Annotated in this window: 45 protein-coding genes and 1 pseudogene; 30 read left to right on the forward strand and 16 right to left on the reverse strand. The window is 42.8% G+C overall.

Annotated elements, in window-relative coordinates; translation table 11 throughout:
- Both MED222_RS19590 and MED222_RS19585 read left to right on the forward strand, forming a co-directional pair.
- The coding region (locus MED222_RS19590) for a YeeE/YedE family protein (protein WP_009845335.1) at window positions 1–319 on the forward strand (319 nt) is incomplete at its 5' end.
- Window positions 319–750 (forward strand): YeeE/YedE family protein, encoded by a 432-nt coding sequence (locus tag MED222_RS19585; RefSeq protein WP_009845336.1) that lies wholly within the window; start codon window positions 319–321, stop codon window positions 748–750. The genes MED222_RS19590 and MED222_RS19585, both read left to right, overlap by 1 nt.
- Before the next feature lie 147 nt (window positions 751–897).
- On the opposite strand, the pseudogene MED222_RS21350 reads toward MED222_RS19585, so the two are convergent.
- Window positions 898–1,772 (reverse strand): annotated as a pseudogene (locus MED222_RS21350) (endonuclease/exonuclease/phosphatase family protein).
- 301 nt (window positions 1,773–2,073) lie between these two features.
- Between MED222_RS21350 and nrdD the strand changes: the two are divergent.
- Window positions 2,074–4,194 carry an anaerobic ribonucleoside-triphosphate reductase gene (gene nrdD, locus MED222_RS19580; RefSeq protein WP_009845338.1) on the forward strand — a complete coding sequence of 707 codons (2,121 nt, stop codon included), beginning with the start codon at window positions 2,074–2,076 and terminating at the stop codon, window positions 4,192–4,194.
- 155 nt (window positions 4,195–4,349) lie between these two features.
- Window positions 4,350–4,820, forward strand: coding sequence for an anaerobic ribonucleoside-triphosphate reductase-activating protein (gene nrdG / locus MED222_RS19575; RefSeq protein ID WP_009845339.1), 471 nt, complete (start codon window positions 4,350–4,352; stop codon window positions 4,818–4,820).
- Between the two features lie 114 nt (window positions 4,821–4,934).
- On the opposite strand, the gene MED222_RS19570 is transcribed toward nrdG, so the two are convergent.
- Window positions 4,935–6,362: an MATE family efflux transporter gene (locus tag MED222_RS19570; protein WP_032555048.1), complete on the reverse strand. Its 1,428-nt coding sequence runs from the start codon at window positions 6,360–6,362 to the stop codon at window positions 4,935–4,937.
- Window positions 6,363–6,452: 90 nt separating this feature from the next.
- On the opposite strand from MED222_RS19570, the gene MED222_RS19565 reads away from it, so the two are divergent.
- The 4 genes from MED222_RS19565 to MED222_RS19550 all read left to right on the forward strand — a co-directional run bounded on the left by MED222_RS19565 (window position 6,453) and on the right by MED222_RS19550 (window position 11,327).
- Window positions 6,453–7,292: an AraC family transcriptional regulator gene (locus MED222_RS19565; protein ID WP_009845342.1), complete on the forward strand. Its 840-nt coding sequence runs from the start codon at window positions 6,453–6,455 to the stop codon at window positions 7,290–7,292.
- 252 nt (window positions 7,293–7,544) lie between these two features.
- Window positions 7,545–8,729: an amino acid aminotransferase gene (locus tag MED222_RS19560; RefSeq protein WP_009845343.1), complete on the forward strand. Its 1,185-nt coding sequence runs from the start codon at window positions 7,545–7,547 to the stop codon at window positions 8,727–8,729.
- Between the two features lie 11 nt (window positions 8,730–8,740).
- Entirely contained in the window at window positions 8,741–9,427 is a 687-nt protein-coding gene (locus MED222_RS19555) for a putative ATP-dependent zinc protease (RefSeq protein ID WP_009845344.1), read from the forward strand.
- Window positions 9,428–9,719: 292 nt separating this feature from the next.
- The gene (locus tag MED222_RS19550; RefSeq protein WP_081326743.1) at window positions 9,720–11,327 is read left to right on the forward strand and encodes an ABC-F family ATPase; all 1,608 of its coding nucleotides are present in this window, start codon (window positions 9,720–9,722) and stop codon (window positions 11,325–11,327) included.
- Between the two features lie 232 nt (window positions 11,328–11,559).
- Here the strand turns inward: MED222_RS19550 and MED222_RS19545 are convergent, their stop codons facing one another.
- The 3 genes from MED222_RS19545 to MED222_RS21355 all read right to left on the reverse strand — a co-directional run bounded on the left by MED222_RS19545 (window position 11,560) and on the right by MED222_RS21355 (window position 14,787).
- Window positions 11,560–13,446: a methyl-accepting chemotaxis protein gene (locus MED222_RS19545; protein ID WP_009845347.1), complete on the reverse strand. Its 1,887-nt coding sequence runs from the start codon at window positions 13,444–13,446 to the stop codon at window positions 11,560–11,562.
- A 290-nt stretch (window positions 13,447–13,736) separates the two neighbouring features.
- The gene (locus MED222_RS19540; protein WP_009845348.1) at window positions 13,737–14,261 is read right to left on the reverse strand and encodes a hypothetical protein; all 525 of its coding nucleotides are present in this window, start codon (window positions 14,259–14,261) and stop codon (window positions 13,737–13,739) included.
- 112 nt (window positions 14,262–14,373) lie between these two features.
- The gene (locus MED222_RS21355) at window positions 14,374–14,787 is read right to left on the reverse strand and encodes a YgiW/YdeI family stress tolerance OB fold protein (protein ID WP_012600619.1); all 414 of its coding nucleotides are present in this window, start codon (window positions 14,785–14,787) and stop codon (window positions 14,374–14,376) included.
- Window positions 14,788–15,030: 243 nt separating this feature from the next.
- Here MED222_RS21355 and MED222_RS19535 point away from each other — a divergent pair, with 243 nt between their 5' ends.
- The 4 genes from MED222_RS19535 to modC are packed head-to-tail and all read left to right on the forward strand — an operon-like array spanning window position 15,031 to window position 19,124.
- Window positions 15,031–16,497 (forward strand): cobyric acid synthase, encoded by a 1,467-nt coding sequence (locus tag MED222_RS19535; protein ID WP_009845350.1) that lies wholly within the window; start codon window positions 15,031–15,033, stop codon window positions 16,495–16,497.
- Between the two features lie 57 nt (window positions 16,498–16,554).
- Window positions 16,555–17,313, forward strand: a complete 759-nt coding sequence (modA, locus tag MED222_RS19530; RefSeq protein WP_009845351.1) for a molybdate ABC transporter substrate-binding protein — start codon at window positions 16,555–16,557, stop codon at window positions 17,311–17,313.
- Window positions 17,314–18,012, forward strand: coding sequence for a molybdate ABC transporter permease subunit (modB, locus tag MED222_RS19525; protein ID WP_009845352.1), 699 nt, complete (start codon window positions 17,314–17,316; stop codon window positions 18,010–18,012).
- Between the two features lie 5 nt (window positions 18,013–18,017).
- Entirely contained in the window at window positions 18,018–19,124 is a 1,107-nt protein-coding gene (modC, locus tag MED222_RS19520) for a molybdenum ABC transporter ATP-binding protein ModC (protein ID WP_032555134.1), read from the forward strand.
- Between the two features lie 447 nt (window positions 19,125–19,571).
- On the opposite strand, the gene MED222_RS19515 is transcribed toward modC, so the two are convergent.
- On the reverse strand, window positions 19,572–20,009 hold the full coding sequence (locus MED222_RS19515) for a DUF3069 domain-containing protein (protein WP_004731036.1): 438 nt from the start codon (window positions 20,007–20,009) through the stop codon (window positions 19,572–19,574).
- Window positions 20,010–20,140: 131 nt separating this feature from the next.
- On the opposite strand from MED222_RS19515, the gene MED222_RS19510 reads away from it, so the two are divergent.
- Together MED222_RS19510 and MED222_RS19505 are read left to right on the forward strand one after the other, a co-directional pair.
- Window positions 20,141–21,112 carry a diguanylate cyclase gene (locus MED222_RS19510; protein WP_198135326.1) on the forward strand — a complete coding sequence of 324 codons (972 nt, stop codon included), beginning with the start codon at window positions 20,141–20,143 and terminating at the stop codon, window positions 21,110–21,112.
- Between the two features lie 77 nt (window positions 21,113–21,189).
- Window positions 21,190–22,200 (forward strand): Solitary outer membrane autotransporter beta-barrel domain, encoded by a 1,011-nt coding sequence (locus MED222_RS19505; protein WP_032555049.1) that lies wholly within the window; start codon window positions 21,190–21,192, stop codon window positions 22,198–22,200.
- A gap of 79 nt (window positions 22,201–22,279) precedes the next feature.
- Here the strand turns inward: MED222_RS19505 and MED222_RS19500 are convergent, their stop codons facing one another.
- Window positions 22,280–23,521: a GGDEF domain-containing protein gene (locus MED222_RS19500; RefSeq protein ID WP_012600626.1), complete on the reverse strand. Its 1,242-nt coding sequence runs from the start codon at window positions 23,519–23,521 to the stop codon at window positions 22,280–22,282.
- Window positions 23,522–23,913: 392 nt separating this feature from the next.
- Between MED222_RS19500 and MED222_RS19495 the strand changes: the two genes are divergently transcribed.
- The 9 genes from MED222_RS19495 to MED222_RS21740 all read left to right on the forward strand — a co-directional run bounded on the left by MED222_RS19495 (window position 23,914) and on the right by MED222_RS21740 (window position 32,595).
- Window positions 23,914–24,282 (forward strand): late competence development ComFB family protein, encoded by a 369-nt coding sequence (locus MED222_RS19495; RefSeq protein ID WP_009845358.1) that lies wholly within the window; start codon window positions 23,914–23,916, stop codon window positions 24,280–24,282.
- Between the two features lie 38 nt (window positions 24,283–24,320).
- Complete coding sequence (locus MED222_RS19490; RefSeq protein ID WP_009845359.1) at window positions 24,321–24,602, forward strand: HlyU family transcriptional regulator; 282 nt, start codon at window positions 24,321–24,323, stop codon at window positions 24,600–24,602.
- A 299-nt stretch (window positions 24,603–24,901) separates the two neighbouring features.
- Window positions 24,902–26,449, forward strand: a complete 1,548-nt coding sequence (pntA, locus tag MED222_RS19485; protein WP_009845360.1) for a Re/Si-specific NAD(P)(+) transhydrogenase subunit alpha — start codon at window positions 24,902–24,904, stop codon at window positions 26,447–26,449.
- A gap of 10 nt (window positions 26,450–26,459) precedes the next feature.
- Entirely contained in the window at window positions 26,460–27,857 is a 1,398-nt protein-coding gene (gene pntB, locus MED222_RS19480; protein WP_009845361.1) for a Re/Si-specific NAD(P)(+) transhydrogenase subunit beta, read from the forward strand.
- A 345-nt stretch (window positions 27,858–28,202) separates the two neighbouring features.
- Complete coding sequence (vxrA, locus tag MED222_RS19475) at window positions 28,203–29,675, forward strand: sensor histidine kinase VxrA (protein WP_009845362.1); 1,473 nt, start codon at window positions 28,203–28,205, stop codon at window positions 29,673–29,675.
- Entirely contained in the window at window positions 29,650–30,309 is a 660-nt protein-coding gene (vxrB, locus tag MED222_RS19470; RefSeq protein ID WP_009845363.1) for a response regulator transcription factor VxrB, read from the forward strand. The genes vxrA and vxrB overlap by 26 nt, the downstream gene beginning before the upstream one ends.
- Window positions 30,309–31,187 (forward strand): DUF2861 family protein, encoded by an 879-nt coding sequence (locus tag MED222_RS19465; protein ID WP_009845364.1) that lies wholly within the window; start codon window positions 30,309–30,311, stop codon window positions 31,185–31,187. Before vxrB ends, MED222_RS19465 begins: the two co-directional genes overlap by 1 nt.
- Window positions 31,188–31,246: 59 nt before the next feature.
- Entirely contained in the window at window positions 31,247–32,401 is a 1,155-nt protein-coding gene (locus MED222_RS19460; protein ID WP_009845365.1) for a conjugal transfer protein TraF, read from the forward strand.
- Window positions 32,402–32,442: 41 nt separating this feature from the next.
- Complete coding sequence (locus MED222_RS21740; RefSeq protein ID WP_004731009.1) at window positions 32,443–32,595, forward strand: YoaH family protein; 153 nt, start codon at window positions 32,443–32,445, stop codon at window positions 32,593–32,595.
- 749 nt (window positions 32,596–33,344) lie between these two features.
- On the opposite strand, the gene MED222_RS19455 is transcribed toward MED222_RS21740, so the two are convergent.
- Window positions 33,345–34,625 (reverse strand): GGDEF domain-containing protein, encoded by a 1,281-nt coding sequence (locus tag MED222_RS19455; protein WP_009845366.1) that lies wholly within the window; start codon window positions 34,623–34,625, stop codon window positions 33,345–33,347.
- Between the two features lie 652 nt (window positions 34,626–35,277).
- Between MED222_RS19455 and MED222_RS21745 the strand changes: the two genes are divergently transcribed.
- On the forward strand, window positions 35,278–37,233 hold the full coding sequence (locus MED222_RS21745) for an ATP-dependent nuclease (RefSeq protein WP_009845367.1): 1,956 nt from the start codon (window positions 35,278–35,280) through the stop codon (window positions 37,231–37,233).
- A 760-nt stretch (window positions 37,234–37,993) separates the two neighbouring features.
- On the opposite strand, the gene yciH is transcribed toward MED222_RS21745, so the two are convergent.
- Together yciH and MED222_RS19445 are read right to left on the reverse strand one after the other, a co-directional pair.
- Window positions 37,994–38,305, reverse strand: a complete 312-nt coding sequence (yciH, locus tag MED222_RS19450; protein WP_009845368.1) for a stress response translation initiation inhibitor YciH — start codon at window positions 38,303–38,305, stop codon at window positions 37,994–37,996.
- Between the two features lie 4 nt (window positions 38,306–38,309).
- Window positions 38,310–38,681: a DUF3319 domain-containing protein gene (locus MED222_RS19445; RefSeq protein ID WP_029222765.1), complete on the reverse strand. Its 372-nt coding sequence runs from the start codon at window positions 38,679–38,681 to the stop codon at window positions 38,310–38,312.
- Between the two features lie 100 nt (window positions 38,682–38,781).
- On the opposite strand from MED222_RS19445, the gene MED222_RS19440 reads away from it, so the two are divergent.
- Window positions 38,782–39,750, forward strand: coding sequence for a tyrosine-type recombinase/integrase (locus MED222_RS19440; RefSeq protein ID WP_009845370.1), 969 nt, complete (start codon window positions 38,782–38,784; stop codon window positions 39,748–39,750).
- 189 nt (window positions 39,751–39,939) lie between these two features.
- Here the strand turns inward: MED222_RS19440 and MED222_RS19435 are convergent, their stop codons facing one another.
- Both MED222_RS19435 and MED222_RS19430 read right to left on the reverse strand, forming a co-directional pair.
- Window positions 39,940–40,935: a D-alanine--D-alanine ligase gene (locus tag MED222_RS19435; RefSeq protein ID WP_009845371.1), complete on the reverse strand. Its 996-nt coding sequence runs from the start codon at window positions 40,933–40,935 to the stop codon at window positions 39,940–39,942.
- A gap of 179 nt (window positions 40,936–41,114) precedes the next feature.
- Complete coding sequence (locus tag MED222_RS19430) at window positions 41,115–41,678, reverse strand: SPOR domain-containing protein (protein ID WP_009845372.1); 564 nt, start codon at window positions 41,676–41,678, stop codon at window positions 41,115–41,117.
- Between the two features lie 216 nt (window positions 41,679–41,894).
- Here MED222_RS19430 and MED222_RS19425 point away from each other — a divergent pair, with 216 nt between their 5' ends.
- A complete protein-coding gene (locus MED222_RS19425; protein WP_009845373.1) occupies window positions 41,895–44,576 on the forward strand; it encodes a bifunctional acetate--CoA ligase family protein/GNAT family N-acetyltransferase in 2,682 nt (893 codons plus the stop codon).
- Here the strand turns inward: MED222_RS19425 and MED222_RS19420 are convergent.
- Window positions 44,568–45,455 (reverse strand): LysR family transcriptional regulator, encoded by an 888-nt coding sequence (locus tag MED222_RS19420; RefSeq protein ID WP_009845374.1) that lies wholly within the window; start codon window positions 45,453–45,455, stop codon window positions 44,568–44,570. The two genes, MED222_RS19425 and MED222_RS19420, sit on opposite strands and share 9 nt — an antisense overlap.
- Window positions 45,456–45,679: 224 nt before the next feature.
- On the opposite strand from MED222_RS19420, the gene MED222_RS19415 reads away from it, so the two are divergent.
- Window positions 45,680–47,818, forward strand: coding sequence for a TonB-dependent hemoglobin/transferrin/lactoferrin family receptor (locus tag MED222_RS19415; RefSeq protein ID WP_009845376.1), 2,139 nt, complete (start codon window positions 45,680–45,682; stop codon window positions 47,816–47,818).
- 423 nt (window positions 47,819–48,241) lie between these two features.
- Here the strand turns inward: MED222_RS19415 and galE are convergent, their stop codons facing one another.
- Window positions 48,242–49,255, reverse strand: coding sequence for a UDP-glucose 4-epimerase GalE (gene galE, locus MED222_RS19410; protein WP_009845377.1), 1,014 nt, complete (start codon window positions 49,253–49,255; stop codon window positions 48,242–48,244).
- Window positions 49,256–49,708: 453 nt separating this feature from the next.
- Here galE and MED222_RS19405 point away from each other — a divergent pair, with 453 nt between their 5' ends.
- From MED222_RS19405 to MED222_RS19395, 3 genes are all read left to right on the forward strand, one after another.
- Entirely contained in the window at window positions 49,709–50,452 is a 744-nt protein-coding gene (locus tag MED222_RS19405) for a 5-oxoprolinase subunit PxpA (RefSeq protein ID WP_032555051.1), read from the forward strand.
- Window positions 50,453–50,633: 181 nt separating this feature from the next.
- Window positions 50,634–51,401, forward strand: a complete 768-nt coding sequence (locus MED222_RS19400; RefSeq protein ID WP_009845379.1) for a 5-oxoprolinase subunit B family protein — start codon at window positions 50,634–50,636, stop codon at window positions 51,399–51,401.
- Window positions 51,394–52,344 carry a biotin-dependent carboxyltransferase family protein gene (locus MED222_RS19395; RefSeq protein WP_009845380.1) on the forward strand — a complete coding sequence of 317 codons (951 nt, stop codon included), beginning with the start codon at window positions 51,394–51,396 and terminating at the stop codon, window positions 52,342–52,344. Before MED222_RS19400 ends, MED222_RS19395 begins: the two co-directional genes overlap by 8 nt.
- Window positions 52,345–52,512: 168 nt before the next feature.
- Here MED222_RS19395 and MED222_RS19390 read toward each other — a convergent pair whose 3' ends face one another.
- Complete coding sequence (locus tag MED222_RS19390; RefSeq protein WP_009845381.1) at window positions 52,513–53,967, reverse strand: FAD-dependent oxidoreductase; 1,455 nt, start codon at window positions 53,965–53,967, stop codon at window positions 52,513–52,515.
- A gap of 531 nt (window positions 53,968–54,498) precedes the next feature.
- A partial coding sequence (locus MED222_RS19385) for an ABC transporter permease (RefSeq protein ID WP_009845382.1) occupies window positions 54,499–56,545 on the reverse strand: 2,047 nt, incomplete at its 5' end.

The raw sequence follows: 56,545 nt of genomic DNA on the forward strand, positions 1-56,545 counted from the left end.
AGAAAGCAAAGACACGGATACAGAAAAAACCGAAAAACATTGGCGACTTGCTTTTGTTGTCGGAATGGTCGTGAGCGGCTGGTTATTGATTCCAACAGGCTACCAACTTCCGCAATTAGAAGAGATCAACTTCGCAGTGGTTATCATAGCCGGATTATTGGTGGGCTTCGGTACCAAGATGGCGAATGGCTGTACTAGCGGCCATGGCATTGTGGGGATGGCTCGTTTGTCCAAGCGCTCAATCATCGCTACTTGTGTATTCATGGGTGTGGCAATCGTAACTGTGTTGGCTAAGAACTTGATCGGTTTGGGGGCGTAATGAAAAACTCTTCACTTACTATCGTTATCGGTTTGGTCGCAGGTATTCTTTTTGGCTCAGGTATGATCATTTCAGGCATGGTTGACCCGAACAAAGTACTTGGGTTTTTAGATATTGCTGGCGACTGGGACATTAGCTTGGCATTCGTCATGGGTGGCGCGTTATTGGTCTTCGCTCCGTTTTATCACTTGGTCATTAAAAAGCGCGCTCAAGCCGTCAATGGCGAACCTTTAGATAGCAGTAATAATCCACTAATAGATAGAAAGTTGATCTTAGGTTCAACTGCTTTTGGTTTAGGCTGGGGGATTGCAGGCTTTTGCCCGGGCCCTGCAGTAACCAGCCTTAGTGGGGGTAACCCAACGGTATGGCTGTTCGTCTTAAGCATGCTGGTGGGAATGTGGTTGGCGGGTCGTACGAACAAAACCTGTTAGTAGCAAGCTTATCGCTGATTACATTGGCTTTGACGTTATTCGTTCTGAGCTGACCAAGCATAGAGGTTGACTCGCTTTTAGCAAAAAAGCCAGTCAGCCTCTTTCTATATCTACCGTTAGCTATGATCTGCCGTTATCTAAAATCTACTATTTAATAGTCATTGAAACTGGGCAATGGTCGCTAAGTTTGTAATCAAGCACATCTTGTGTTTAAAAGACCTTCTGTTTAGCAGGAGAGGCATCTAAGGATTTGCTCACTACAATATGATCAATCACAGAACGGAACTGGTGTGTGCGATGGTTATTGCGGTTAGAGCGTACCTTACAATCTGCTCGAGTTTTTCTTGTCGCCAACTGAGCATCGGCATTTTGAGTTAAGTCTTTCCACATCCAATCTCTGAGTAAGAAAGGTTATGGTTGAAATCGCCTAATATTGCGTAATCCTGACCTTGGCGTTCTCTTTGCTGTATCCATTTATTAAGTTGTTGCGCTTGGTCTTTGAGCCTTGAACAGTCACGGTTAGATTTATACGCGCCGCTGCAACCCGCCTTTAAATGCACAGACAACATGTGAATTGGTTTTGTATCCGTTTTCACAACCATATAACTGGCAAATCTAAGCTTGCTGTTAGCGCCCGATTCGAGAGGAAAGTCAGCGTAGTCGGTGAGTATGATTCCTTTACGAACCGCGAAGCCTGTGTATTGGTTTACTTCTTTGAACTGATGGTTGCTGTTTTCTGGTAATGCTCGGTCAGACATCAATATCTTGTATTGATCACCTGCGATGCGCTGAATGGCATTGATGTCATCGACTTCTTGGAAAGCCACCACATCCGAATTTAAGGATTGGAAATACTGTTCGAGCTTATCGAAATCCGCTTGATCACGTTGGTCAGAAAACTTATTCACAGCCTCATTGGTTGATAACCATTCGATATTCCAACTGGATATGGTTAAAGGTTCGCCAAATGCTTGGCTACTGAGCAAGCAGCCTAACATTATCCAGTTTTGAAGTCGTTTCATCCCAAATATCCCTAATTTTGGTGTGCAATATAGTTGAGCCGTTATCCTACAACACTTACCGAAAATTCAACTCTTTTTAGCAGTTTTTTTATTGTTACATTGTTTCTTTTCGACTTGAGATCTCACGTAATAATATTGGATTTATCTTGTTCGGCGTGCCTATTTTATTGATCCAAATCAATACTCAATGTTGGTGGTTCTCGTTAAATACGCCACAATATCTAGTGTTAGTTAAACGATAAATCGCTCTATAGTGTGTTTGTGGATAAGTCTGTGAATACCTCAAGAGTAAGGAGAAGTGGTGAAATCAATCGTAATCAAGCGTGATGGCTCAAGAGCTCCATTCAGTAGAGATCGCATCCAAGCTGCAGTGGAAGCAGCATCAGACAAAACCGATAAGGAAATTGCTATTTATGCTCTGAATGTGGCATTAGCAGTTGAGTTGAAGCTCGAAGACTACGATGAAGTTCATATCTCTGAAATTCAAACCATGGTCGAGAACGAGCTAATGCAGGGACCATACAAGTCTCTTGCTCGTGCCTACATTGAATATCGTCATGACCGTGACATCGCACGTGAAAAGCAAAGCGCTTTAACTCGCGAGATCGAAGGTCTGATCGAAGAAAGCAATGTTGATCTGATCAATGAGAATGCCAACAAAGATGGCAAAGTTATCCCAACTCAGCGTGATTTGCTAGCGGGTATCGTGGCTAAGCATTATGCAAAAACTCACATTTTGCCGCGTGATATCGTACAAGCTCACGAGTGTGGTGACATTCACTATCACGATTTAGACTACGCACCGTTCTTCCCAATGTTTAACTGTATGCTTATCGATCTTAAAGGCATGTTAACGCATGGCTTCAAGATGGGTAACGCGGAAATCGACACACCTAAATCGATCTCTACGGCGACAGCGGTAACTGCACAGATCATCGCGCAAGTGGCAAGCCACATATACGGCGGTACAACGATTAACCGTATCGACGAGGTTCTAGAACCGTACGTAATGGCGAGTTACGAGAAACACCTATCACTAGCGAAAGAATGGGACATTCACAGCCCAGAAGCTTTTGCTATATCTCGTACAGAGAAAGAGTGTTACGACGCTTTCCAGTCTTTGGAATACGAAGTAAACACGCTACACACGGCTAACGGACAAACACCATTCGTCACGTTTGGTTTCGGTCTTGGTGAAAGCTGGGGTTCAAAACTTATCCAGCAATCTATCTTGAAAAACCGCATCGCAGGTTTGGGTAAGAACCGCAAAACAGCCGTGTTCCCTAAACTGGTCTTTGCAATCAAAGATGGTTTGAACCACCAGAAGCAAGATCCAAACTACGATATCAAGCAATTAGCGCTTGAGTGTGCATCTAAGCGTATGTACCCAGACATTCTTAACTACGACAAAGTGGTAGAAGTGACAGGGTCATTTAAAACGCCTATGGGCTGCCGTAGCTTCTTGAATACTTACGAAGAAAACGGTGAGTTGATTCATGAAGGCCGTAACAACTTAGGTGTTGTTAGCTTGAACTTGCCACGTATTGCTATTAACGCAAAACAAGATATGGCTAAGTTCTACGAACTGCTTGATGAAAAATTGAAGCTAGCTCGTCGCGCTCTAGAAACTCGTATTTCTCGTCTAGAAAACGTGAAAGCGCGTGTTGCGCCAATCCTATACATGGAAGGCGCTTGTGGCGTTCGTTTGAAAGCAGACGATTCTATTGCCGATATCTTCAAGAATGGCCGTGCATCTGTTTCTCTTGGTTACATTGGCATCCATGAAGCGATGACAGCACTTTACGGCACAGACGTTCACCTGTATGACGATGGCGAAATGCGTGCTAAAGCGCTTGAGCTGGTGGAGTACATGAAGCGTGAAGTGGAATCTTGGACAAAAGAGACAGGTTACGCGTTCAGCTTATACGGCACACCAAGTGAAAACCTATGCAGCCGTTTCTGCAGCATCGATACCAAAGAGTTTGGTGTAATTGATGGTGTAACTGACCGTGGCTACTACACAAACAGCTTCCACTTAGACGTACAGAAGAAAGTGAACCCATACGACAAGATCGATTTCGAGATGCCTTATCCAGAAATCTCTAGCGGTGGTTTCATCTGTTACGGCGAATTCCCGAACATGCAGAAGAACATCGAAGCGCTAGAAAACGTATGGGACTACAGCTACACACGTGTTCCTTACTACGGCACCAACACGCCAATTGATGAGTGCTACGAATGTGGCTACAATGGTGAGTTCGACTGTACAAGTAAAGGCTTTACGTGTCCTAAGTGTGGTAACCATGACTCAACCAAAGTGTCGGTAACGCGCCGCGTTTGTGGTTACCTTGGTAGCCCAGATGCACGACCATTTAACTTCGGTAAGCAAGAAGAAGTTAAACGCCGCGTGAAGCACCTTTAGTAAGCTCTAAGATCATTAGCTATCTTACTAAGAAGAGCTACGTTTCAAGAAACAAGATTGGTATCGGCGCTATGTCGATACCAATTCTTTTATTTAAGATCTTACAGCATTTCGCTTCAAACTATTAAGCAATAACGAGTTTTCAATACTGCCTTATGAACTACCATCAATATCACCCAATCGACGTTGTAAACGGCCCAGGAACACGCTGCACTTTGTTTGTGTCGGGCTGTGTGCACCAGTGTCGCGGGTGTTATAACCAATCGACGCAAAGTTTGGACTCAGGGCACTTGTTCACTCAAGAACTGCAAGACCACATTATCGCTGATCTGAACGATCCGCGAATCAAGCGTCGTGGCTTGTCGCTTTCTGGTGGTGATCCTCTGCATCCTGCAAACGTATCTGAAGTGCTTCAGCTTGTTCAGCGTGTAAAAGCAGAGTGTGAAGGTAAAGACATCTGGGTGTGGACGGGTTACGAGCTCGACGAACTCGATGAAAATCAGAAGCAAGTGCTTGAATACGTCGATACTTTGATTGATGGTCGCTTTGAACAAGATAAAGCGGATCCAATGTTGGATTGGCGTGGTAGTTCAAACCAAATCATTCATCGATTTACTGACATATAACAGTTGTCGTGGCTTAGCACACTCGTAAAACGAAAAAGGGCGTCATGGTTAGCGCAATGCAACCAATCGGCCCTTGGGTGTGAGTTCTTTTCGTTTATTCGCTTAAACTACCATTCAAGCAACGACCTGATCTGGCTCTTCTATTAAGTTGTTGATCCATTTCTTAGAGTGAATCCGCTGGCTAGTTAAAGCTATCTTCGCTAGCTCTTCCAGCAGCACAATCATCAAAACCCATTCTAGCGGCCACCCCAACACCAGAGCAGTAAAGTAGGCGAGGGGAATACCAATGGCCCACTGGCCGAATATGTCGATGAAGATGCTGTAGTTGATGTCTCCACCACTTTTTAGCACTCCGCCTATACCAACCATATTGAAGACTCTTAGTACCATACCGAGTGCCATTACTAAGGTAACGTTAACGGCCGTATCTTTGAGCTCTAAGTGAGTAAGACCGATCATGTATACGATCGCGGGTTTGGCGATAAAGCACATTAACGCTAGTAAAGCAGCAAGCCCACAACTCACTAACACATAGCCCCAAGCTGTATTCTCGACACGTTGATAGTTCTTCGCACCGATCTCGTTACCTAGAATGATGGAAGCCGCAACCGCAAAACCCAAAAAAGCAGAGATCAAAATGCTTTCGACAGGCGATAGCAAGGAAATGATCGCAAGTTCTCCAACCCCCATTTGGCCAACAATAACGTTGTAAATAAGAATCCCGCCCGCCCACGCAGTGTCGTGAACCAACATAGGTATAGCCACCGTAAAGTACTTCTTTCTATGCTTCGGTAATAACGCATCTCGCCAATTGCTTAACGTCGGGAATAGGTGCGGGTAATGTTTTCTTGCCATAACAAGCAATGCAATGGTTTGAAAGAATCGAGATACTGTGGTGCCAATAGCCGCACCAACCACACCCAGTTCTGGAAACCCAAACAAGCCGAAGATCAATAGGGCATTGAGAATTGCATTGACGATGATTGCCCAGATACTGATTTTGGTGGGGAGCTTGGCTTCGCCCACAGAGCGAAGTGCACTCTCTAGCGGCACAACTACAGCGGTACCAATAAGGCTGGCTCCTGTTATCCAAAGGTAATCCGTTGCCAAGCGGACGTAATCAGGGTCTGAGGCCACCACAGACACGACTGATTCAGGAGCCAATGTATAGATGAACACAAAGGGAATGATGGCAAAGATCGAAAGTGCCCATGATTGCGCTAGTGTACGTCGAATTCCGTTGAAATCACCGGCACCAAAATATTGCGAAGCTAGCACGCTCACAGCTCCGCTAATCCCCGATACCATGATCAAGTTGAAGAAGAAGATACGGTTGCCAACACCAACAGCGGCGGTTGCAGAATCACCAAGCTGGTTGACCATAAAAATATCGACCACGCCTAGTAATGAAAACAACATGGTTTGCAGTGAGACAGGTAAACCAATGTGTAATAGTTTTTGCCAAAACTCTTTGTCCAAATGACGATATGTCGAGAGCATCGCATTTCCCCGGTAGTGATTATGCGAGAAGTTTATCGGCATTTGTTTTCGCTGTATTCTTCAGACTCATCACAAACTTTTGCCAAACTATCCACTTTGATAAGTTGGCCAATAGAATGAGTTAGCAGTGATATGAGTGATAAACAAGAAAGGTATGAGATCTCTGAAAAGACGCACCAAGAGTTTGTCGATCAAAGCCATGTTTTGGCATTTGAAGAGCTCGGTATCGTTCAATGTGGCACGGCGTCGTGTCGAGACTTCTTTTCGGTGTATCGTAAGAACCAACAAAAACACATGTTGCTGTATACCGTGAGAGGTAAGGGATGGCTCGAAAGCGAAGGGTGTCGCTACATTCTAGAACCAGGCTCTTGCATTACTGTTCCTGCAGGCGTTGAGAACGGTTTTGGTATTGAAGAAGAAACATGGCAGATCGCATGGATCTTTCTATCGCCTAATAAACAATGGGAAAATGTCGTCAGTGATGAAGTGAGTTATACGCTGTCTCCGGCGGCAGAAGTCGTCTCGTCGTGCATTCATACTCTGTTGAGAAGTATTGCCTTACCCATCGATTTGGGTGGAGCGATTGCGATTCACAGTGTAGCCCAAATAGAGTTCATGATTAATGCGCCAGTGCCTCAGCAACAGTCGCGCAATTTGATCCGCTTAAGACGCGTTTTCGATAATGTACAAAAGCAGCTCCATAAAGAATGGAACGTTCATGAACTCGCGAGCTTATTCCCGTGCTCTGAGCCACACTTCCATCGTTTGTGTCAGCGCTATTACTCGCACAGCCCTATGACTCATATCATGCGTATGAGAATGGAATACGCTGCACGGCTACTTAGATCGAGTGATTGGTCGATTCAACACATTGGTGAGATAGTCGGATATCCAAATGCCGCTAACTTTAGCACTCGGTTTAAAGCGTGGTCAGGAATGACACCAAGACAATTCAAACAAAGTGCACAATAGCGATCTTAATAGGGCGCATGGAAACATAAGTCACATAGAAGCATAAGATACCTAGAAATACAGCGCTTTGAATTGTGCAATTGGTTATTAGGTGTTTGAAATTCGCACTATTTATCCGTTTGAAATGACCAATCTCTGATTACTTCCAATTACTAATGGTAACTAAGCGCTTCTATTAAAAAATGTTTCTGATTTGTCTACGATAATGTTAACGTGAAACTCATACTTGAATTTCAAAGGGTTGTGACTTTCATGTTTTCACATCTACCAAAACCAACTTTAGATCCAATTCTATCTCTGTCTGTCGCTTACCGCGGCGATACTCGTACTGATAAAGTCGACTTAGGCATTGGCGTTTACAAAAACGACCAAGGTGAAACACCGATCATGAAAGCCGTCTCTAAGGCTCAAGATATCGTTGTTGAAACACAGAAAACCAAAGCTTATGTTGGCCTAGCAGGCTGTGAAGAGTTTAACCAAAGCATGGTTGATCTGTTGCTTAAAGGGACTTCTGCAATAGGTCGCGTTGCTGCGATTCAAACACCAGGTGCAAGTGGTGCACTTCGCATGTTGGGTGACTTGATGAAAGTCTCTCAACCAGACACAACGGTTTGGATTTCAAACCCAAGCTACGTTAACCACAAACCGGTGATGGAAGCAGCAGGCTTAAAAGTTAGATACTACAATTACTTCAGTCCTGAAACGAAGCAAGTTGATACGGCTAAAATGTTGGCCGACCTTTCAAAAGCGGGTCCATCAGACGTGGTACTTCTTCACGGTTGCTGTCATAACCCAACGGGTGCTGACATTGATTTTGAAGCGTGGCAGGAAATTACTAAGTTATCGCAAAAGAATGGTTTCTTACCGTTTGTTGATATTGCCTACCAAGGCTTTGGTGATGGCTTAGAAGAAGACGCAAAAGGTCTTCAACATATGGCGAACAACGTAGAAGAGATGTTGATTACGACGTCATGTTCGAAAAACTTCGGTTTGTACCGTGAAAGAACGGGTGCCGCGATTGTTATCGGTAAGAACAGCGAACACGTAGGCAATGCTAAAGGTAAGCTTCTGACACTGGCTCGTTCAACTTACACAATGCCGCCAGATCATGGTGCCGCGTTGGTTAAAACAATTCTTCAGAATCAAGAACTAACGACGATTTGGAAACAAGAGTTGAGTGAAATGCAGCAACGTTTGTTAAATCTACGCCAAAGTTTATGTAATGAATTGCGAAATACTTACAACACGTCACAATTTGACTTCATCGAAAGCCATAAAGGCATGTTTAGTGTACTAGGCTTTAAAGAAACTCAAATGAATCAACTACGTGAAGAATATGGAGTCTATGGTGTTGGTGATGGACGCATCAATATCGCAGGCCTTTCTGAATCCCATATTCCTTATGTGGCTAAAGCGATAGCCAACGTTTCAAAATAGAAGGTGACTGAATGTATAATTGGAAAGCGATTGTAGTTTTAATGCTAAGTGGTGGCCTGTTTGCTTGTTCGACAACTACTCAAGTTCCTGTCGAGCCAGAGCAAAAGCCTCAAGTAGAACAACCTGTTGTCGATGACTCTTCTAAGACTGACGCAACGGAAGGCGAAAAAGTAACGGAACCTACAGAGAAGCCTCAAGAAGTAAAACCAACGGAACCAGAAGCGAAACCAAAGCCTGAACAAAAACCGACTGCAAAACCAACCAAGACAAGTGACGGCAAACTGATTCTTGGTGAAGAGGAGTGGGTGTTTGTTCCTGGTCTTAAAGAAGCGTTTAAAGCACGAGTTGATACAGGTGCAACAACATCATCAATCAGTGCCGTTGATATTGTTGATTTCGAACGTGACGGTAAAGATTGGGTTAAGTTCAAAATTGAACATGACGGCATCACAACTGAAGAGATCAGCTTGCCGGTAGAGCGTTGGGTTAAGATCAAGCAGTCGAGCGCGGAAGGTACACAACGACGTGCTGTTGTTGTCGCTTCAATTCAAATCGGCGATCTAAAAGACAAGACTGAGTTTACGCTAGCAGATCGAACGCATCTTTCTTTCCCAATTCTGTTGGGGAGAAGCTTCTTTAGAGATGTTGCCGTTGTCGATGTTGGTCAAAAATACGTTCAGAAAAAAGTAACTAAATAGCGTCAATCGGTATTCATTCGAATTAGAGTCTGATGCTTTTATTGATGAGAAATGGAATCCCTACTAATGGAATTGGTGGGGATTTTTTCTTTTTATGATGTAATAAACGACGAAATACACTTTATTGTGCGTTGTTCTTCATTCGTTCACTGTTTAACCTCGACAATGTGATCCTGATCTCTATATAATCCGCGCTTCGTTTTATGTTTAATCCATACTTTCGTACTTCTTATTTTGGCTGATTGAAATAGCCAAATAATTATCTGTCAGTACACGCTTAGGAATTAGTTCTTTGATATCTACCGCGAACATCACAATGCAATTTGGCGCAGAGCCGCTCTTTGAAAACATCTCTGCTAAATTTGGTAACGGAAACCGTTATGGTTTGATCGGCGCCAATGGTTGCGGAAAATCAACGTTCATGAAAATCCTAAGTGGCGCATTGACGCCAAGTTCGGGCAACGTTTCGATCACTCCTGGAGAAAAACTGGGTGTGCTAAGCCAAGATCAGTTCGCTTTTGAACAGTACAGCGTTATCGATGTAGTAATCATGGGTGACAAAAAACTGTGGGAAGTAAAACAAGAACGTGACCGTATTTACTCTTTGCCAGAAATGAGCGAAGACGATGGTATGAAAGTCGCTGAGCTTGAAAGTGAATTCGCGGAAATGGATGGTTACACGGCAGAAAGCCGTGCTGGTGATATCCTAATTCAAGCGGGTATCGAAGAAGAGTTTCATTTCGGCCTAATGCAACAAGTTGCTCCGGGTTGGAAACTGCGTGTGCTATTGGCACAGGCACTGTTTGCAAACCCAGATATCCTGCTTCTTGATGAACCAACCAACAACTTGGACATTCACACGATTAACTGGCTTGCTGAAGAGCTAAACCAGCGTAAATGTACAATGATCATCATTTCGCACGATAGACACTTCCTTAACTCTGTATGTACGCATATGGCGGATATCGACTACGGCGAGCTACGTGTTTACCCGGGTAACTACGAGTACTTCTTAGAAGCGTCTGGTTTGATTCGAGATCAACTTCTAGCGAGCAATGCTAAGAAAGCGGCAGAGATCAGCGAACTGCAAGACTTCGTAAACCGTTTTGGTGCTAACGCATCTAAAGCAAAGCAAGCAAGTTCACGAGCTAAGAAAATGGACAAGATCACGCTTGATGAAGTGAAGTCATCAAGCCGTATGAGCCCATCCATTGATTTTGGTGAAGGCAAGAAACTGCACCGTCAAGCGCTTGAACTTCAAGACCTTGGTCACGGCTTCGATGGCGAAACACTGTTTACTGGTGGTAACTTGCTGCTTGAAGCGGGAACTCGTCTTGCCGTTATCGGTGAGAACGGTGTGGGTAAAACAACACTATTGAAATGCCTAGTTCAAGAGCTTGAGCAAAACGAAGGTATCGTTAAATGGTCTGAAAACGCATCAGTAGGCTACTGCCCACAAGATAGCACGTCTGACTTTGATAACGACCTGAGTATCTTCGATTGGATCTCACAATGGCGTACAGTGAAGCACGATGACCTTATGGTACGTGGTATTCTAGGTCGTCTATTGTTTACTGCTGATGATGCGAACAAGAAAGCGCGTAACTGTTCTGGTGGAGAGAAAAACCGTTTGTTATTCGGCAAGCTAATGATGCAAGACATCAACGTGCTTGTAATGGACGAGCCAACGAACCACATGGACATGGAAGCAATCCAAGCCCTGAACGACGCATTGAAGGTTTACACGGGGACGCTTATCTTTGTAAGCCATGACCGTGAGTTCGTTTCTTCGCTAGCAACACACATCATTGATGTAAAAGACCAACAATTAGTGAGCTTCCAAGGTACTTATGAAGAGTATTTGGATCATCAGAAAAAGATGCTGATGGTTAGCTTATAACAGTCTTAGTCGGTCTATAACCGTATTGGTTGACCTATAGTTGCATTAGTTATTTGCTAGCAGGTAAGCGTTTATTTGCTAACTATAATAAGAAACTAATGAGAATAAGAAAGCCCCCGAACACAATAGTGGTCGGGGGCTTTTTGTCATTCTGATGTTGGTTCTAATTTTAAACGCGGTTAAACAACATTGTTTAACCGCGCTCAAGAGCTAGAACGAATTATCCGTACGTCTAGTATTTAAACAATTGAACTTGAGTATTCAACTGTTGAGCAATACCGCGCAACTCTTCAGACAAGTGACGAGAGTTATCAGCCTCAGTAGACATGTTTTCTGATACATCATTAACCAACTGAATATTCTTACTGACTTCACCGGTAACCGATCTTTGCTCAGAAGCAGCATTCGAGATATGTGAAGCCATCTCTGAGATCTGTTGAATCGATGTCGCGATCTCTTCCAGTGCAATAGTCGCATTGTTTGCATCATCGACACTTGATTGCGCCAAGTCTTGGCTACGTTGCATTGATTCAACCGCACTGACGCTGTTTTTCTGAAGAGTCTCGATCATTTCGCGAATCTCGTCTGTAGAACTGTGAGTACGTTGAGAAAGAACACGAACTTCATCTGCCACAACCGCAAAACCGCGACCTTGTTCACCCGCACGTGCTGCTTCAATCGCTGCGTTTAAGGCCAATAGGTTAGTTTGTTCTGCAATATCAGAAATGGTTGATAGAATAGTGTTGATGTCTAACGCATTCTTCTCAACTTCTTGAATGATTCCTGAAGCGTTCTCAACTTGTTGAGCAAGACTAGTGATGGAATCTTGGTTACGAATGATGACTTGCTTACCTTGTTCACAATTCTCTGTTGAACTGATCGCTGAATCAGCCGTCATTTGCGCGTTGTTTGCTACTTCTTCTGCTGTTGCCGACATTTCATGTACGGCTGTAGCAATCTGAGAAATTTCGTGAAGTTGGACTGATAGACCTTCACTTGTTTGACGAGCGACATTAGTACTAATTTCAGATTGCTGATTAAGCTGGTTCGAAGAGCCCGCAATATCACGCACTATCTCTTGAAGTTTTGCTATGAACGCGTTGACGTGATGCGCTAGGGTGCCAATCTCGTCTTTACTATGAACAGTCATACGCTGTGTTAAGTCGCCGTCACCTTTGGACAATGCTTCCATTGCCGAGCTTAGTGTCGTTAATGGCGACAGTGCTTTCTTGATGATAAACATCGCAACAAATGCGATTACAGCAAGTTGTATTAGACCAAATATTACCGACTGACGAACTAATGAATAGTAAGAAGCAAAAGAGTGGTCTTTATCGATAACAACAGTGAAGTACCAGTCTGTATGAGGAACTTTCTGAGCAGAAAGAAGGGAGTCGGTATCTTTAATCTTTAGCTCTTCAAATTCTGGATTTTGCGCAAGTGATTTGATTTTCTGAGCAGAAAGGTTGTTTGAAATATTAGAAACAGGCTTTAGCGTTAGGCTACGGTCTCTATGGGCAACTATGTTACCTTTACCATCGACAAGAAAAGCGTAAACACCAGGTTGCTCAATACTTACAATATCATTGATGAGGGTGTTTAAGTTCAGGTCTGCACCAATAACGCCAGAGAACCCGTTGGTATTGAATGGGCTTGCAATTGTTACCACTAGGTCATTCGTAGCCACATCAACATAGGGTTCAGTGACGACTGTTTGACCTGCCGCCATAGGCGCTTTGTACCAATCTCGAGTACGTGGGTCGTAGTCTTGCGGTACTGGCAAATCACCACCTAGAAGAAAGCGACCGTCAGAAAGTCCTGCGTAGGCAATTTGGAACTTACCAGCACTCGTACTTTGAGTTAAATAGCTGGTTGGGTCATCCGTAAAAGTAAACGAATTTTTCGCTGCATTTACAACGTTGATTCGGCCTTCAATCCATTTTTCTATTCCCGATACCGTTGTATCAGTTAGTGTATTTGAATACTGCTGAATGGAACGATAGGTTTCGTTAAGAAGTTGCTTACCTGTTACATAAGTCTGAATCATAGTCATTGCGAAAATAATGACAACAAACATTAATGTTAATTTGTTCTTGATTGAAATATTGCTAACACCCATTTACGGTACTTCACTCTATTAGAAATTTGGAAGAGAGTAGCAGTACGCCGTATTACCGTAAAGATATTTTATTACTGATTTTTATCAATAAATGAATAGTATAAAAATGAGTTATAAACGGAAGTGACGAGAAAGGGTGATTTTCGAGGATTTTAAGCTAAATGTTTAGTTTTTAGTTGCAAAATCAGACATTAAGGCCAATAGGTCACGAGACTATTAGCCTTTAAGTTACCGTTTAAACAATCGAATTTAACATTTGCTCACTGATGGATCATAAGTGTTGAATAGACTTAAAAGCCAAATCGAGCTGACATTAAGAATTGGTGGCCGTAAGTACCGTTATTTCGAAGGTCAATACCTACTGAAAGCTGTTCTGTTGAGTGGAAGCGAGCCCCTACACCGACAATTGAACTCGTGTCGTCGCTGTCGACGAGTTGACCAAGGCGGGCGTTAACTTCAATGTTTGCCAGCAACCAAGCTCTTAAACCAATATTGATTTCAGTTTTAATGTGGTTACCATCATTACGTTCGATGTTGTGCAGTAACATCTGTCCAGTAATATCAGCCAACTGATTAATTGGGCCGTTGAACCCCATACCTACAGCCGCATCCCAATCCCCTTCAAATTCAGAATCGATTCGAGCAACAAAGTGTGAGTTTTGAGTGAACATTGTTGTGACTTCGCCACCAAATGTACTAGGGCTAATACCTGTGCGCAGCTCAAATGTATTGTAGTTAAAGTTGTTTGCATACGCAGAGAATGAACACAGTGTAACCAACCCCAAAAGGACCGTCTTGTTTGCGCTACCTAGCATGGTGACTCCATATTAATTATATTTTTCGGCATTATAATGCAAAAAAGCCTGCAATATGCAGGCCATTTGTTATAAATCATGTCTTTGAAGTCGACGGTACGGAGTTTGTATCTTACAAAACTTGAATATGATCTACTTCGATCTCTGGCGTTTTACCACCTTCGTATTCGCCAAATATACGAACTTTTGTATCTGCGGTGAGCGGTTGCGCTAGAAGGATATCGTCATCCAGTTCGATCTGAATTTCACTCTGACCATCAGAGAATACGAACGTATCGTTCTTTAGTTGACGAACAATCTTGCCATCTACGATTGCTTCTTGCTCTGCGAACATGCTGGTGTCTGCTAGTAGAGTCGCAACTGAAACGGTTTCAATCGGTCCCGTGTACGCAATAGCGCTCTGATGCTTGTGGTTACTGTCGCTATTGTTGTGATTACTGTTACTGTCGCTGTGATGATCACTAGCCATTGCGAAAGTAGGAGCGAGGATAATAGTAGATGCGATAGCTAATACAGTTTTTTTCATGGTGAATCCCTTAATGTTGTTTTTATTAGAAACGTTTCTTTTCGTGAGTGCGCTTATTTTGTTTGTAAGCTTCGTTTCGATGGAGCTATTAAACAACACTGGGGTTGAATCCAGAGTGAGTAACACATTCATTTTCCATTCATTTTATTGAGCATCTACACGACAATGACGTTAAGATGGAGGCAGAGAAATATTGCCCACAGCTATAAATTGAAAATTAAGAAATAAAGGATTTAAGTACAGATGCGATCACCGTTAAACGCCCTTATGGTTCAAGGGACAACGTCAGATGCCGGAAAAAGTGTTTTGGTGGCAGGTTTATGCCGTGTTTTGGCAAGGAAAGGCATCAAAGTGGCACCTTTTAAGCCTCAAAATATGGCGCTAAATAGCGCAGTGACAAAAGATGGTGGCGAAATTGGTCGTGCTCAAGCGGTTCAGGCACAAGCTTGTAATATTGAGCCTACCGTCCATATGAATCCTGTATTGCTAAAACCCAATTCAGATACGGGTGCGCAAGTGATTCTACAAGGAAGAGCACTGACGAATATGGAAGCGACCGGATATCACGACTACAAGAAAGTTGCGATGAATTCGGTTATCGATTCGTTTGATCGACTTTCTGAAGAATACCAAAGCGTGATGATTGAAGGTGCGGGCAGTCCCGCAGAGATAAATCTTCGAGAAAACGATATCGCGAACATGGGCTTTGCTGAAAAGGCAGACATCCCAGTGATCATCGTTGCTGATATTGATCGTGGCGGCGTTTTTGCACACCTCTACGGCACATTAGCTCTATTATCTGAATCTGAACAAGCGCGCGTAAAAGGCTTTGTGATAAACCGTTTTAGAGGCGATATTGCGTTACTTCAATCTGGTTTAGATTGGCTAGAAGAGAAAACAGGTAAGCCTGTGATAGGGGTTTTGCCTTATCTGCATGGTTTTAACTTAGAAGCGGAAGATGCCATTACCTCAGCCCAAGAGTCTGATGGAGAAGCTAAACTTAAGGTTGTAGTGCCAGTACTAACTCGAATCAGTAACCATACAGACTTTGACGCTCTGCGACTTAACCCGTCGATTGATTTACGTTACGTAGGCAAAGGCGAGCGCTTGAACAGCGCTGATTTGATTGTGTTGCCGGGAACAAAATCGGTAAGAGCCGATTTGGAATACCTAAAACAGCAAGGTTGGGACAAAGATATTCAGCGTCATCTTCGCTTGGGCGGGAAAGTGATGGGTATTTGTGGCGGTTATCAGATGCTAGGGAATATCATCCACGATCCAGATGGCGTTGAAGGGAAACCTGGAAGCAGTGAAGGGTTGGGGTATCTTGATACTGAAACGACACTAACACAGCAGAAAACTTTAACCAATGTGTGTGGAACCATGACACTTGATGGCAAAACAGCACAAGTAAAAGGGTATGAAATCCATGTAGGTAGGACTGATGTCAATGAAACGGTATTACCGGTTCAGTTAGAATCTGGCAGTGTTGATGGTGCTGTGAATCAAGATAACTCAATTTTTGGAACTTACCTGCATGGCGTATTCGATAACAGTGATGCATTGTCGCTTATTTGCGAATGGGCAGGCGCCAATGATGTGACAGCGATTGACCATGAACAGCTTAAAGAGTTGGGTATCAATCGAATCGCTGATGCCATCGAAGATCACTTGAATCTTGACCTGCTTTGGCCTGAATTAACAGCTTAGGCCGCAACTTAGAAGTTAGCTCAAGAATTTAAACGAACAATAGATTAAATGAGAATAATGAAAAAACGAGTCATCCTTTTAACTATCATCTTAGTTTCAGCACTGAGTTCTACTCATCTTTTGGCTGCTGAAAAACTACGAGTTTATGCTGCATCGTCTATGACGAACGCGGTTAACTTGTTGGTTGAAGAGTTTGAGAAAGATCATTCTGTCGATGTTATTCCAGTGTATGCGAGCACGTCGTCTTTAGTGCGCCAAATTGAACGAGGTGCGCCAGCAGACATTTTTATCTCGGCAAACGAAAAATGGATGACGCATTTAGTCGATCGCCAATTGGTTACTAGTGACAATGTCACAAACTTGTGCGAAAACGAACTCGTGTTAATTTCCCCGAAAGAGACGCCAATATCTTTGGACCTCTCAAGCGGTGACCAATGGGCTAAACTTCTAATGAATGAAAGACTTGCAGTTGGCAACACCATGTCGGTTCCTGCGGGTATCTATGCGAAAGAAGCGCTAGAAACGTTAGGTGTATGGGACGATGTGAAGACTCGATTGGCACCAAGTAACAATGTACGTATGGCATTGGCTTTGGTAGAGCGTAGTGAAGCTAAGCTTGGCATTGTTTACAAAACAGATGCATTGCTATCTAAAGAAGTGAACCTAGTGTCGACGTTCCCATCAGATTTACATACGTCAATACGTTACCCTGTAGCTAAATTGAGCGATAAAGTCGTCGCAGAACAGTTCTATACTTTCCTAAAGAGCGAAAAAGCGAAGGACACCTTGAACAGTTTTGGATTTGAAGTGCGTTAAATGATGTATCTATCGGAATACGAATACCAAGCCTTAATGCTGAGCTTGAAAGTCGCTGGTTTTGCCATCTTGTGGCTTATTCCAATCGGCATCGGCTTGGCATGGCTGCTTGCTAAGAAACAATTTGTGGGCAAAAGCATTGTAGAAAGTATTGTCCATTTGCCTTTGGTGCTTCCACCTGTGGTCATCGGTTATTTGCTGCTAGTGATGATGGGTAGACAAGGCGTTATTGGCTCTTGGCTTAATGACGTGTTTGGTATTGTATTCAGCTTTAGTTGGAAGGGCGCTGCTCTAGCGTGTGTGGTCGTAGCGTTGCCTCTGATGGTACGTTCTATACGACTGAGCTTAGAAACCGTAGACAGTAAACTTGAAGAGGCCGCAGCTACATTGGGCGCTTCACCGCTTCGTGTGTTCTTGACTATTACATTACCGCTGATGATCCCAGGGATCATTACTGGCACCATGCTTTCATTCGCAAGAAGTCTGGGTGAATTTGGTGCGACCATCAGCTTCGTTTCCAATATCCCTGGAGAAACTCAAACTATTCCTTTAGCCATGTATACCTTTATTGAAACCCCTGGAGCTGAAATGGAAGCGGCTCGTTTGTGTGTCATTTCTATTGTGATCGCACTGAGTTCACTGATGCTTTCTGAATGGCTCAACAAAAAGTCAGCAAAACGTTTGGGGGGTAACGCATGAGTCGCATGAGCACTTTGGTCCTCCAATATCAGCAACAGCTTGGTGAAACGTTTTTTGATATTGACTTAGAATTGCCAAGTACTGGTATTACGGCAATTTTCGGTCGTTCTGGTGCAGGTAAAACTTCACTTATCAATGCCATTAGTGGTCTCAAACAACCAGATAGTGGCTTGATCAGCGTATCTGGAACCATTCTGTTTGATAGTGAAAATGGCATCAACTTACCAACGCACAAACGCAACGTCGGCTATGTATTCCAAGAATCACGATTGTTCCCACACATGAAGGTAGCGGCGAATTTAAAATACGGCATGAAATGCGTCGATAACGCGCACTTTGAACAAATAGTCTCGCTGCTATCGTTGGGCTCGCTGCTTGATCGCTATCCAGCCCGCTTGTCTGGCGGTGAGAAGCAACGTGTTGCGATTGGCCGCGCACTGTTGTCTAAGCCCAGCATTCTATTGATGGATGAGCCATTGGCGTCTCTGGACTTACCTCGTAAGCGTGAAGTAATGCCGTTTCTGGAAAACTTATCTGAAACCGTTCAAATACCGATTATCTATGTCACTCATAGCCTCAATGAAATCTTACGCTTGGCAAATCATCTTGTGATCATTGAGCAAGGCAAAGTTATGTCATCGGGGATGACGGAAGAGGTATGGGCATCGAGAGCCATGCAACCGTGGCAATCTTTTTCAGAGCAAAGTTCGTTGTTTGAAGCGACATTAGCGGAACATAATGATGATTATGCGTTGTCACGTCTAACGTTAGGTAAATCAACGTCACTTTGGGTTCAAAAGGTGTCGAGCGAGCTTGGCACTACGGTAAGGCTGCAAGTGAGGGCAAATGATGTCTCTATCACGCTACAGCAGCCGCAAGGCACTTCGATACGTAATATCCTTCCTGTCACTATTAAAAGGGTAGAGACGCACCAGCAAGGCTCGAATAAGCAGAGTGTCGCTGTCGAGTTAGAACTTGAGGCCGGATGCTACCTATGGGCGACTATTACATTGTGGGCGCTGGATGAGCTGAATTTAGAAATTGGGCAACGTGTCTACGCACAAATTAAAGGCGTGAGTGTCGCGCAAAGAGATATTGCGATAACGCACTAAACTTATGCACTAAGTTCATGCAGCAAGCTCATGCGATAAGATATTCAGATCTAGCGGTAATACATTAAGGCCCCACGACGTACTTGGTTTCTGGTTTCATTTTAGAACGGGTAAAACTCGAACTTGATTCTGTGACTCGATCTTGATTCCATAAATGACTACATGCGTCATTTTTATACGGTATAACTGCCAGTTCTGCGTCATACTATATGAGTGTGTATGTATACTTTCGTGCGATGAGAAAAGTTAGAATTCTAAGAGCCACAATGAGAATCCCTGCACTAACAAGAACCCAGACGTTACATTCGAATAATAGAAGAAGCGAGCAGAAAAAGAACGTATAGAAAAAGCTGCAGGTACAAAAAAGCCGCATGTTTTAAATAACATACGGCTTAATCATTAAGTTTTCGTTAAGCATTCAACCTAAATTTAGGTGCTCTGAATGGCTTAGCGGATGAAAACTTCTTTGAAATCACGCTTCAAGATAGCATCACGGCGCGCTTTCTTGATTTGCTTAGCCATGTCTTTTACACAGTTATGTAAAATTTGGTCAAGCAGTTGAGCTCGGTACTCTTCTTTTTCTTCATCAGACATGCCTTCTGGAAGTTTAAGAGTAGGAAACTCCTCCATCATGTTTACACCAGCGAAAGCTTGGCTAACAGAGATTAGAGCGTGGAATTGCTCAAAGTTGTCCAAAACATTTTGTGCGCTTGCTGGAAGGCTGCTCCAAGTTTCACGCACTGCTTCTTCAGACACCTCATGAATAGAAGTAACCATGTTGTGCATCTCTTTAGGCACTTCATCAAATTCGATAACTTGGCGAAGCTCTGGTGAGATAGTGGTTAAATCGATTTCTTGTACTTCGTTGTTTGTAGCGTCTGACATAGTATTTCTCTTTAAAAAGAAACAATGCTAAAAAGATCTGTAAAAAAGTCAATATAATATAGAGATTAGGGCATGATTTAAGCCCAAATTTGAGCTACTTTGAATATTCAACACTAGATAAAGGTGATGTGATGATAGAAAAGGGATCTTCGATGCGCATATTGCTGGTTGATGACGTTCAACTGGATAGGATGCAACTCGCTATTCGACTCAAGCAACTGGGTCACGTTGTAGAAGCTGTTGGTAGCGGAAAAGAAGCCCTGAATGTTTATTCTGATTTTGATCCTGAACTCGTGTTACTGGATATCAGCATGCCAGACATGGATGGTTTTGAGGTCGCTAACGAAGTTCGTCGGCAATTCCCAGAATGGGTTCCGATCATCTTTTTGAGCGGTCATGAAGAGCCTGAAATGATCGCAAAAGCGATTGATGCCGGCGGCGATGACTATTTGATCAAACCAGTAAACAAAGTTGTTTTGAACTCTAAGTTGATTGCGATGCAGCGTATTGCGCACATGAGACGAGAGTTAAAACAGAGTACCGCCAAACTCGAAGAACTGAATATTTTACTGCAACAACAAGCCAACGAAGACGGCCTAACCAAATTATACAACCGTCGATATATGGATACTAAGCTTGAAGAGAGCATTGCGTGGCACGGACGACGTAATATATCCATGACCGTCATACTACTCGATGTTGACTTCTTTAAGCCTTACAACGATAACTATGGCCACATTCAAGGGGATAAGTGCCTGCAAGGGCTTGCCAATACTTTGAAAGAGCTCTTTGTTCGAGCTGGAGAGTTTGTTGGACGTTACGGCGGTGAAGAGTTCGTCATCATTCTGAGTGATACCGACAGCTCCGCGGCTAATTTACAGGCCAATCGTGTAAAAGAAGCACTGCATCAAATGAACTACGTCCACGACTACTCAGCAGTGTCTGACAGGGTGACAGCGTCACAAGGTGTGTTGTCATTCATCCCTGAAGGTGGTGAAGCTATCGCTTCTATTTACGAAAAGGTTGACCAAGCACTGTATCAGGCCAAGCAAAGTGGAAGAAATACCTACATACAACGCGATATTATGGAGCTTGAGCAATAGTTGACGAGCTTCGGTAGTAACCTGAATTATACTTCTAGTAGCTTATAAGCTAGGAAGTGACTTAAGTGATAAAAGAAATGCAGCATTCCAAGTCATTCGTCATGACTAACTCAAACAAAGGTCTTGTATTAACTCTGTTTGTTTCCGTGTGTCCAACAGCTGTTAACGCAGCTTCGCTCTCTGAATTGGTCAGAAAAGACATTGAACAAACCTTCGCAACGAGTGTTTTGCTCAATGATACGGATGTGTTTACCTTTGGCATAAATAATTTTGATCCCAACAAAGTCTTTAGTTTGGACAATGAAGATATTGGCTCTAATGACTCAGTAAGTCGCCGACAAAATATCGCTTCCCTCAGCCTTCCTTATACCTTTGAAGTGCCAAGTTATATTGAAGACAACCATCAAGAAGTAACACTTCGTTTATCTGCGTTGCGGATAGAGAAGGATGTTCAATATGCCAGTTCAACGATAAGCGACTTTCAAAAAGAGTCTGTTGTTTCTGGTTACGTTGAGTATGCAAACGTATCCCTGTTGAACGAATACTGGAGTTTTAGTTCTGCAATTGGTAACCATATTTCCTATTATCGAAACGATTTTGAATATCGTTCTTCGTTGCTTGCACCAATTCAAGGTCAGCTGGATGGTCTTTATCTGAACACGGATGCTTGGGCATACATAATAGAGCCTAAGATAAAGTTGATGTTTGAAGATAAGAATGACTGGGGTGAATATAAACTCAGTACCAGTTGGCATTACTTTAATGGTATAGGTTGGGGAGAAGCCAATAACGGTAATATTGGTCACCCAGAAGGTTGGTACATAGCAAATGAAGCTAAGATCTTCTATGACTTAGTTCGTTGGGACAAAAACATCACATCCATGTATTCGAGTATAAGAAGAATAGATATTGGTGGTGATACTGTCGCGTCTATGGGCACTACAGCTTACTACGAAGGTAGTGTAGGTTGGTTGCTTAACCCAAATCTGTTTAATGACTGGGTCGACAATGTAGGAATAGGGTTTACTATCAATTACGGAAGTAGTTTGAAAGGAGGGAGCTTAGTCATCTTCTTTAACCAAGACTAGTCTAAGCACCAACGCTTTCGATGTTCACACCGTTAAATTACGATGTTCAGAGCTTTACATTCCAAGACTTTCAACGTCTTTAACTATCGACACACAGCTTGTTTCGGCCAGTTTCTTTTGCTTTGTACAGTGCGTTATCGGCAAGTTTCAAGACTTCTACGGGTTGTTTAGTGGTTCTACTATCAGACAGCCCAATGCTCACCGTTACGTTTACGACTTCAGTTGATTTGTTGCTCTGACCACGCTTTTTAATGCCGACTTCATGGTCGTCAGGGCGATCGTTGCTATTTCGAATCGTCATATCGTAGTTTTGTACTTCCGAAATGAGAACTTGAAGGTGCTCTTTAACCTGTTCCGAGTATTTGCCTTTAAAAATAATCGTAAACTCTTCACCACCATAGCGATAAGCTTTTGCACCACCGGTTGTTTCACTCAATATACGTGCTACCAACTTCAACACATCGTCGCCAATGTCATGCCCGTAGGTATCGTTAAATTTCTTGAAGTGGTCGATATCAACCATCGCCATTGAGTATTTTCGCCCTAAGTGCTTCATATCCACTTCTAGTGCGTGTCTACCTGGAATGTTAGTTAAACGGTCATTAAAGGCCATATCGTGGCTAGCAGAGACGACATAGATAATGAATAACGTACCAGACAGCGAGAACATCGTACTAGAGATGTATTGCACATCAAAAAATATGAATGTACTAGTAGAAAGTAAAATTGCGCTGTATACGACAACATCAATCGCGCGGTTGTATACCAGAACTAAAATCGAAGTAAGGCCAAGTAAACAAAGGCTATACAGCACTAAAACGAAAGGTAGCCTCGAGAATCCGTTAACGATAAACAGGATACCTTCGCTCCATGACTCAAATCCACCTGACTGGAAATGAGAAACAATTAATTGCGCCCATACCGTAAACAGAACGAGAACCAAAGCATATAGGAACATGGATTTCGAGTTAACGCCGTTATCTGGGAAGGCATACACCAGTAAGCATGTTACAGGAACTAAAGCGGTTAACAGAGACAGTTCTAATAGAGTGGTGCCTGTGTTGAGTGGCGTTTGTAAACGAACTTGAATGATGAGGTATGCGACGAGCATGGTTAAGGACACCATGGCCATACGACCTTGCTTAAATGTGTGGCACAGTAAAACCGCAACGCTCAATAGAATGTATGGGAGGTTGCTAGCAAACCCTAAGTTTGAATCCGTCACTAGGATGACGTTGTTCATACCTGCAAGTAATATTGCTAATAGAAGTAAGGGAAAGCAAAATCGAAATATGCTCGACGTGACGAAAGAAGATGTCATTTATGTGGTGAGCCTAACTATAATGATGATCTTATATTTTAATTTTATACGTAGGATACGGGTAAACAAGCAATTGCCAAGTTTTTTCATTAAATTATAGCAAAAACATGATCATAGCTCGCTAATTGTACAACTAAATTTATATGTGTTTCAGTTGCTATTAACCTAAGAACGAGCTAAACAGTATATATGATAAATGAAACAGCCGTTATTGATACTTAACTAAATCAACATAGTTTGTGCTCAAGAGTTAGGTGGTTACCTAAGTAGCAATGAACAGATGTTATACGCTTAGCTGCAGAAGCGGTTAGTAACAACCGCGATGAGTTACAACAATGATTAGTTACAACAACGATTAAACTAGAAACAACCGATCAACATGGAGGTGTAATATGCAAATCAGTGTCGATGTCCATAACTATATGGAAACTTTGGTGGGAAATGTATTAGCGACAGAAGAGTATGTTTCTGGCTATACCAACGAGCAGTTAGCCGATCTTGCGTGTTTGGCTTTGGGTCAGCTTAAACCCATCTATATTCGCTTCGATGTCGATTTTCTATCGGCATTGCCAGAGGATAAATTGGTGCTGTATAAACGAAATAGTGAGATCGCGGTCAAAAATGCAGAAAGCATGATCATTGACGACAGAAGACGAGAGCGTGACGACAATGTACCCGTAATCTTTAGTCAACATAATTTTGATGATGACGTTGAATTACAATGGTATGAAAAGCCATTGTTGAGCGGTAAACAGTCATGATAGTTTACGGTTAATGCGGTCATTTAAGGAGTAAAAACGTGGGATTCTTTTCTAGATTATTTAGTGGCAAAGAAAAAACCGAACAAAAAGTAGAAATTGAGCCAGTCGAATACAAAGGCTTCAATATCTATCAAGATGCCATTGCTGAATCTGGTCAATACCGTGTAGCTGGGCGAATCGAGAAAGAATTTGATGGTGAAATCAAAACCCATCGTTTTATTCGTTCAGATGTTGTTTCAAACAAACAAGATGCCGATGAACTGATGCTTAAAAAATCGCAGATGTTCATCGACCAAATGGGCGATAACATTTTTAGCTAACCAAATAGGGTTAGAATTGATGTTGGTCATAATTTAGAGAGCTTTCAGTGTATATGCTGAAAGCTCTTTTTAGTTTTAGGAACAAAGAACAGCTAGTAGGTTGTTATTTAAAGGAATATTTGCAAGTGGTTTGACCTCTTGGCTCAAAAGAGGCGTCATTTCTTCAAATGAAGTGCTCCAATTCCATCCAAATCGTTATAAGTAATAACTTTTCCTGTTCTTTGAATAAAACGCTTGAAGTATTAGTTGTCGTTAGATACAAACGAATAAGTCATTGTGCCAATAGTCAAGGAATAGCTATGCAAATTGGTGTACCAAGAGAAACACTCGCAGGTGAAACGCGAGTCGCTGCTTCGCCGAAATCGGTAGAACAGCTTCTAAAATTAGGATTTGAAGTTTGTGTTGAATCACAAGCAGGTGCGTTAGCAAGTTTTGAAGATGCAGTTTATGAACAAGCTGGAGCAAAAATTGTCACCGCAGATGAAGCTTGGAAATCCGATATTATTTTTAAAGTTAACGCTCCGATCGTTGACGAAACTACAAATGAAATTGATCTTCTTAAAGATGGCGCAACATTGGTCAGCTTTATTTGGCCAGCTCAGAACTCAGAATTAATGGAACAATTGTCCACTCGTAATATTAACGTGATGGCGATGGATTCTGTACCTCGTATTTCAAGAGCTCAAGCGTTAGATGCATTGAGTTCTATGGCTAACATCGCGGGTTACCGTGCTGTTGTTGAGGCGGCGCATGAGTTTGGTCGATTCTTCACAGGTCAAATTACGGCGGCAGGCAAAGTTCCACCCGCGAAGGTACTGGTTGCTGGTGCGGGTGTTGCTGGCCTAGCAGCAATTGGCGCTGCGGGTAGTTTGGGTGCGATCGTTCGTTCGTTCGATGTTCGTCCTGAAGTAAAAGAGCAAGTTGAGTCTATGGGCGCTGAATTCTTGGAAGTGGATTTCAAGGAAGATACCAGCGCGGGCGACGGCTACGCAAAAGAGATGTCTGAAGCATTCAATAAGAAAGCTGAAGAACTGTATGCAGCTCAAGCTAAAGATGTCGATATCATCATTACAACGGCACTGATCCCAGGTCGTCCGGCACCTAAGCTGATTACCAAAGAGATGGTAGACAGCATGAGTGCTGGTAGTGTGATTGTTGACCTTGCGGCAGCCAATGGCGGCAACTGTGAATATACCGTTGCGGATCAAGTCATTACAACGGCTAACGGCGTGAAAGTGGTAGGTTACACAGATATGGTTGGTCGACTACCGACTCAATCATCTCAACTGTATGCAACGAACCTAGTTAACTTGCTGAAACTGCTTTGCAAAGAGAAAGATGGCAACATCAATATTGACTTTGAAGATGTCGTGCTACGCGGTGTTACCGTGGTTAAAGAGGGTGAAGTCACTTGGCCTGCACCACCCATTCAAGTTTCAGCTCAACCACAACAAGCTAAGCCCAAAGCGGTTAAACCGGAGCCTAAAGTTGAAGAGCCGGTTTCTCCAATTAAGAAAGTGGCAGGCATGGCGGTTGCTGTAGGTGCATTTGCTTGGGTAGCTTCAGTTGCTCCTGCTGCGTTCTTATCTCACTTTACCGTTTTTGTACTCGCTTGTGTGGTGGGTTATTACGTCGTTTGGAATGTAAGCCATTCTCTGCATACGCCTTTGATGTCCGTAACTAACGCGATTTCAGGAATCATTGTAGTCGGTGCACTGTTACAGATAGGACAAGGAAGTGGCGTTGTCACGTTCTTATCATTTATTGCCGTATTAATTGCAAGTATCAACATCTTTGGTGGCTTTACCGTAACCAAACGTATGCTTGAAATGTTCCGTAAAGACTAAGGAGTGACAGATGTCTGAAGGATTAGTACAAGCAGCTTATATTGTGGCTGCTGTATTCTTTATTATGAGCTTGGCTGGGTTGTCGAAACAGGAATCTGCGCGGGCAGGTAACTATTACGGTATCACGGGTATGGCAATCGCGTTGATCGCGACGATCTTTGGTCCACATTCTGCAGGTATTGTATGGATCATCATTGCTATGGTGATCGGTGGTGGTATTGGTATCCACTACGCAAGAAAAGTAGAAATGACTGAAATGCCTGAGCTGGTGGCAATTCTGCACAGCTTCGTAGGTATGGCAGCAGTACTTGTAGGTTACAACAGTTACATTGATCCACCTGCTACCGTTTCTATCAACCCTGCTGATATTCATGCAGAGCACGTGATCCACCTAGTGGAAGTGTTCCTTGGCGTGTTTATCGGTGCGGTGACGTTCACGGGTTCTATTGTTGCGTTTGGTAAGCTTCGCGGCGTTATCTCTTCGTCTGCATTGAACATTCCTCATAAGCATAAGTGGAACCTTGCGGCGATCGTAGTTTCTACACTACTGATGATCATGTTCGTTAAAGCGGACGGCAGCATGTTCGCGCTAATGGTGATGACTCTTATCGCATTCGCATTCGGTTACCACCTAGTGGCATCGATTGGCGGCGCAGATATGCCAGTGGTTGTCTCTATGCTGAACTCGTATTCTGGTTGGGCAGCAGCAGCGGCAGGTTTCATGCTTGCGAACGATCTGCTTATCGTAACCGGTGCATTGGTTGGTTCGTCAGGTGCGATTCTTTCTTACATCATGTGTAAGGCGATGAATCGCTCTTTCATCAGCGTTATTGCTGGTGGGTTCGGCCAAGACGTGGTCGTGTCTGATGGTGATGAAGAGCAAGGTGAACACCGCGAAACATCAGCTGAAGACGTGGCTGACATGCTTAAAAACTCAAAGTCAGTCATCATCACTCCTGGATACGGCATGGCAGTAGCTCAAGCTCAATACCCAGTGCATGAAATCACTGAGAAGCTGCGAGCGCAGGGCATCAATGTTCGATTTGGTATCCACCCAGTTGCTGGTCGATTACCGGGTCACATGAATGTGTTACTTGCTGAAGCCAAAGTACCTTACGATATCGTTCTTGAAATGGACGAACTCAACGATGACTTCAATGAGACCGATACTGTTTTGGTTATCGGTGCAAACGACACTGTGAACCCAGCAGCACTTGAAGATCCAAACAGCCCAATTGCTGGCATGCCAGTACTTGAAGTTTGGAATGCTCAGAACGTTATCGTATTCAAACGTTCGATGAACACAGGTTACGCAGGTGTGCAAAACCCACTGTTCTTCAAAGAGAATACGCAGATGTTGTTTGGTGATGCGAAACAGAGCTGTCTCGGTATTCTAGAGCATCTATAGGAAACACTTTTTAAGTATTTTCTAAGCAAAAGCATTAAGTCGTAACTAAATAAGGAGCTCATTAGAGCTCCTTTTTTTATTCATCTGAAAGTCGCTGTATCCTAAAGCAACAATCTATGACCCATAAGCAGCAATCTATGGCCCATAAGCAATAAGCACAGTCCGATAGACGGCCGTAAAACTCATTTGAATGAAGTTATAACGACTCAAACGATTAGCGAGTACAGCTGTGCAACATAGCCCTAATATGATCGAATTTGTCGCTATAACTCGTCATTAGCACGGTTTTTCATGCGGTTATAAATTTATCTTTGATAACGAATGGTATATATTTGATTGATCTATATGAATTTGCGTTGGTTTGTGATCATCAAAAGAACATTTACTCTGCTTATCGCTACATTATCCGTTTCAGTGAACGCGTTTGCTGACTCTTTACCTGAGCGTATCGATAACTTCACTAAACTTTTTGATCATGAAATGGCAATTGAATCTTATGATATTCGACTGCTTCAGGCTGATTACCCGACTCGCTTGATCATGCCGTCTTCTATGCTGCCGCAAACTGCTGAATACCCACTAAAAGACATCCAACGCTTATACCGGTTATCAAAAACATGCAGCGGAAAGTTGCCTTTAAGCCCTCTAATCACAGAGCCTTTGGTCTTTACTCGTGCAATGTGTAAAGGAACTAAACTTTCTGATCGTTGGTTTACTCGAAGTGGTTTGATTCATCCCGGTGGCGGTTCATATGCCGCACGCTACGTCGAGTTATACCCAGAGAAATTTGACTCGTTGAAGCGCTACATGCACATTCAAGAGCGACCGAACACAGAACACGATGAACTACTGTCTCGTCTACAGAAGATGGACAACGAAGCCATAACAGCTTTGCTAGCGGGTGCGAGTATGTTTGTTGAGCTTGATGAAATGTGGGTCAAGCGCGGTGATAGATATTACCTGTATAAAGAATCAGTTTGGAACGAAAATGCTACGCTCGCGGGCTTATCCTTTAGTTTGTCCTCAGAAGGCAACAGCTGTTTCGTCCAACGCGGCAATGTATGTTGGGAAATAGAAGATCATTCAGAGCTTCTGCAGATAGCCATGTTTATTTTGGTGATTGCCAATATCCTACTCGTGTTGGGGTGGGCGGTTTACCGTTGGAACAGTAAAAAACAAGAGATGAAGAGCCGCATGCTGGTTCTTCAAATTCTAACGCATGAATTAAGAACACCGATTGCGAGTTTGTCATTGACGGTTGAAGGGTTTAGGCGAGAGTTCGAACACTTGCCAGAATCGGTATATGATGAATTTCGTAGGTTGTGTGAAGATACACGCCGTTTAAGGCAGTTGGCAGAAGCAAGTAAAGACTATTTGCAATCAGACAACCAACCGCTTGCAACAGAGTGGGTGCCAAGTGTTGAAGAGTGGCTTCAATACAAAGTTGAAGAAGACTTTGCTCCGGGCATTGAACTCCGCGTAAACAAAGATATTGCTGCAAAAGTAAACGTATATTGGTTAGGAACGTGTATCGATAACCTGATCAGAAATGCCGTGAAATACGGTGTTGCCCCAGTGATACTAGAACTGAATACTTCTGACAAGAAGCTGACATTCAAAGTTATAGATAATGGAGACTTGTCTCGTAAAGATTGGGGGCAACTAAGAAAGCCATTCGTAAGTAAGAGTGGACTCGGTTTAGGTCTGACGATAGTAGAATCTATGGTCGGAAAAATGGGCGGTCACATGACGCTTATCGGCCCCCCAACAACATTTATTTTGGAGATACCTTGTGAAACAGACATTGCTTCTCGTTGAAGACGATAAAAATTTAGCTGACGGTTTATTAGTTAGCCTTGAGCAAGCTGGATATGAATGTTTACATGCCGAGCTGATCTCTGAAGTTGAAGGCTATTGGGAACAAGCGGATCTTGTGATCCTAGACCGTCAACTTCCTGATGGTGACTCAGTAGATTCACTTCCAGGTTGGAAGAAAAAGAAAGACATCCCAGTTATTTTACTAACGGCTCTGGTAACAGTAAAAGACAAAGTAGCCGGCCTAGACTCAGGTGCGAACGACTACCTAACGAAACCATTTGCAGAAGCTGAACTGTTTGCTCGAATCCGTGCACAGCTACGCCTGCCTGATGCTGAAGATCAAGATGCATCAAAAGTGATGGCTCAAAACCTTGTAATTGATAAAGCAACACGTGAAGTGTTTTTTAATGAATTGGAAGTTACGTTAACGCGTACGGAATTTGATTTACTATTATTCTTGGCAAGTAATCTTGGTCGAGTGTTTACTCGTGATGAGCTACTAGACCACGTTTGGGGTTACAACCACTTCCCAACAACTCGTACTGTAGACACGCACGTTCTGCAACTAAGACAGAAGTTGCCAGGTTTAGAAATTGAAACCTTACGTGGCGTTGGCTACAAGATGAAAGCGTAATGAAAAAAGCCTTACTTCCACTACTCATTTTATCAAGCGTCATCAATACTGCACACGCAGCCGATTGGTTTAAGGACAGTGATGCGCTGACACAAGTGCACAAGCACCTGCTAGATAATGATTTAGCATTGATGTTTGATTCACTAGTGGAAGTTTGGCAAATCAACGCTTCGCAATCTCGCGAAGATCATCTCAATCAGCTGTTCGAGCAAGCATTGAACAAAGATTGTGGGAAAACGCTCACCAAAAACACTTTACCGGACTGGATAAGCTCGGTCGTCGTGAAAAGACACATTATCCAAAGCCCAGGCAGGGAAACATTCCGTGTGGCGATTGACGTTGAATCGGAAAGCAACATCCAAGACATCACCTTTGAGAAGTGGGTCGACAAGGTCGTTTCGTCTGACAGTGAGTTCACCAAAGGTAACCCGGTAATCAATAATACTTCAGTGAGCGTATACAGCAAACGTTATAGCTTAGCGTCTCAACTTGATTCCGGACTTTATCGCCTGGCTGTAAAAGGAAATAGCGGTAACTCCTGGAGCACTTGGGTCATTCTTGGTGAAGTGGTTATGCGTCAACAAGTTCGTTGGGCATCTAAAGACTCTTGGTTGATCGATAAAAAAGCACTGCTGAACCCATACTGTCCATTACCAAAGCTAGACGTAGGTTTGTACGATTATGTCGATGAACGATATAAGCAGGTGTGGGGTAAAAGTTATGAATCCGATTATCCGACCAATTTAACGGGTGAAGAACTGCCCAATGATCGTTATGTTTTAGCTGTATCAATGGTACATTCGCGCTGGCAAGGTGACATAGCGATAGAGCAAGCACAAACTATCAGTAAAACTTATGATATTTCTAGCGAAGAGTAGCTAAAGTAATTTAGAATTGAGCCGTTAATAATGTAAGGGATCTAACAAAGATAAACGGCATGAAAAATACAACTAAACTACTCGCAGCATCAATTGCATTCGCCAGTCTTCCTCTTTCAGCAGCAAACTACGCCATTGAAGCGCGTGGTGATGCGATGGGTGGTGTTGGTGTTGTTTCAGCAAACTTCCTAACAGCTCCATTCTATAACCCAGCACTTGTTGCTATTTATCGTCGTAACGATGATATGGGTATGATCACGCCAAGTTTTGGTGGTAGTTATAATGACCCCCAAGACATGAAATCAAATATTGATTCCGCTCTGGCTGCGACAAACACTGCAGATTTAGATGCAGCTCTTAAAAAACTCGATGGTAACCAAGCTAATGTTGAACTTGGTGGTGTTGTCGCATTCGCTATCCCAAATCAATTTATAGCGGCTAACCTATTCGGCAAAGCCTATACAGAATCGTTTGCTACACCAAATGTTTACAATGAAGCGTCAGCGACAGATTCCGATAAGCTTGAGTTGTCGACGGTAGAAGCCGTTGCTATTGGTGTTACCGAAGTTGGATTAACTCTCGCTAAATATCAAACCTTTATGGGGCAGCATATTTCATTTGGTATCACGCCTAAACTTCAACGTATTTACACATACAACTACGTTGCTTCTGTTAAGAGCTACGATTTGTCTGATGTAAGAGACAATGGTGAAGGTGAAACTTCTTTTAATATGGATGCTGGCGCGCTTTGGTTCACAGGTCCATTTCGAGTTGGTTTTTCGGCTACCAACTTAATATCTAGAGATATCAATACCAAAGATACATCTCAAACTTTAACGAGCACGACCAGCGGTGTGACACACAAAGTCGGTGGCCAATACGCATACAAACTAGAGCCAGTATATACCGTAGGTGCTGGTATCGTAGCGGACTACTTCACGCTTAGTGTCGACTATGACTTAAATGAAACCGAAAAGTTTACTTCGTTCAAAGATAATGAACAGATGATTCGCGTTGGTACAGAAGTTGATGTTTTACGTCAGCTTCAGCTAAGGGCAGGGTACTACAAGAATTTGGCATACTCTGGTTCAGAAGGTACAGTCACTGCAGGTATTGGTTTGTCGCCACTCAATTTGTTCCAGTTAGATTTAAGTGCTAACTACACAAATGAAAATGCAATGGGTGCATCAATCAATTTCCTTGCTAGTTACTAACAGTCCTTATATAGTTCTGCTCCTAAATAAAGGAGCAGACTATGCTAAACGACTTACCAACCCTTTCTCACGAAGAACAACAGAAAGCTGTTGAACGAATTCAAGAAATGATGACCCAGGGCATCAGCACAGCACAAGCTATCAAAATCGTTGCTGAGCAAATTCGTGAAGAAATGAGTAATAAAGAAGAGTAGGGCATTAGCCCTTCTTTTTTAACACCCTAGTGCACTATAACTAAATATATTACCCTCTAGTATATTGTATCGCACATACCAACTCTTTAGTTACCCTAAATTCCGAGCTATTCAAAACCATTAAATGCCTTTTATTCAGTAAGTTATGTTGGAGTAATCCACTTATAACGCTTTTCTTGGCTTCTGTTTGTAATTAAATTACAAACAGATCTGAAAGCAATACAACTATCATTTTGGGTGTCAGTATTTATGTCACCATGTCTAAGTGGTTAAATCTATGGTGTTTTTTAAGGATAGTGACGTTGTGACTTCCATTTTTTAGTGGATCAGAGTGCGTGATTAGAAGCGTGACGGGAGCAGAATAATAAGGATTTCCTCGAAGAGCAGCGCGAGATAAATAACGACGGTAATGTTCAAAACCGATACCGCGAGTGACTCACGACTGCTTAGAGAAAGCTATTACTAGCCAGATATGTGCGGTTTAGAACAAGTAGTTAGGAAGCTTAGAAACGATACATATAACCTGAGAATGCGATTAAGAATGTGTTGTTACCGATGGTGAGAGCGCTTATAGGCGTACATAACGATTAGAATCCTAATGAGGCAGCAAAGCTTTTGGCTTCTTTAGTCAGCGTTGAAAATCTAACGGCTACTTAAATGGAAAGTAGATATCGACAGGGTATTAATGGTGTCTTGATTGAGTATTGGCAGAGAGTTGAATGTGTAACTGCAGTCTAGTCAAGCGAGCTTTAGTACAACTTTGCGACTTGGTTTCGTCCGTTGTCTTTCGCTTGGTAGAGTGCCTTGTCTGCACGTTTAATTGCAGAACGTATCGATTCATGTTGCTTAAGCTGTGTTACTCCAGTCGAAGTCGTTACTTTAAGCGCTTTAGGCCAAACGCTTTGGCCAATTGCTAGGTATAGATTATTGATAGCTTCGTTACACTGTAGCGAAGTTTGCTCGAGGCAAACTAAAAGGAACTCCTCACCACCCCAGCGATAAAGTAAATATTGCTCACCAAGACTCTCGTTAGCCGTTGCGACAAACTGAATAAGTACTTTGTCACCCACTTCATGGCCATGTTGATCATTGATTTGCTTAAAATGGTCTAAATCAAACAAAGCGATGTGAATGGTTTTTCCTTGCTGAGCTAACCATTCAAAATCATAGAAAGCATCTAAAGCTTCAGTTCTATTCCTACAGCCGGTCAACGGATCGGTTGTAGCCTTTATCTTTAGCTCTTCAATTTCTTGAGTCAACAAACGTTGTTGCTGTGCGGCATCTGTTCTTGTTCTTCTGGCTAGATATAACGCACAAGATATATAGTAAATCGCATACAGCACCCATAAACTAATTAAGAGTTTTCCTAGAACAAACTTGTCCATCGTCTTGCCGTGAAAAACGATGCTTTGTACTGTCAGTTTATGGTGCCCATCAAGTGTGCTAGCACCAAGCCCTAACTCAACCGACACAGCGTTGGTAACGTCTACGGCGCTATTCGTAATAGGGTGGTTGTAATAGTCGATCCACCACAAAGGGACATTGAAATAATCTAAGTCGATGTGTTTTCTATCGGGTAACGAGAAATCTAAACGATTGAACTTATTAGACATAGCGTCACCTTGAACGCTGTAATTCTCGTCGTAATTTCGAATGTAAAAGCGAAACCTTGGCTGTTCTTGGCCTTCGTAATCCATATTGATGGTCACTGAGTCATACACTGAGAGATCCAGACCTTTACCTTCCGTAGAGATAACGAACTCAATCTCACAGAATGGCGAGCTATAGGTACGCTTAAAGTCACACTGTAACTCAATGGTGTCTTCTGACTTATACAGCACCCCTTTGGTGCCACCATTATGTTCTTGGTCAGTGTTAACGAGTGTAGGGAATCTATCTGGAGTGATAACGTAGTTTTGATCCATGATCATATGGTAAGAGATAAACGACAGTAGAGTGGCAGCGAGGCAAAAAACCGAAAGGAATATATTGATTTGCCTGAATACGTTGTCGCTCAAAATGTTAATCATCCATACATGTAACTTTGTGGTTATGCGTGATGTCACCGCAAACAGAGATTCTATCGAGTATTCACATTCGAACCCAATAGTTAAAATTGAATTGAAGATTATACAGAAAAGTTAATGATTAAACTGATTTTTAGAACAAATTCTGTACGCATGGCGTTGGTTTTGAATGCTATTCGCTCGATAAGTGCGATTTTAAGGGGGTAATAATTCAACTGTATATTTATACAGTTGAGTTTAAAGTGGATCGTTTTGTTGTAATCAGAGTGGTGTGTACGAGCTTTATGGCTTGCTGTGATAACGAGTCACGAGTCACGAGTCCGCTGTTACTGTTCGTCAATTAAAGTGGAGGGCAGTTATGTTGCAGTGTCACTTTTTATAAGTGGTTATAATAGACATCAGTACCTTAGTACAAAAATGATTGAGGTTCTAGCTTTACTAGAAGAGCACAGGGACTAAGTTCGCTTTCAATTCGGTAATACCCGTTAAGATTCTAGTCGTTATATAGGTCTTTGTTTTGGTCATTTTACAATTAACGTCTGTATTGATAAAACTGTAAGTTATTGTTTATTTGCAATAATATTCTGATTATCTATTGATAGTTTATCAATCCCACCTCATATCTAAGGGTATATCCATCAAAATGTAAGATCTCATGAAAATTGAAAGTATTCGAGTAAAAAACTTCCGCTCATTTAAAGATGAAACAATTTTGTTAGACGACTATAGTTGCTTCGTAGGTTCGAATGGTGCAGGTAAGTCGACGGTAATGAATGCACTTAACGTTTTCTTTCGTCAATTCCGCGATTCTAAAACGGACTTGAGCAAGCTCTCTAAAGAAGATTTCCACCATAAAAATACCCAGTTACCTATTGAAATCACAGTTACTTTCAATTCATTATCAGCAGAAGCGAAATCTGATTTAGCGGATTACGTTAGGCAGGGTAAGCTAATTGTCACAGCAAAAGCTGAATATGACCCAGCTACTGAGCGCGCTGATGTGAAGCAATATGGTAACCGAATGGTTATATCTGGTTTCAGTGCTTGGTTCGATGCGAACAAGCAGAAAGCAAAAGTTCCAGAGCTCAAGGCTATTTATCAAAATTTGAAAAATACGTTTTCAGGCTTGGCTGACGTAAAAACCAAAGGTGATATGGAAGTCGCTCTCCATGACTATGAAGCTAAAAATCCGCAGTTGTGCACTTTGGTTCCAAGTGAGGACCAGTTTTATGGAGCAAGTAAAGGCGCCAATAAAATCGCTCCATACCTAGAGTGGGTTTTTGTTTCGGCATCGAAAGACTTTTCAGAAGAAGCTGAACAAACTAAAGGCTCTGCACTTGATCAACTCTTGAACCGTGTTCTTGGTACAAAAGTAACGTTTAAAGACAAAGTCAGCCAATTGAAAGAAGAGTACAGAATTTCTTATAAAAAGATGCTCGAAGAAGAGCAACCTGCGCTACAAGAAATATCAGATTCACTAGGAATTAAGCTCAAAAAGTGGTCAAACCCAGACGCAAGTGCTCAAATTGTATGGAATGAAGACCCAGAAAAGTCAGTGAAAATTGAAGAACCTAAAGCTCTGGTGGTGATAAGTGAGAAAGGCTTTGAGGGCGAATTATCAAGATTTGGACATGGCATGCAACGTTCCTATCTGCTTAGCGTACTTCAAGAGTTGTCAGACGCTAATACCGCGAAATCACCGACACTAGTAATTGCAGTTGAGGAGCCCGAGCTATACCAACATCCGCCTCAAGCAAGATACTTAGCTCAGCTATTACAAGAATTGGATGATTCCCAAGTAATGGTTTGCACCCACAGCCCGTACTTTATTCCTGTCGAACGTTTTGAGGACTTAAGGGTCGTTCGTGAAGAGGGTGTACCTTGCGAATCAAAAGTCAAAAGCGTCACCTATAAGAAACTATCCGATACCCTACATGGTTCAGGGCAAGTTTTGCTAAGAGAAACTGGGATGTTAGCCAAGCTTTACCCTAACTTAAAGCCAGAAATCAATGAGATGTTCTTTTGTAAGAAACTAATCCTCGTTGAGGGAATTGAAGATGTTGCTTACATTCGTACGTATATAGAGCTGATGGGAAAAACAGATGAGTTTAGGCTTGGTGGCTTCCATATAATTCCAGTTGGGGGTAAAAGTGAATTGCTTAAACCAATTGCTTTGACTAAACATCTTGGTATTGATGTATATGTGGTTTGTGATGCTGACACAAACAAAACAGTAGAAGGTGAAGTGGTTAAGCATAAGAAAGATAATGCATCAATTCTCCATTTGCTAGGTCATGATAAAGCTTTACATTGGTCGGAAGAAACACATCGATTCAGCAATCTGACAATGTGGACACATAATATCACAGTAACAATTGGACCAGAATTTGGACCAAAATGGAAAGGTTTTGAAGATAAAGCTGCAGCACATTATGGTAACGCAAAAGGATTGAAGAAAAACCCTTTAGCCGTATCTAAAGCTTTGATTGAAGCATGGTATAGCGGCTGCCGTTCACAAGAGTTGCAAAATCTCGTATATCGCATACTTCAACTTGGAACTGAAGTCGAAGTTAAAATGGACAGTGCTATTGAAGAGCCAACAACAGTGTAATGTTTTCGATGTGTTGCAAGCCCGCGAACTGCGGGCCTTTTGTATCTATTCAAATTTATTTTAGACAGTACTAGTACGAACAACTAAGGTACAGACGAAGCAGCTCAATAGTTTTACCAACTAGTAAAAACCTTAAAGTTATCGTCGATAAACTTGAAGATTCTTATTGGGAAGCTTGCTGACGATTGTTCGTAATAAAATTTAACTGGATGATAGAAGCCCAAAACAGAATTTAACGTGTGTCGCCAACAAGAAGCACGGTGGCGTGTGTAAAATCTGAAAAAGAAACGACAGCAATGCCCACAAGGTTTACACACAGCGCGGTAAATCATGAGTACAAGAAGATGTAAGACAGACAGAACAAATGTTCGTGTTGCTCGACTTTGTTTAAACGAATCATGTAGATGTTGGCCACACATATAATGATTGGGTTAAAAGAGCATTTAGAGAATGCTAGTGAACTCAATATGCTTGAGGCACCAGTTGTATTAAGGGTTTAAGAGGAAACGATGACAAGAATAGCTTTGGAAAATAGTGACATTACTATCTGGGGCTTACACCGATACTGCGTATTATGTACGTTATGTTAAATTGATTTCGGTGTTTATAAGGCAGGTATCTTTATGCGATGCCCTGCCTTTATGTTGTATCGGTACTCTCTGAATTCTACTGTGTATTTAACCAGAGTGGCTATTTACCATAAAATACCTAATAACCAGTGATAATAATCTTCGATTTTACCCCTGGCATTAGTCAGAGCTTAACCGCCAGCAAATTTAACTTTGTAGCCTTTCTTTTCAAGATGCGCTTTGAGTTTGTCACGAGCGTCGCCTTGAATCTCGATGTTGCCATCTTTTACTGAGCCGCCACAGCCACATACTTTTTTGAGTTCCGCAGCCATGAGTTTTAATGGTGCGTCATCTAGGTCTAAGCCTGTTACGATAGAAACGCCTTTGCCTTTACGGCCTTTGGTTTCTTTTTGGATTCGAACAATACCATCACCTTTAGGGCGCTGGACTTTCTCTTCTTCAGGTTTAATACGACCTGTTTCAGTTGAATATACTAGGCTCATAATTTTACTTCTTTTGCTGTGCTGCTTTTTGTTTTGCGAGTAAGAAAGCCTCTATATGACGCTGGATTGCAATCTTGCCACCTTTAATTAGGCGCCCGTTAAACATGCAATACCAAGCGTTAGGCTCACCGCTATCATTTTTAATTTGGTAACCATGGAAGTTTTCAGCTAAGCCACCACCAGACGCTCTCGACTTGTTTAACGCTGTGAATTCTTTCGGGTCAATAAGGGTCGCAGTATCAATCCACCAATCAATACTCTTTTTCACAGCAGGTAAATTGCCTTGAATAATGTTGTTTTTTAGCTTGGCACGCCAAACGGTGTTGTTTGCATCCGCTGATTGTAGAGGAACGCCTCGGTAAACTGAATTTGCCATATCCATTGATCATCGTTTTGTTTTCATTACGTTAATCATAAGTATACTTCTAATGATATCAAGCATAATATGGCAAAAACACCTGTTGAGGTACGGTAATTTGAGAAAAAAAGTCCCTATTTTATCGGACTCTGTGATAATTAATTCATTTGTTGAAAAATTAAACAGCCACGCGACAATTGAAATTATAGATGAGTTAACAGGATATCAGTACTCTCGAAACTCCTTGTTGGGTATCTACAGTGATTGGAATCGCTACCATGCGTTCTGTACTAAAAATCGTATCAACACACTCCCAGCATCCATCACTGCTGTTCGGCGTTTTCTTGAGACTGAATCCAGTGAAAGAAAATTCTCGTCTTTGAAACGTTACACTGCAACACTCAGCTTGTTGCATACTGTGTTGAGCTTTGCTAACCCAATCAAGCATAGGCAAGTTCGTTTTACCCTGCTCCACTTGCAATCTCGAATGGCTGGCGACGCTAAACAAACCAATGCCATGACATCCGCACACCTTACTGAGTTAAACACGTTACTTTCCCATGAGAAATCGAGCTTAAAAGAGATCAGAGATATCGCGATTTATAATGTGATGTTCGAGTGTGCTTTAAAGCGATCTGAACTAAAGGCGTTGTCGATGGATAATGTGGAGAGCGTTGAGAATGACTACCAGATTACAATAAAAGGTTCAGTGTATAGGCTATCGCGAGTAGCAAGCGCCGCACTTAAGCGTTGGTTTTCGTTTACTGGAACACAAGATGAGTTGCCTGTATTTCGTGCGATAGATAAGCATGAAAATATCAGTCTGCAATCTTTAGATGATTCGTCTATCTACAGAATATTGAGAAGAGCAAGTGACTTACTTCAATTGGCTGACAACCACCATTTCTCCGGGAACTCTATTCGTGTAGGTGCCGCACAAGAACTATCGAAACAAGGCCTTAAGGTGAGAGAAATTCAAGATTTTGGTCGTTGGCTCAGTCCTGCAATGCCTGCGCAATATGTGGGTTATTCGGGTACCTCTGAGAGTGAGAAGATGAAGTTTAAAGCACTAATCCCTTGGCAATGAGCTGATGGCTTTGTTAAGAGGCGGCTTGTTTATCTACGGTTTTTTTATAGGCAGATTGTTAAGTCAATCAACTGACTTTGCAAACCAAAAACTTCCGACTTAAAAACAAATAGCGCCTTGGCAGGTAAGCTCAAGGCGCTATTTGTTATCTAATGAGTTATATAAAACGGCTAAGATATTTTGGGTGAACTAAGAAATGCTTGTTCTCACGCAGTTCTCTAAGAACTGGCTGAATTTGTGGCCGTCATGTTCAACCATTTTTGGGAACATGGAAATTGGCGTCATACCTGGGAAGGTATTCACCTCGTTCAGGTAGATCTCATTGTCTTGTGTTAAGAAGAAATCGATACGAGACAAGTGACGAAGCTTCATCTGCGTGAATACCTTGCGGGCGCTGTCTGCAATCAATTCACGCTGTTCATCGGTTAAGTTAGTTGCTTCAACTTCAGTAATTGAGTGGCTGTCTGCACTGTACTTCTCTTCGTAAGAGTAAAATGCGCCATTAGGTGCAATCACCTCGCCTGGCTTGCTTATCTGTAGTTCGCCATCAATTTCATAAGCGGCAACTTCTAGCTCTCTTGGCACCACGGATTTCTCAATAAGCACTTGATCAGAGAAGGTAAATGCCTTGTTGATTGCTTCACTTAATTCTTCTGCTTGATTGACTTGGTAACAGCCAACGGAAGATCCCTGACGAGCCGCTTTGACGAACACTTTCCCCCAACTTTCAAAGGCTTGTGTCGCCTGTGCGTGAGCTTGTTCAGTGTTGTCGGATAAGAACAGATAAGGCGTATTTGGGATACCCAGAGCGTCGTACCAAAGTTTTGATGTGATTTTATTGAAGCTGTTGTTGCTTGCTTCAGAACCACAACCTAGGTACGGAATCTTAGCCATTTCAAACAGTGATTGAATGTCACCTGTTTCGCCCGGGAAACCATGAATACATGGAACAATGAAATCGACTTTTGATTCTAAGTTGTCGCCACGTAAGGTTTGATCGTTAATATCAAGATAAACCAACTCACCAGAATCAAGACACCAGCCTTCGTTTTTAATTTCAACTCTCACAACGTTAAAATCTGCAACGCTATTAAGTTGTTCAAAAAGGTAATTGGCTGAAACGATCGACACTTCATGCTCTGAAGATCCACCGCCGCAAAGTAGAAGGATGTTTGTGGTGTTCATGGGTAAATTCGGTCCTTGAAACTAGGAATACTGACTTCAATGATAAACAAAAGTCGAAATAGGTACAGTGTTTTGAATGCTAAAATCGTCATCTAAGGAGTGAGCGATTAACTATTAAACAAAACTAACCGTCATAAAACAAAAGAAGGAGCATTTGCTCCTTCTTTATGATTTAAAACTTAGTTTAACTTGTTAAGCGTTGGGTATTCAGAGTTCTTGATATCATCAATGCTCTTAACGAATGGCTTTAAGTTTTGAAAACTGCTCGGCAAAGATGAAATCGCCTTTTTAGCGTCTAAGCGTGTCGCGTAGTCACCGTAAAGTACAGTGAACCACTTCGTGCCGTTAACCATTTTGTAGTTTTCCCAAATTGGCTGGGAAGTGGTTGGTAACATTTTTACAAAAGAATCGACTTTGGCTTGGCTGCCAACAGCAACAACTTGAACTGTGTAACCAAAGCGTTGGTTCATGTCTTGTTGCTTCTTGGTTGGAGCTGTAATTGTTGCAACCGGCTTAGCTCTAGTCGTGTGAGTGATTTTTTGTTCTACAGGTGTGGTTCTGACAACGTTGACCACGTTCTCTTCAACAACGGCAGTCTGCTCAGATTGAGATACAACTGGAGCTTCAACTTTAGCCGTTTTGAACTCTTCTTGATAGCTATCTGACGTTACATTGGTAACGTAGTTATCAGATACACATGCAGCCAAGAGCAGTGGCAAAGTCACAATTGCAAGTTTTTTCATGGAAAGCTCTATATCCTTAATAATAATTACTATAAATCATGCCGATACGTCGGTTTAGAATCAAGTTAACTTTGAGATTATACACCATTAGTGGGTGACCTATTTCACAAACTTTATGCAGTGTCTGCTTATTCATCTTAATTCGGTGAATTTGCCATCAACCCGTGAATGAAAAGTAAGTTACGATGAACTTACGTGCATTGCTAGGATATGTCTATGAATCATCTTGATCCCCTACTTAAACCCCGTTCAATCGCTGTTGTTGGTGCATCTCAACAAGAAACGCGTGCAGGATATATCGTCATGAACAATTTGTTGCACGGGGATTTTAAAGGTGCGGTGATGCCGGTAACACCAAAATACGATTCTGTCGCGGGCGTCCTCTCTTACAAAAACATCTTATCGCTGCCTATCGTGCCTGACCTTGCTATTTTGTGCACTAATGCGACACGCAATGTGGCTATTTTTGAAGAGTTGGCCGAGAAAGGCATCGCTTCCGTTATTGTGCTCTCCTCCGACATGCAACAGCAAAGTAATAGCGGTGGAACATTTGATGAGAGATGTATTGCAATCGCCAAAGCAAACAATATTCGGGTACTTGGTTCCAATAGCTTGGGAGTTATTGTTCCGTGGTTAAATTTGAATGCCTCTTTCTCTCCGGTGACGGCGCTGCCAGGTAAAATAGCCTTTGTTTCTCAATCCGCTGCAGTGTGTACAACGATTCTAGATTGGGCGAACGATAAAGAGATCGGCTTCTCGGCGTTTATCTCGATAGGTAATGGCAGTGACATAGAATTCTCGGAGCTGTTGGATTATCTGAGTACCGACTCTCACACCGAAGCAATATTGCTTTATGTTGATAGTATTAAAGATGCGAGGCGCTTTATCTCTGCTGCGCGTGCTGCGTCACGTAATAGACGAATTCTGGTATTAAAAGGCGGACGAACAGCTAAAGGCCGAGCGGCGGCAATGCTACATACAGGCGGTGCCGATACGTTAGATATTATCTATGACTCAGCGATCCGACGCAGCGGCATGTTACGAGTTAAGAACTTACATGAACTGTTTGCAGCGGTAGAGACTCTGACTCATTCAGTGCCATTACGTGGAGAGCGCTTGGCTATTGTGACCAACGGCGGCGGCCCTGCGATCATGGCGGTGGATACCCTTTTTGACCGTGGTGGTAAGCTTGCCGAGTTTTCTGAAGATACGCTAGAGAAGCTCAATAAGGTTTTACCATTGAGTTGGTCTCAGAGTAATCCAATCGATATTGTTGGTGACGCCGGTGAGCAACGTTATATCGATACGATAAACATCTTGTTAGATGGTGATGAAGCGGATGCGATTCTTATCATGCACAGCCCTTCTGCGATCGCACATTCAGCTAAAACAGCTGAGCGAATTATTGAAGCCATTAAAAAGCATCCTCGCCACAAGCGATTTAACATCCTAACGAATTGGTCTGGCGAGCTAACAGCAAAGCCAGCACGAAAGTTGTTTACCGAAGCAGGGTTCCCAACCTATCGAACACCTGAAAGTTCAGTGGTCGCATTTATGCACTTGGTCGAGTACAGACGTAACCAGCGTCAGTTAATGGAAACGCCAACCACAGCAGAAAAAGTCCATATTGAAGATCTAGCAGATGCAAAAAATTGGATAGAACGTCAACTACTGGATAAAGACACAGTCAGCCTTGATACGCATCAAAATAGCCAATTTTTCAAGCACTTCAACCTAGATGTATTACCAACTTGGATAGCTTCTGATCCAAGTGAGGCGGTACATATTGCTGAAACGATTGGTTACCCAGTCGCAGTTAAACTACGTTCGCCAGACATTGCACACAAGTCGGACGTGCAAGGTGTCATGCTTAATTTAAGAAACAGCAATGAAGTCGCCAATGCGGCTCAGGCGATTCTCGATCGCTCTCAACTGTCGTTCCCTACTGCGCATATTCATGGCTTGTTAATTCAAGGAATGGCCAAACTCGCCGGCGGGCAGGAGCTACGTGTAAAAGTGACAACGGACGAAACCTTTGGTCCTATCATTTTACTTGGTCAAGGAGGTTCTGAATGGGATGAATCCATTGACGCTGCTGCAGCCTTTCCACCACTCAATATGACACTGGCGCGTTACTTGATCATTCGAGCGATAAAAAGTGGCAAGATTCGTCTGCAAAAACTACCTAACCCGATTGATATTGAAGGTCTCTCTGAATTGTTGGTGCGTATATCTCAGATGGTAGTAGATTGCCCTGAAATACATGATTTGGATATCCATCCAGTACTGGCCAACGGAGACAAGTTCACGATATTAGATGCCGATATCATATTGAAAGCATACCAAGGCGATCCTCAAGAACGTCTTGCGATTCGCCCTTATCCAGTCGAATTGGAAGAGAATATCGTACTTAAGGACGGCACTGAGGTGTTGTTACGCCCGATCCTTCCTGAAGACGAGCCGCTTCATGCTGATTTTATTCATCGTGTATCCAAAGAAGACCTTTACAAGCGTTTCTTTAGTGATGTGGGTGAATTCAATCATGAGGCGTTGGCTAACTTTACTCAGATTGACTTTGATAGAGAAATTGCATTTGTGGTCGTTCGAAAGGAACAAGGCGTACCCGCGATTATTGGCGTATCGAGAGCGTTGATTAACCCAGAGAACACCGATGCAGAGTTCGCTATTCTGATACGTTCCGATCTGAAAGGCGTCGGATTAGGCCGCATTTTGATGACTAAGGTTATTGACTACTGTCGTACCAAGCAGACCAAGCAGATGTCGGGCATGACGATGCCGACCAACCGAGGGATGCTGACACTAGCCCAGAAGCTGGGCTTTGAGCTAGATATCAGTTTTGAAGACGGTACTGCAGATATGGTGTTGCCGTTACTTTAACGCCCATGTTTTTTTGAGGTGTTGAATACACCAAGACTTGGCGTCGCCCATCTTGTTACGTCGCCAAGCCATTACGATGTCGATAGGCTGTGGTTCAGTACCCGAAATCTGTTGTAGAACGCCAGATTCAATCAAAGGTTTAGCAACACTATTCGGTAAGGTGCCAATCCCTAACCCTGCAGTTAGAGCCTCTACCTTGGCTGGGAAGCTTGTCACGGTCAAACGTGGCTGCTTTTCTAGAATATTGATGCTTAATGCTGGTTGGTCACGCGCTGTGTCTGCAATTGCGACAACCCTGTAACTTTCTCTCGCCTTTTGGTCGAAATCACCAGAACGCTTATGAACGTAGTGGTTTGATGCTGCAACCCATACCATTTCCATCTTGCCGATAATGTCACTTTTCATATCGTTCGGTATGGTATCAACCTTTGGGCACACCAATAAATCAGCTCGGCCATCTGAAAGTGATTCCCAACAACCAGCCAAGATCTCTTCTTGTAATCGAACCCTAGTTTTACTTATTTTTCCGAGTTCATCGACCAATGGGAAGAAATTAGCAATCGGAATAATGCCATCAAAGGCAATCGTTAAATCCAACTCCCAGCCATTAGCAAGAATACTCGCGTCATTAACGAGCTGTTCAGTGGCACCAAGAATGATCCTTCCTTGCTCTAATATTAACTGGCCCGCTTCCGTGAAATTTGCACGGTGGCCTGAGCGATCAAAAATCATAATATCTAAGTCTTGTTCTAGCTTCTGGATTTGATAACTCAATGAAGAAGGTGCTCGGTCCATTTCATTAGCCGCTGCCGCAAAGCTTCCACGACGATCAATGGCATCTAATATGTGTAAGGCTTCAAGTGTTATTGGGCTATGCATAACTTTCCTACTTTGTAAGTGAGATCTAAATCACAAAAAGAGAAGCATTCACATGGTGAATGGAACTGAAAAACTCTTTTTAATACATGTGTTTAATAACGCTAATTATGAATTAGTTGATAATATTGAAAATTATTTAAATGCAAATAATAGTAATTATCATTTAGATCCAATATCATCTTTCGCAAATCAAGATGATATTATGGAACTAAGGTAACTATCAGATGTATAAGCAATCCCTACTCTCTGCTTCAATCGTTTTAGCGCTTTCATCAACATCAGCCTTTGCTGAAGATTATGCCCTATTTGACGAGGTTGTTGTATCAGCAACGCGTACCGAACAAAACAAAGAAGACGTTTCAAGCTCAATTGAGTCTGTCTCTGCAAAAGACATAGATAATCAAATGTCTAGCGACATAAAGCAAGCTCTTCAATACACGCCAGGAGTAGAAGCTCAAGGCGGTGGCCGTTTTGGTATTTCAGGCTTTAACATCCGCGGTGTTGAAGGTGATCGCGTTAAACTTATGGTAGATGGAGTTCAACAACCTACACCATATAACCCTGGCGCTTCTGAGCAACGTAAATATTCGAATGCGATCGAAGTCGATACATTAAGTGTCATAGAGGTGAATAAAGGCCCTGCTTCTACGCTTTACGGTTCAGATGCCATTGGTGGTGCAGTACTGCTAAGAACTAAAAATCCAGAGGATATGCTTAGAACTGACGGGGATGAAAACCGTTTTGGCATCAAATCTACCTATACATCTGCAGATGAACAGTTCAAGAACACAGTTTCTTGGGCGATGCGTAAAGATAAGTTAGAAACGATCGTTATGGCGACATACGCTCAAGGCCACGAGACAGAAACTCATTCATCAGGAAGCGAAGTTCAAGGTCCAGATCGTGGTGCAGAGAACCCAGCAGATACGGAATTAAGTAATATCCTAGCCAAAGCATTCTACAATGTATCAGATTCAAATAAGGTTGGAATTACGGTTGAGCATTACCAACGTCAATATGATGAAGATGAGCTAAACTACAATGGCTATCAGCTTATGCCGGGCTTTGTATATACTGATAATTACAACAAAGACACCAACAAACGTTTTCGTGCAACATTGGAACAACAGCTTAAACTAAGCTCTTCAATTGCTGACTCTTTAGACTGGTCTCTAAGTTACCAAGACTCAAGTTCTCTGAATAAAAACTACGATACAACTCGCTTCAACGGACGCCGACTTCGTGAGCGTGATGCATCAGATGTAAACATGCAGCTTGATACACAGCTTTCTAAGCTAGTGAATATTGATGGTGCGGATCACGAATTCACATATGGTTTCACATACCTGAAGAATGACTTTGAGCTCGAAAACTACGACCATAAGTTTGACCGAGGCACTGTTACACCGGGTAGCACTGGTATCCCTGATGCAGAAATAACGCAATGGGGTGTGTTTGTTCAAGACCAAGCATTTTTCATGGAAGACAAGTTGATTGTAACTGGCGGTCTTCGTTATGACTCATTTGTTGCTGACCCATCAACGGATGAAGGCTACAAGACTCAATATGAGAAGAATAAAGATGACGCCGTCACAGCTAAGCTAGGTTCAGTTTACCACATCAATGATAACCTATCGGTATTTGGTCAAGTTGGGCAAGGGTTTAAAGCACCTTCAGTTTACGACCTCTACTACTTCTATACTCGAGGTGCCATCATTGAAGCTAACCCTAACTTGAAAGCCGAAAGAAGTATCTCTTACGAGCTTGGTCTTCGTGGCAATAATGAACATGCTCGCTTTGAACTAAGCACTTTCTACACTGATTACTCTGATTTCATTAACCAGACGAAAACGGGCAAACAAGGCGGTAAAGACGTATACACCAAAGAGAACTTAGATAAAGTAACTATCTATGGTGCAGAGCTTTCTTCAACGATTAATCTAGACACTTTGTTAGACGCACCATTTGGAACCTACACTCGTTTAGCGGTCGCTTATGCTGATGGTGAAGATAAATCTACGGGTAAATCCATTGATTCAGTAGCACCACTAACGGGTACGCTAGGTCTTGGTATCGAACGCGAGACTTTCGGTTCAGCTTTAAATGTTAAGATGGTTGCTGCGAAAGATGAGTGGAACTCTGATGACAACGTAAACGTGGCTGGATACACAGTTGTTGATTTGACTGCTTATTACCGCCCTGTCACGGATTTAACCTTGCGAGCGGGTCTATTCAACGCATTAGACAAAAAATATTGGCTGTACAATGACATGTCAGGCCGTGGGCACGATTCTAAGTTCAACACCGATATTAAGTCTCAGCCGGGTCGTAACTGGGGTATATCTGCAAACTACGAGTTCTAACTGGTTAGAAATCTAGTTCGTTGTAGAGCTAAGTTTATTGAAGACCTAGGTGATTAAAGATCTAGGTCGTTCCAGAATAAAGCCATACAAAAAATACTGTAGAAATTAAAAAGCCAGCTTACGATAAGCTGGCTTTTGTTATTTCACTAAAAGTTGTATCAAAAAGGGGTAAAGTGAAATTATTTCTCTGCCATTTCTTTCTTTACCATTACTGCTGCAGCAATGATAAAAGTGATGATTAGGCCTAGTTCCATGATTAACTCCAAAGAAAATTAACATTAAACATATAATTCGCGAGCATGATAACAACAACCGATACAGAATGATACTTTTTAACCACCAAATCACTTTTTATTCGATTTAGATCAAAAAAGATGCCCTAGAGCATCTTTTTGTACGTTAACCATTCATGAAATCACTCAATCAACCAGGGAAACCATCAGGATTTGTTGATTGCCAGCGCCATGTGTCTTCAGTCATTTCAGCCAGTGTGCGTGTCGCATTCCACCCCAGTTCTTTCTGAGCTTTCGCTGGGTCGGCCCAACACTCCGCGATATCACCTGGACGACGCTCAACGAGTTTATAAGGTATCGCTTGACCGCTCGCTTTCTCGAAGGCTTTAACCATATCTAATACACTTGAACCGTTGCCAGTACCCAGGTTATAGATGTGAAGACCGTCTTTACGCCCTACTTTCTCAAGTGCCGCAATGTGTCCATCAGACAGATCCATGACGTGGATGTAATCACGAACACCAGTGCCATCCTTTGTTGGGTAGTCACTACCAAATACAGATAGGAATTCACGTCGGCCAACTGCAACTTGAGATACAAATGGCATTAGGTTGTTTGGAATACCACTTGGGTCTTCACCGAGTTCACCACTTGGGTGTGAACCTACGGGGTTAAAGTAACGTAATAACGTAATGCTCCAATCGGGGTTAGCCTTTTGGAAGTCAGTTAAGCACTCTTCAACCATGAGCTTGCTACGACCGTAAGGATTGGTTGCGCTTGTGGGAAAATCTTCTGTGATAGGAACACTAGCAGGATCGCCATAAACCGTTGCTGAAGAGCTGAATACTAATATTTTTACGTCAGCGTCACGCATTGCATCGACAAGGACTAACGTGCCATTTACATTGTTATCGTAGTATTCGAGAGGTTTGGCAACAGATTCGCCAACCGCTTTCAGGCCCGCAAAATGAATAACAGCTTCAATATTGTGTTGCTTCATGGTTTCAGTTAAAAGCGCTTTATCACGAATATCACCTTCAATGAAATCAGGACGAACGCCAGATACTTTTTCGATACGTTCTAAAACGCTTGGTTTACTGTTATACAAGTTATCGAAAAGTACAGGTGTCATACCTGCGTTAATCATCTGGATACTTGTGTGGCTACCAATGTAACCCATGCCACCTGTAACTAAAACATTCATGTTTAGCCGACCTTTAATTAAAACCACTTAACGTATCACTTATGATACAACAGCTTAGGGTTGAGACACAAACGCCTATGGCAGATACACTGCACGAGAGAACAAAAATCGACCGGTGCGTTTCGCTTAGCCGTTCCTTCATTGCCAACCTTCAGAGTTACACCAATGTCGCCATATGATTCATCACCCTATGTTTGCTCCATAAACTGGAAACAAAGTAGATGGAACGCTGTTTGTCGATTGCTTCTTTTTCAATTATCTTTAACCATAGTTTCTATACGTTATTGATGAAAGGAAGCATTTTTCACAATCTGTTCTTTAGCGGGTTTGATACATGCCGTGACCTTATAGTAGATGCAGTTTTTGGTGTCGAAAATTTGAGTTAGGTCACTGTTTATTTATGGTATTTATAAGACCGTCATTACTCACCTCAACGTAAAGGGTTAGCACCACGTGACAACGAAGATTTTGCTTAATTGCGACATGGGAGAAAGTTTCGGCAATTGGAAGATGGGCGATGACGAGTCGGTCATGGAATGGGTCGATATGGCAAACATCGCTTGTGGCTTTCACGCGTCTGATCCGCACGTTATGTCTAAGACCATAAAACTGGCGCAGTACTATCACACCCAAATTGGTGCCCACCCTGGTTATCAAGATTTAGTTGGGTTTGGTCGCCGTTCTATTCCTCATACCATGGACGAGATCAGTGAGCTAGTTTGTTATCAAGTCGGTGCACTACAAGCGCTGTGCCGCTATCACCACACCTCTGTTGGCTATGTGAAACCTCATGGCGCCCTTTACAACGATATGATGGCGAACATTGATGTGTTTAATGCCGTTGCCCAAGCCGTCGCTGAATTTAACATCCCCCTAATGATCCTCTCTTCGTCAGACAATCAGCAGTATTTAGATATTGCTGACGATCATGATTTACCCCTCTTGTTTGAAGCGTTTGCTGACCGTGCATACTTGAATAATGGGCAGTTATCGCCGCGAACTCAAAAAGGCTCGGTTTACGTTAATCAGGACGACATCTACAACCAAGTCATGCAAATCATTAACTACGGTTCAGTCACAACGCTCGAAGGTGAACGACTCCCTATTGAAGCCGACACGATTTGTGTCCACGGCGATAATCCACAATCGATCGCATTGATAAAGAAAATCAGACAAGACCTCAACGCTTTTAACTAATATGAAGCGTGTGATTGGTATGGCGCATGGCCTTATCGCTCGCCTTACGAGCACCTAACCAATTGCTCGTAAGGTCTAATTGCTTTGTATTGGTTTGGACACGGAAGTGAGATGCGCCAAATAAGTAAACAAAAGGCAAGTAAGCTAGTAAAAGGCAAGCAAACAAACGTATGGAAACGAAATGACGACGAATCAAATTGAATTCAATATAGCGCCAGTCGCGGAATGCAGCGTTTTGGTCACCTTGACGCTATCGCCTTCAAATAGTCAATCTAACAGCGAATATGCGCAGTACATGGCTCATCTTTCCAATGCCATTCGCCAAAACTTGGCATCTATATTGATGAATGTGACACCGGCTTACCACACCATTCTGGTTGACTACTTACCTTATCGAATTTCCGAAAAGAAACTCATCGAACAACTCAACACCTTATTGAGTCATGCTATTTCGTCCTTATCTAGTGTTAGTTACACTCGTGACACTATCGAGCTTCCCGCTTATTACTCACCAGAAACGGCTCTCGACTTAGGCCGATATCAAGACAAAGGCCTGTCGCTCGACGATATTATTCAATATCACACCTCACAGACATACAGCGTCAGTGCGATTGGATTTACGCCTGGCTTTGCGTTTATGTCTGATGTGGTCAATGAGCTTGCTTTGCCCCGTCATTCAACCCCACGTTTAAGTGTACCGAAAGGCAGTATCGCCATCGCAGATACGAAAACGGCGGTGTACCCTTCGGACTCACCGGGTGGCTGGAATATTATTGGCAATTGCCCGCTTCCGTTGTTCGATCACAGCCAATTGAAGAACGCTGATACCACGCAAACGCCGCTGTCTCTACTTAATGTCGGTGACACAGTCCGTTTCATCGCGATTTCAAAACAAGAATTTGTTGAACTCAGGTTTATGGAGATTAGTGGAGGTGTCGCTAATGGTTAAGACTAAAGCCAAACCAACGCTGACAGTCATTAAGCCCGGCCCGTTGAGTTTGATTCAAGACTTCGGACGATTTGGTGTCGCTCATCTCGGGTTGACACAAGGTGGCCCTGTTGATGATTACTCGTATAGCTGGGCCAATCACCTGCTCGGAAACCCAGTCAACCAAGCAGTGTTGGAAATCACGCTTGGGCAATGCGCGTTACGAATCGATTTTGATTGTGAGATGGCATTATGTGGTGGCGATTTACAAGCGAAGCTCGATGGTAAACCACTGTCGAACTGGCGTACTTTTCAAGCTTTCTCAGGGCAAGTCCTCTCATTTGGTTTACCTAAAAATGGTCTAAGGGCGTATTTAGCTGTTAAGGGGGGCTTCGATGTTCCATCAACTCTTGATAGCTGTTCTACGGTGACTCGTGAAAAGATTGGTGGATTAACGCAAGATGGACAGCCATGCCAGCAAGGGCAACACATTGCTTTTACCCAACACCAACTCTCTCGCTCGTTTCAAGCGTTGAGTGTCACCTTCCGATACACGCCTAATTACAACCTACCAGTGAACCTGCGAGTGATTGAAGGCTATCAAAGCGAGCTGTTCACTGGTTCAGCAAAAGAGACTTTGTATAACGCACAGTATCACGTTGACCAAAATTCAAATCGCATGGGCTATCGACTGAGTGGTCAATCGATTGATTCACCTGATATTTCGCTATTGTCTGAAGGCATTGCCTTAGGTGCGATTCAAATCCCCCAAGATGGGCAACCTATCGTGTTGCTTAATGACAGACAGACTATTGGTGGCTATCCGAAGATTGGATGTGTCGCCAGAATCGATTTACCGCGCTTAGCACAAGCCAAACCTGGACATAAAGTCTCGTTTAGTAAAGGGGATCGCTTAGGATTACAAGATGTGTGGTGCCAGTGGGCTCAATTTTTCGGCTACTAGTTTTTGCGATGTGTTATGTGCTAATTGCTATGTAGCTAAGAATCATTAGCTAGAGAGATGTCATTCGGATAAGTTTCGGTATCTAAGCAGGCATTTGAATGAAGATTCGGCTTACCTATCGCGCAAGCCGAATTGAAGATGTTTAGCGTAGTAGATTATGACTGAGTATTAAGCGTGATCTTGGCCTGATACCTTTGCAAGGGCTTCTGGGTATCCGCGTTCTTGTGTCAAATCTATCGCTTTATTCTCAATATTCTTTAGATTAAGTGACATTGTCACTGAGTGTGTATTTTCAATCGATACTGACTCTGCGACATCAAACCAATGCTCAGCGACCTTTTGCGCTGCCTCTAAGGTTGAAGATGCTTTGACTACTTCAAGTCGAGCATAGCGATCACCACAGAATGACACGTCTGAAGCTCTTAAGCTCGGATCGGTTCCCGGAATCTGCTGTGCACCGAACAAAGGCTTACCACCTACCAGTGCAGAGCTAAAACTTGGGATGAACTGAGACATATGCGTTATCGCAGCGCGAGTTCTTAATTCGAGCTGCTCTTCACTCCAACCTGATACGATTTTCTTAAGAAGCTTAGAAGGCAACTGAGGCTGTGATGAATCTGTTGATGATGAAACAAGCCCACCCTCAAACAGAGTAATCCCTTCTGTCATACCGTGAAGTTGGAATACACCATCAGCGTACGGTGTTAACTGAGCCATGCCTTGCGGTGTGCCTCTCGGGCCATGGAAGATAACCTCTGGCCACTCTTCCTTACATTCTTGCGAATACGGCCACTGCGTAACGTATGCGGCTTTGAACTCAACAAGCCTTTGTTGCTTAGAACCGACAAAGTCATCCACGATGCCCGTTTCAAAGCCACTTGCATTAATCAAGTAGTCGGTCGTTAGGTGACAGCTTTGGTTCTCAGCGTCTGTATAAGTCAAAGACCAACCTTGCTCTAACGATTCAACAGATTGTAATCGGCTGTTGGTTAACACGGTACAATTAGACTGTTGCCCCAAAGAGAGTTGAGCGGTTGCAGATAAGCGGAATACGCTCCAGCCATACTCTTGAACCATAGCAACAGGATACTTAAGGGTTTCTAGATCCGTATGTTTAGCGAAAGGAATACACCATTCATCAAGCGATGTTGGTTTCAGAGGCTGAGTTTGAGCTGCAAGTGCTAGTAACTCTTCTTTACTATACAGCTTGTAATACTCTTCCGGATTACCAAGCACTTGGTTGCTTTTATCTTGACTAACAAGATCAGCATAAGCGTTCTTGATTCTCTTTAGGCGCGGAAGAAGATCCAACGGCTCTCCACCATCACTGTGTGGAACAGCGATAATTGTCGGACGAATATTGATCGTATGGGGAAACAAGCGGACGGTATCAATTGACTGAGTGAGCAACTGAAGACACTGCTCTACAGAAATATCTCGATACAAATTGCCACCAGCATGCAGATGGCAAATTGGTGGACCATTAACCAAACTCGGTCCTTTTTCCAAAATAGTGACCTTATAACCCAACTCACTAAAATGAATTGCGCTCGTCGTTCCGGCAATACCACCACCAACAATGGCAATAGAAGGCTGATTTGTATCCGTTTTGTTGTGGTTCATCGTGTTCTGTAGAATATGATTAACTGCCGCTATTCTACTTTTGTTCTGCTACGAATTAAAACACATTTTTATCAAGGTCTTAGATAGGCAGTATTTAATATCTATGTAAAAAACCTAAATAATCTCTTGACTCAATAACTCCAGATTGAGTTTTAAAGGTTATTATAACCGTCACATTTGTCCTAAGTGACGCCACATAAAGGCTGCCTCAGTACTCTTAAAACATTGATGTTAACTTATCCCTAAAGTTATCCACCGTTTTTGTGGATAACTGTTGATAACGTTCTTGCTAAGTTGCGCAAACCCTTTGTTTACAGGGACTAACCGCTGTTCATTAAATCGGCATTATTGCGCAATTAGTTTTAAAAAATACTAAAAAAATGGGAAATTAAGGTGCGATGTTCGTAACTTGTGCTATGCATTGGTCAAATAAAAAGCGGTCTAAAGCGACGCCTTATAAATAGTGCATGACTAAATATAAATAATGTCACTTTTAGACCGTTTTAAGCATTTGTGAGATCTCGCTAGCAACTAGCCAAAATCCTTGTTTACTGGTGCCAACAAACGTTTGATTAAGCTATTCACTACCGCGGCCAATGTGATAAACGTCAGCACGGGTAGCGCTATCCACAGTATTGGGTGGAGTGAAGGTTCTAACTCAAAGCCAAAGTTCATTACCCCTGCAACACTGAGTTCAGAACCTAGCGCAGCAATTGAGCCAGCTACTAACGCCATCACCCCGTATTCACACCAAATAGTGTTGAGAATACGCTTCTTACTCGCGCCTAAGGTTCGGTACAAGCGTATCTCTTGTTGTCTTTGAGATAAGCTCAGTCGCAACAGAGTGAAGATAAGCAATAGCCCCGCTACCACACCCAAAGCCGCAAGTACGGTTATCGACCAAACAATCTGTTTGAGCAACTCTTGGATCTTGCTACCCATTTTACGAATATCCATCAAACTCACGGTTGGGTGATTTCGAGAGAGTTCGTTGAGCATCTGATTATGTTGTTCTTCTAGTCGGAAACTCACGAGCCAAGTAGAAGGAATAGAGCTCAAAACATCTGGCGTAAATATGAAGTAGAAATTCGGCTTCATTTCTCGCCACTCTACTTTTCGGATGCTGTTCACCTTGGCAGAGACATTCTGGCTGTTGATTGTGAACGATAGCTCATCGCCGATCTTTAGACCCAGCTGATCCGCGACATCGGATTCCACAGATACGCCCTGCTCTTGTGTCCAACTGCCTTCTAACACTTCATTGTACTCAGGAAGGCTATCCCCCCAAGTGAAGTTGATTTCGCGGCTTAATGCATCTGTTTCTTCTGAGGTCTCGCTGTATTTCGCCGCCTCAACGCCGTTAATGGTTGTGAGCCTTCCTCGTATAATTGGAAACGCTTGAGTACGCTCTACTTCGTTTGCATCAATCGTCTCGAGATAACTGTCTTTCTCATAGCTCGCAATATTCAGCGCAAACGCATTTGGCGCGTTTTCAGGCAAGGTTTGCTGCCAATCCGACAGCAAGTCACTTCTCACTAGCCATATGATCGATAGCAGCATCAAAGACAGCGCTAAAGAACCAAATTGAATCCCTGTTGCTAATGGTGTGCGATTAATTCGGCTCAATGCCAAACGCATAGATGTCGACGTCGGCAGCTTACCGACCAAACGCAGAACAAGCGTGCTCACAATCGCAAGCACTAAGAACAGGCAAGCGATACCCGCTAGAACTATCCATACCAACAGGTTATCGCCGTACATCAGCATCATTGGAATAATAGGCACCAGCAACAACAGGTATTTCTTGTAGCTTTCATTAGACTGGTGACTTGATTGAATCACGCTGATTGCCGAAGTGCTTACCAAGCCAATTAACGGAATACCAAGAGCAGGCACACCAATGAGAATGCTTGATAAAATCGCCAAAATGACAGGTTCAATACCATAGCTAGGAAGTGGTGTTGGTAATAAGTCGCCCAGAGGTATACGAAGCAAAAATTCTAAGCCGATACCGATGGTAATTCCCAGTACTGCACCAATAACCACCAACAGAGACACCTGTACGGACAACCATTTAACGATCCACTGCTTGCTCGCACCTAAACTCTTAAGCATCGCAATGGTTTTACGACGACTCGCAACATAATGTTGGCAAGTGAGTACCAAAGTGGTCGCAGCCATGATCACAACGATAGCAACCGTTAGCGATAAGTATTGAGTCGTACTTTCGAACATCTCGTTGGTACGACTGGCTGAGTCTTGTGTACGCCAGCGATCACTTGGTGTCAGTTCGATACTGTCTTGTGCTGCTTTGAGTTTCGATTCATCACCATTTAAAAACAATCTAAAGCTAACGCGGCTACCTGGTTGGATTGCGCCTGTCGCTTCAACATCGTTATTGTGAATCAGAACTGCAGGCATTTGTTGGAAAGGGTTAAAACTCAAGCCCGGTTCTTGCGCGATACGCCCTGTGATTGTTAAATCGGCATCGCCTATCGTGACATTGTCACCTATCTCAACTTCTAGCTGAGCAAATATACGCTCATCAAGCCACAATTCCCCCGGTTCAACATGATTG

The sequence above is a fragment of the Vibrio sp. MED222 genome, assembly GCF_000153005.1.
GTDB classification, from domain to species: Bacteria; Pseudomonadota; Gammaproteobacteria; order Enterobacterales; family Vibrionaceae; genus Vibrio; species Vibrio tasmaniensis_A.

Coding starts and splice junctions, on each gene's coding strand:
- MED222_RS19445 (WP_029222765.1), bottom strand. CDS start 38,681: ATGGCAAATTCAGTTTACCGAGGCGTTCCTCTACAATCAGCGGATGCA.
- MED222_RS21740 (WP_004731009.1), top strand. CDS start 32,443: ATGCTAAACGACTTACCAACCCTTTCTCACGAAGAACAACAGAAAGCT.
- yciH (WP_009845368.1), bottom strand. CDS start 38,305: ATGAGCCTAGTATATTCAACTGAAACAGGTCGTATTAAACCTGAAGAA.
- MED222_RS19460 (WP_009845365.1), top strand. CDS start 31,247: ATGAAAAATACAACTAAACTACTCGCAGCATCAATTGCATTCGCCAGT.
- MED222_RS19430 (WP_009845372.1), bottom strand. CDS start 41,678: ATGAAAAAACTTGCAATTGTGACTTTGCCACTGCTCTTGGCTGCATGT.
- MED222_RS19455 (WP_009845366.1), bottom strand. CDS start 34,625: ATGATTAACATTTTGAGCGACAACGTATTCAGGCAAATCAATATATTC.
- MED222_RS19585 (WP_009845336.1), top strand. CDS start 319: ATGAAAAACTCTTCACTTACTATCGTTATCGGTTTGGTCGCAGGTATT.
- MED222_RS19415 (WP_009845376.1), top strand. CDS start 45,680: ATGTATAAGCAATCCCTACTCTCTGCTTCAATCGTTTTAGCGCTTTCA.
- MED222_RS19515 (WP_004731036.1), bottom strand. CDS start 20,009: ATGTCAGACGCTACAAACAACGAAGTACAAGAAATCGATTTAACCACT.
- modB (WP_009845352.1), top strand. CDS start 17,314: ATGATGTATCTATCGGAATACGAATACCAAGCCTTAATGCTGAGCTTG.
- MED222_RS19570 (WP_032555048.1), bottom strand. CDS start 6,362: ATGCCGATAAACTTCTCGCATAATCACTACCGGGGAAATGCGATGCTC.
- MED222_RS19495 (WP_009845358.1), top strand. CDS start 23,914: ATGCAAATCAGTGTCGATGTCCATAACTATATGGAAACTTTGGTGGGA.
- MED222_RS19560 (WP_009845343.1), top strand. CDS start 7,545: ATGTTTTCACATCTACCAAAACCAACTTTAGATCCAATTCTATCTCTG.
- MED222_RS19390 (WP_009845381.1), bottom strand. CDS start 53,967: ATGAACCACAACAAAACGGATACAAATCAGCCTTCTATTGCCATTGTT.
- MED222_RS19420 (WP_009845374.1), bottom strand. CDS start 45,455: ATGCATAGCCCAATAACACTTGAAGCCTTACACATATTAGATGCCATT.
- nrdG (WP_009845339.1), top strand. CDS start 4,350: ATGAACTACCATCAATATCACCCAATCGACGTTGTAAACGGCCCAGGA.
- MED222_RS21745 (WP_009845367.1), top strand. CDS start 35,278: ATGAAAATTGAAAGTATTCGAGTAAAAAACTTCCGCTCATTTAAAGAT.
- MED222_RS19565 (WP_009845342.1), top strand. CDS start 6,453: ATGAGTGATAAACAAGAAAGGTATGAGATCTCTGAAAAGACGCACCAA.
- modA (WP_009845351.1), top strand. CDS start 16,555: ATGAAAAAACGAGTCATCCTTTTAACTATCATCTTAGTTTCAGCACTG.
- pntB (WP_009845361.1), top strand. CDS start 26,460: ATGTCTGAAGGATTAGTACAAGCAGCTTATATTGTGGCTGCTGTATTC.
- MED222_RS19545 (WP_009845347.1), bottom strand. CDS start 13,446: ATGGGTGTTAGCAATATTTCAATCAAGAACAAATTAACATTAATGTTT.
- MED222_RS19540 (WP_009845348.1), bottom strand. CDS start 14,261: ATGCTAGGTAGCGCAAACAAGACGGTCCTTTTGGGGTTGGTTACACTG.
- galE (WP_009845377.1), bottom strand. CDS start 49,255: ATGAATGTTTTAGTTACAGGTGGCATGGGTTACATTGGTAGCCACACA.
- MED222_RS19395 (WP_009845380.1), top strand. CDS start 51,394: ATGGTTAAGACTAAAGCCAAACCAACGCTGACAGTCATTAAGCCCGGC.
- MED222_RS19500 (WP_012600626.1), bottom strand. CDS start 23,521: ATGACATCTTCTTTCGTCACGTCGAGCATATTTCGATTTTGCTTTCCC.
- vxrA (WP_009845362.1), top strand. CDS start 28,203: ATGAATTTGCGTTGGTTTGTGATCATCAAAAGAACATTTACTCTGCTT.
- MED222_RS19535 (WP_009845350.1), top strand. CDS start 15,031: ATGCGATCACCGTTAAACGCCCTTATGGTTCAAGGGACAACGTCAGAT.
- MED222_RS19510 (WP_198135326.1), top strand. CDS start 20,141: ATGATAGAAAAGGGATCTTCGATGCGCATATTGCTGGTTGATGACGTT.
- pntA (WP_009845360.1), top strand. CDS start 24,902: ATGCAAATTGGTGTACCAAGAGAAACACTCGCAGGTGAAACGCGAGTC.
- modC (WP_032555134.1), top strand. CDS start 18,018: ATGAGCACTTTGGTCCTCCAATATCAGCAACAGCTTGGTGAAACGTTT.
- MED222_RS19465 (WP_009845364.1), top strand. CDS start 30,309: ATGAAAAAAGCCTTACTTCCACTACTCATTTTATCAAGCGTCATCAAT.
- MED222_RS19400 (WP_009845379.1), top strand. CDS start 50,634: ATGACGACGAATCAAATTGAATTCAATATAGCGCCAGTCGCGGAATGC.
- MED222_RS21355 (WP_012600619.1), bottom strand. CDS start 14,787: ATGAAAAAAACTGTATTAGCTATCGCATCTACTATTATCCTCGCTCCT.
- MED222_RS19555 (WP_009845344.1), top strand. CDS start 8,741: ATGTATAATTGGAAAGCGATTGTAGTTTTAATGCTAAGTGGTGGCCTG.
- MED222_RS19425 (WP_009845373.1), top strand. CDS start 41,895: ATGAATCATCTTGATCCCCTACTTAAACCCCGTTCAATCGCTGTTGTT.
- MED222_RS19435 (WP_009845371.1), bottom strand. CDS start 40,935: ATGAACACCACAAACATCCTTCTACTTTGCGGCGGTGGATCTTCAGAG.
- MED222_RS19505 (WP_032555049.1), top strand. CDS start 21,190: ATGCAGCATTCCAAGTCATTCGTCATGACTAACTCAAACAAAGGTCTT.